Consider the following 43,858-nt stretch of genomic DNA (forward strand, 5'->3'; position numbering starts at 1 on the left):
TTTGGAACGCTACTTCTATCGAACTGGAATAAGCATTATGGAAGCAAAAAATAAGATCGTGCGCAGTGCCGTGCGATTTTATTTATCAGCACCATTGTATGGCTTGTTCGCAACTGCGTAACTCCTAGACTATATGGATTAAAAACAGTGATGTTGTATGCGCGTTATTGTTTGCGTAAACTCACTTCACCGGCATGAAATGTGCGCATACCACTGGCAGTATTTAATTGCAATGCGCCGTCCTCCGCAATACCACTATGAATGCCGTTAACGATTTGATTGGCGCATATCAATTGCACGGGATGCCCTATCCAAGCATCAAATTGTCGCCAGCGTGCAAGAAATGGCGCAACACCTTCGCGTCCATAACATTCTAAAGCAGTGATGAGCGCATCTAATAATTGTCCAGCCAATTGATTGCGGCTCAATGGGCGCTCGCTAATTGCATCTGCCAACGCTGCCCAAGGTTGTGCAATCTCATTACTTAAAGTAGCAGTCATGTGGACATTTAAGCCGACGCCAACAATTAAATAACTTGATCCCTGTGAATGACCACCAACTTCTAATAACAATCCCGCTACTTTGCGTCCGCGCCACAGCACGTCATTCGGCCATTTCAAATGGAGATCAATTCCACCTGCGGCTTGCAACACTTCGGCGACCACTGCGCCCACTGCCAAGCTGGTGCCACCGAGAGCGGCGGGTGGTAATGGGTAACGCCATAGCAATGATAAATAAAGATTTACTGCCGGCGGTGAGTGCCAGACGTGCCCACGTCGCCCGCGTCCAGCGGTTTGGCAATCGGCAAGACAAGCGGTTCCAGACGGTGCGCCGGCAGCGGCTTGGCGCTGTAATTCGCTATTGGTTGAATCGAGTTGTTCATAAATATCAAGATGGTGAAGTGCTATACGTCCAGTTGCAGACATTGCATTTTTAATACGATCAGCACTCAGGTGTTCATGTGGTGATTGTGACATAAAACAACGCCGCTTAAATACCATATAGCATAGATTTTATCATGGTAAAATTTAACTTTTTAATTAAAACCATAACAATAAGGTTTTTAATCAGATTTCAATAATTATTGCCCTTCAATACTGAAGCTAAACGCGAAACACTGCCACCGTTTTTTGTAATTCCAATGCCTGATCTTCTAAACTTTCTGCTGCCGCTGCTGCCTGTTCTACCAATGCCGCATTGCGCTGCGTGGTATCATCCATGTGTGCAATGGTTTCTGTCACTTGTCCCACTCTCGCGCCTTGTTCCCGACTAGCATCAGCAATTTCAGCAATTAAAGCGGTGACTTGTTGAAAAGAATCGACAATCATCGCCATTGTTTGCCCCGTGTCCTGCACTAAATGCACACCAGCATCAACGCGAGTTACCGAATCACCAATTAACCCTTTAATTTCTTTTGCAGCATTTGCAGAACGCTGCGCCAACTGACGCACTTCTGCCGCCACCACTGCAAAGCCGCGCCCTTGTTCTCCCGCCCGCGCTGCTTCCACCGCCGCATTTAATGCCAAGATATTCGTTTGAAACGCAATTCCGTCAATCACGCCAATGATGTCGGCAATGTTTTGACTAGCCACTTGAATTGCATTCATTGTTGCCACTACCCGCTGCACTAATTGCCCGCCTGCCAACGCTTGCGTATTCGCACTGCTGGCTAAATCACGGGCATGATTAGCGTTATTCGCAGTTTGTTGAATTGAATTGCTAAATTCAACCATTGAACGGGCGGTTTTTTCTAAACTGGTCGCTTGTTCCTCTGTGCGCGTGGATAAATCGGCATTACCGGCGGCGATTTCAGTAGCAGCCGTGTTAATTGAACCCGTCGCAACACGAATTTGCCCTACTAAAACGCGCAAGCGTTCGACAGTGATATTTGTATCAGTTTTAATATCATCAAAGCGCCCTTGATAATGAGATTGAATGGTTTGGGTTAAATCTGCTTGTGCCAAGGCTTTTAAGACATGCGCTAAATCATTGAGTACCTGCGCCATAATTTCCGTTAAGCGATTCATGCCCAGCGCAAGATCACGGAAAAAGCCCTGTTTTCCTTCCAAATTGAGACGTTGACTAAAATCACCTTGCGCCACTGCTGCTAATAACGTTTCCAATTCCTGCTCGGCAGCAACTTCAGCAGTACGATCTAACCATTCAACCACCGTGCCTAATCGCTCACCTTCATCATTAAATACGGGATTAGCAATTAAGCGAAAATGCCGCCCGCTGGCAGTCATTGGCGTACTATAAGTTTGATGCAAATCTTTGAGTAAGCGGCGCTGATGTTCGGGATGATGGTGGAAATCACTTAAACCGCGTCCCACTAAATCGCTGGCATTAAAATTAGGTAAATCGTGCCGCAAATCTTCTTCTGCAATCTGCATCATCTGCGTAAATGCTGCATTCACATAAATCAAGGTGCCTTCTTGATCGGCAACCATCATGCTGGTGGAGGCTTTATCTAAGGCACTGGTAATCCGGCGCATTGTGTTCGCAGCAGCTTGTTCAATTTTAGTCCGTTCATCAAGGTTGTGTTGCATTGCGTCCAGCGCCCGCAATAGCGTGCCAATTTCATCCCGGCGCTTGCTTTCAATGCGCTTGCTGTAATCGCCATTGCCGATTTGTGTAAAAATATGTACAACTTGCAGCAGCGGTTGCGCTACCATGCGCTGGGTGACAACTAATAAAACAATTGTTCCTATAACAAACAGTAGGGCAGCAATCAGTATACGATTAAACAAAGTTGCCATTAACATGTCGTCAATTCCTGCTAACGATATATCAACGCCAATAACGTAATCAATGCCAGCACTCGAGGTTGCGGGAACAAAGACAGAACGGAATTCACCCCACTGGTCGCTGTATTGATCGTAGTGCATTTTATGTTCGGCAAAGGTCGCTTTCAAACCATCGCTGGCGTCATCGTAAGCATCAAAAAAATTGGTTAATTCTCCCGTTTCTTTCTCTTCTTTAGTATAACTCGACGCAGTAAACAAAATTCTCTCATCTTTTTCGATGAGTAGATATACATAAACGACGTTCGCTTGTTCCGCAAAAACGGATAACCGTTCAATAAATGCCTGATACACTTCCGCTGTGATCGTATCCGGTTGCATCGGTTGATTGTGATAATTATCGCCTACCAACCGCGCTCCTTCAGCACTAGCTAAAAGTTTGGCATCAATGCCATCAAGAATAGCGCGTTTTTGTTCTTGATAGGTGTACATTAAAAACACTGTCATGGTGACAAAACTCATTATCATCATAATGAATAATAGTTTAGATGATAATCCTACTGCTCGATGACGCCGCAACATTGTGATTAGTCTCTAATAAAACTTAAAAACACTGATTGACTTGTGGCATAGATGGTCAATCATCATTGAATTAACCTGCTCAATTTAACATCCAATCAGTGTTTCCGTCAGCGCAATGTGCGTTATCATGCAATACTGAAGCTAAACGCGAAACACTGCCATCGTTTTTTGTAATTCCAATGCCTGATCTTCTAAACTTTCTGCTGCTGCCGCTGCCTGTTCTACCAATGCCGCATTGCGCTGCGTGGTGTCATCCATTTGCGCAATGGCTTCTGTCACTTGTCCCACTCTCGCGCCTTGTTCCCGACTAGCATCAGCAATTTCAGCAATTAAAGCGGTGACTTGTTGAAAAGAATCGACAATCATCGCCATTGTTTGTCCCGTGTCCTGCACTAAATGCACACCAGCATCAACGCGAGTTACCGAATCACCAATTAACCCTTTAATTTCTTTTGCAGCATTTGCAGAACGCTGCGCCAACTGACGCACTTCTGCTGCCACCACTGCAAAGCCGCGCCCTTGTTCTCCCGCCCGCGCTGCTTCCACCGCCGCATTTAATGCCAAGATATTCGTTTGAAACGCAATTCCGTCAATCACGCCAATGATGTCGGCAATGTTTTGACTAGCCACTTGAATTGCATTCATTGTTGCCACTACCCGCTGCACTAATTGCCCGCCTGCCAACGCTTGTGCATTCGCACTGCTGGCTAAATTACGGGCATGATTGGCGTTATCCGCAGTTTGTTGAATTGAATTGCTAAATTCAACCATTGAACGGGCGGTTTTTTCTAAACTGGTCGCTTGTTCCTCTGTGCGCGTGGATAAATCGGCATTGCCGGCAGCGATTTCAGTAGCAGCCGTGTTAATTGAACCCGTCGCAGTACGAATTTGCCCTACTAAAACACGCAAGCGTTCGACAGTGATATTCGTATCAGTTTTAATATCATCAAAGCGCCCCTGATAATGAGATTGAATGGTTTGGGTTAAATCTGCTTGTGCCAAGGCTTTTAAGACATGCGCTAAATCATTGAGTACCTGCGCCATAATTTCCGTTAAGCGATTCATGCCCAGCGCAAGATCACGGAAAAAGCCTTGTTTTCCTTCCAAATTGAGGCGCTGACTAAAATCACCTTGCGCCACTGCTGCTAATAACGTTTCCAATTCCTGCTCGGCAGCAACTTCAGCAGTACGATCTAACCATTCAACTACCGTACCTAATCGCTCACCTTCATCATTAAATACGGGATTAGCAATTAAGCGAAAATGCCGCCCGCTGGCAGTCATTAGCGTGTTATAAGTTTGGTGCAAATCCCTGAGTAAGTGGCGCTGATGTTCGGGATGACGGTGGAAATCAGTTAAACCGCGCCCCAATAAGTCAGCAGCCGTAAAATTAGGTAAATCGCGGCGCAAATCTTCTTCTGCAATCTGCATCATCTGCGTAAATGCCGTATTTACATAAATCAGGGTGCCTTCTTGATCAGCAACCATCATGCTGGTGGAGGCTTTATCTAAGGCACTGGTAATCCGGCGCATCGTATTCGCAGCAGCTTGTTCAGTTGTAGTGCGTTCATCAAGGTTGTGTTGCATTGTGTCCAGCGCCCGCAATAGCGTGCCAATTTCATCCCGGCGATTGCTTTCAATGCGATTGCTGTAATCACCATTGCCGATTTTCGTAAAAATTTGCACAACATTGAGCAGTGGCACAGCAACCATTTGGCGCGTGACTGCTAATAGCAAGCCGCCAATCACCAGCAATAAGAGTGCGGACGCTGCTAATACGGTGTAATACAGATTCACCGCCGCCCGTGAAAATTCTTCTAAATACGCGCCGCCGCCAATCACCCAGTTCCAATTGGCATAATGACGGTAGGCGGCAATTTTTAAGCGCGGTGTGGTTTCGTTTAATTCGGTGTTAAGCCAAGGATATTGAATCACGCCATTTTTTTGTTCGAGCATGTCGCGGATAAATAGCCGCCCATCAGCATCTTTTGTTTCGGCAATGTTGTGACCTTCTTTGGCGGGATGTACTAATAGTGTGCCGTATTGCGCACCGGGTTTGGCATCCAGCACATAAAAATAACCGCTTTCTCCAATTTTCAGCGCCCGAATTTGCTGTTTAAGTGCGGTTAAGCCTTCAGTAAAATCAACGCCAATAAAGAGCAATCCAATCACTTTGCCAGCGACTATTACGGGCTGATAACTGGTGAGATAATCCCGCCCGAATAACGTTGCTTTACCAAGATACGGTTGACCGGCGCGTAATTGGGAATAACCGGGATGCGTATTGCCAAGTGCGGTTCCTAATGCGCGTTGCCCTTCCGCATTTTTTAAGGAAGTGGCGACGCGCACAAAATCATCACCGTGTTGCACAAAGATGGTCGCTACTGCGCCGGTTTGCGCAGTAAACGTATCGACTATGCTTAAATCGAGATTCAGCACGCGCTCGCCGCTGCGCAAAATCGGCACTTCCTGTGCGCCAACCTGAATGGTGCGACGTTCATCAAGTGCAAATGGCGCAGAAAACTGTGCTGCAAATAAATGCGATAACCGCTGCGCTTCTTGTTGCAATGCGCCGTCATAACTCGCCACCATCCGCATCACTAATTCTGTTTGCTGTTGGAGTTGTTCAATGCCATTGCGTTCTAAAAGAGCGCGGGTATAACTGCCCAAACCCCATGCTAGGGTTAATAATAAAGTTGCCGTGACCGCAAATACGGTGGCTGCTAATTTGAATGCCAGCGAGCGGGTGATCGCTTGGTGAGTCATGTACTGTCCCCATCATCAATTCACAAAATTTGTAATTCTTATCTCATTATGCGGCAGTTGAAATTGAACATTCGCAAGTCGTGTGAAAAAAACACGCCGCTCATTGTGGTGCTCGCGCTGCCCATAATCGCAATCCAATTAAAACGCTGCTAAACAGCGCCAGCCCGCCGCCAATCCACCAGCTCGCTGTGAACGGATCGCGGGCGAAAATTGCAGTTTGATAAAAAATTGTGGCCGTTAAAAAGGCGATGCTCGTTGTCCACGCGCCGACAAACATTGCCCATGCCAGTCCCGCTTCGCGCACGATGGCGCCGATGGTGGCGACGCAGGGGAAATACAGTAAGACAAACAATAGGTAAGCGAATGCGCCCGCTTGTCCATCAAACCGCGCTGCCATCGCGCCAAAGGTGCCGGTTTGCACGCCTTGCTCTGCCGCTGCGACCTCGGCAGTGCTGAGATCGCCAACGTTTAATCCCAGCGGGTCAACCAATCGCGCTCCCAGCGCGGCAAAATTAGCGCCCACCGCGCCAGCCGCTGCCGCTAAATCACGCCATAAATCAAAGGGTTCTGGCGCGACAGGCGGCGCAGTTTCGGCCGCCAGTCGTCCATAGAGCGAGTCCAGCGTACCGACGATCACTTCCTTGGCTAAAACCCCGGAAAACACGCCGAGCACCGCTGGCCAGTTGTCTTCACGAATGCCAAGCGGCGCAAATAACGGCGTGGCGGCGCGACTCACTGCGGCGAGAATGGATTGATCTTCGTGCGCGTTATTCAAACTGCCGTCGCTGCCGATGGTCGCCAACAGGTTGAGCGCCAGCACCATCACGACAATCACCTTGCCGGCCTCGCGCAAAAACAGCTTGACCCGATCCCAAGTGCGCAGCAGCACGCCTTTGAATGTCGGCAGGTGATAGGGCGGCAATTCCATCAACAGCCCCGAACTGTCACCTTGCAGCAGCGTGTGTTTCATCGCCAATCCCGACAGAATCGCCACCGCGATGCCGGTGAGATACAGCGCAAAGACCAAGTTTTGCCCGGAGTGCGGAAAGAATGCCGCCGCAAATAGCGCGTACACCGGCAGCCGCGCTCCGCAAGACATAAACGGATTCATCAAAATCGTCAGCTTGCGCTCGCGCTCACTTTCCAAGGTGCGGGTCGCCATCACTGCCGGCACGTTGCAGCCAAAACCGACAATCAACGGCACAAAGGCTTTGCCCGGCAGCCCAATCGAACGCATAAAGCGATCCATCACGAACGCGGCTCGCGCCATGTAGCCGCTGTCTTCCAAAATGGATAACACGATGTAAAGACTGGCAATAATCGGAATGAACGTCCCGACGACTTGCAAGCCGCCACCGATGCCGGTCGCCACAATCAGAATCAACCACTCTGGTGCCCCGAAGTCGCCCAGCACTTCGCCCAAGCCGTCAACCAGCAGGGCTTGTCCGGCGAGATCAAAAAAATCAATGAATGCGCCGCCGATGTTCATCGTGAACATGAACATCAAATAAATCATCAATAAAAACAGCGGAATGCCAAACCAGCGGCTCAACACGACCCGATCAATGCGGTCGCTGGTCGTGCGCCCGACGCGGTGCGCTTGTCGGACTACCTGCTGAAACAAGGTGTGGGCGTGACCGTAACGGGTGTCGGCAATGTGCAAATCGGCATCTTCTCCCGCCCGTTCAGCAATTTGAAAGCGCCCCGTCGCTGCCCGCGCCCGCGCTGCTGCACTCACCGCTTGCTCGGCTAACGGATCGGCTTCTAGCAATTTCAGCGCCAGCCACCGCGCCGTTGCCCGTTGCGGCACTTCCGGCAACAGCGGCAACAAGTCGGCGATCACGGTCTCCACACAATCGCCATGCTCCAGCGCCGTGCCGCCAGCTTCGCGCCCTTCGGCGACCGCCAACAGTCGCGCCTGCAATTCGGTCAAGCCTTCTTTGGTGACTGCCACCACTGGCACCACCGGACATCCCAAGGCGGTGGCGAGTTGCGCGATCTCAATCTCAATGCCGCGCTTGCGGGCGACATCCATCATGTTGAGCGCCACCACAATCGGCATTCCCATTTCCAGCAATTGCACCGTCAAATAGAGATTGCGCTCCAAATTGCCGGCGTCGAGCACGTTGACGATCACGTCGGCATCACGACTGAGCAAATAATCGCGGGTGACGAGTTCATCGAGCGAGCTGGCGTCGAGCGAATAAATGCCCGGTAAATCAATCACGCGCACGGCGCGACCGTCGAGTTCTAACGCGCCTTCTTTGCGTTCCACCGTGACGCCGGGCCAGTTGCCGGTGGTTTGGCGGATGCCGGTGAGCGCATTAAATAAAGCGGATTTGCCGCAATTGGGATTGCCGCCGAGCGCGACCGTTAACGGACGCGGGACGGCAGCAGCGGTGGCGGGAGCAGCGCGGGTCATGGCACGTCCTCCGCAGTCACGGCGGGCAACGCGGCGGGCGCGATCTCCTGCGGCGTGACCCACAATTTATCGGCAATGCCCGCGCCGACGGCGATCCGCGCTGCGCCGGTGGCAAGTACCAAGCCTTGCCCGCGCCGCTGCACGATGTGCAGCACGCTGCCTTGGCGCAAACCCAAGGCCAACAGGCGGCGAATGAGATGATGACCGCCGTGAATTTCGGTCAATTGCGCCGGGGTATCGTGAGGTAATTCTGACAAGCGAATGAGTGCGGTTGAGTGCGGCATGATGCGAGGTGCGATTAACGAAATAAGTCAATGATGAACTGCTGAACCAAGGGTGAGAATAACCTGAACTGCGCGGGGTTGCGGCAGGAAACGCGCAGCGATTGTGTTTTGGTGCTGGCCGCTGACAATGTGTGACTTTCTAGCTCTGAGAATTTGCATCATGTCTGCTTTTATCAACACGCCGCATTACCGCCACGATCAACCGGAATGCTTGGGGATTTTGTTGGCGAATCTGGGCACGCCAAACAGTCCGAGCGTGGCGGATGTGCGCCGTTATCTGGCGGAATTTTTGTGGGATCGGCGGGTGGTGGAGATGGCGCGGCTGCCGTGGTGGTTAATTTTGCACGGGGTGATTTTGCGCACCCGCCCGGCGCATTCTGCTGAAGTGTATCAATCGGTATGGACAGCGGAAGGTTCGCCATTATTAGTCATTGCGCAGCAGCAGGCGGCGGCATTGCAATTGCGCTTAAATGAGAAATATCATTCCGGTGCCATTAAAGTTGCTTTAGGAATGCGCTACGGCAAGCCCGCCATTGCGACAGCATTAACGGAATTGCGCCAAGCCAATGCGCGACGGATTTTAGTTTTTCCGTTATATCCGCAGTATTCCAGCTCCACCACTGCTGCCGTTTTTGATGCAGTGACGACTGAATTGCAACGCTGGCGCTGGCTGCCGGAATTGCGCTTTATTAACAATTATCACGATCATCCTGCGTATATTCAGGCATTAGCGGCGAGTATTCGCCGTCATTGGGATACGCATGGCGAACCGGAGCGGCTGCTGTTTTCATTTCACGGTATTCCGCAAAAATACTTTGATTTAGGTGATCCGTATTATTGCCAATGCCAAAAAACAGCGCGGTTGGTTATTGAGCAATTGGGATTAGCACCGGAACGCTGGTTTTTAGCATTTCAATCGCGGCTGGGTAAACAAGAATGGTTGCGTCCATATACCGATCACACGCTGCATGAATGGGCGGCAGCGGGAATTAAATCGGTGCAGGTGCTCTCGCCGGGCTTTTCCGCAGATTGTTTAGAAACGATTGAGGAAATTGATGCCGAAAATCGCCAACGCTTTTTAGCTGCCGGTGGTGAGCGTTATAGCTATATTCCCTGCTTAAATGCGGCAGCAGAACATATTGAACTGTTGGCGGAATTAGTGGCGCAACACGCTTGCGGCTGGCCAGAATTGACAGGTTCAATGACCGCTGCTGAATTGGCGCAACGGCAGACGCGGGCGTTGGCACGGGGAGCGGAGCAATAAAAGCGGCGGTAAAACGCGCTGGAGACTGAAGTTGCGCGGGTGGTGGGGGCGGCAACTGACGCCAGCCACACCCCGGCACACACGTCAATCGCTGCGGCTGCTCCCTTCCGGGCCTGACCGGGTTCACGATTTTGCGTTGCGAGGGGACCGACGCCAGCCACCATAACGCCGCAGTCAGAACGCGGTCTGGCTGGGTGCGACGCAGGGTAACAAAGCAGGTCAGTGAACACAAACCTACTTCGGCGTGACCTGAAATAAGCGAGCGGCGTTAATCCGCCGATCAATTAACGCGATCATCCGTTGATAATCGGCATTATTTTGTGCGCCAAAGCTGGTGCTAAACGTTTGCTGATCCATGCCTTCTGGCAACCCATCCAACGTCGGCATGAAATCATCATCAACCAAGCCACTCCGCGCCCGTTGTTGCATCTCGCTGGCAGTCAGCGGAGTGAGCGTTGCCCGCTGCGCTAACCGAATGCCCGCCCGATTGGCAGCCATATCCGCAAAACTAAAACCACTGCCGCCGTTAGCATCAGACAATTCTTTGTACCAGCCCACCAGCCCCGACAAGGTATCGCCGCCCTGCGTCAACAACGCCGCCGAGGTCATAAAGTGTTGTCCTAAATCTTGGCGACCGCGCAGCAGCACCGGATGGGCATACGGCAAACGTTTGACGGTGGTATCTGCCGGATCGCGGATCGGATGACCGTTGACGTATGCCGCCAACACTAAAATCACCGCCCGATTTTCTGCCACCGGGTCCGTGCCCAACGGCTGCTCGGCAGCGGTCGTCAACAGATGCGCCAGCAACTCCGCTAACGTGACGGCACGCCCGCGCCGCAGCGGAGCTAACAATTGGCTCAATTCGCGTTGGTAATGCAGCAGCAACGGCAACTCAGCATTGGCAATAAACCCGCTGCCGATGCGTTCCAATAAATCCGGTCGCCAGTAATAACGCACTTCCAAATGATCCCGATGCAGAAGCAGTTGTTGCAGTGCCTGCGTGCTCTCCACCGCCGCCAAAGTTCGATCTGCCAGCGTTTGCACCAGCACATCTGGGATTGGCAAACCGGCGAGGCGGGCATTGTCCACCTTCGGCATCGCGCCATTGCTCACCAGATCAAACAGCACGTTGACGAAACTGCCGCTGGGGTCCCACGGCAGCGCCAGCGACAGCGTGACCTCGGCGCGTTGATCGTGGAGCTGCACCCGCACCCGCCCTTGTCCAACATGCTTGAGCAATTCATTGGCGACGAGCGTGGTTTGGCGCTCAGTCAAAGTCAGCGTCACCAATTCACCGGGGCGCTTGCGGCGGGGCGGATTATTTGCCAACCATTTTTTAGCCCATGCCTGTTCGGCGCTGGTGATTGCCAAATCCTGCTCAACCACAGGTTCACTATCCAAAAGCAGTAAGCCGCCAAGGGTTAATACGGCGACGATCAGCAACGTCAGCAGCCAGCCAAGAGTCATCAGCACGCGGCGCATGGAATCAATCCAAGGTAAAGAAAGCGGATTTGTGAGGATCATTATGCAAAACAGCGGCGATTTTACGCTGCGCTGTGCAGATTTTGCGTCCCCAAACACATCGACATAATCGCCATGCGCACCGCGATACCGTTGCTGACTTGTTCGAGAATCACAGAATGCGGGCCGTCGGCGACGTGAGAATCCATTTCCACCCCGCGATTGATCGGGCCGGGGTGCATCACCAACACATCAGGGCGAGCCGCTTCCAATCGCGTCTCTGTCAACCCAAACAGATGAAAATACTCATGCTCACTCGGCAACAGGGCGCTGTTCATGCGCTCGCGTTGAATGCGCAACAGGATGACCACATCGGCGTCTTCTATGCCAGCGCGGAGATCGTGAAAAACCCGCACGCCAAACGCCGTTTCCACCTGCGCGGGCATCAGCGTGCGCGGGGCGATGACGTGAATTTCCGGCACTCCCAACGCGGTCAGCGCCAGCATCTGCGAGCGGGCAACGCGGGAATGCACAATATCGCCGACGATGGCAACGCGCAGCGTGGTGAAGTCGGGCTTGTGACGGCGAATGGTGAACACATCCAACATCGCCTGCGTGGGGTGGGCATGGCGACCGTCGCCGGCGTTGATGATGCTGACGTGGGGCGCGGCATGAGTGGCGATGAAGTGCGCTGCGCCGCTGGTGGCATGACGCACCACGAACATATCAACGTGCATCGCTTCCAAATTGCGCAACGTGTCCAACAGGGTTTCGCCTTTGGCGGTGGCGGAGGTGGAAATGTTGAGATTGAGCACGTCCGCGGACAGGCGTTTGGCGGCCAGTTCAAAGGTGGTGCGGGTGCGGGTGCTGTTCTCAAAAAAGAGATTCGCAACGACCTTGCCGCGACACAGCGGCACCTTTTTGACTGCTTGTTGCGCGACGCCGAGAAAGCCCTCGGCTTGATCGAGAATGTCGGTCAACAGCGCGGGCGATAACCCATCCAGCGTCAAAAAGTGCTTGAGATGACCTTGGGCATCGAGTTGGGAAATGGGTGGCGGTGCGGATAGATTCATGCGGCTTGACTGAACACACTGAATAAAATCGTTGGAGTGAATGATGAATTATGGATGGCGAAGAAATTGAATCAACGCGCACAGGCAACAGCAAGAAACAAATACAGCGCGGAGGGTTTGCGAAGGTGAGGCGCAAAAAAACAGGCGGGTGACGCGGTTGCTTTCGCAACGCGCATCACCCGCCTGTTAGCGGTTAGCTAACGAAAAACCGCTGATCTTACTGAGCTTGCGTCACAGCAGGTGCAACGATAGCAGCTGGCGCAGCGCGAACGGAATCTTTGAAACCGTAGCCTGGCAGAGCCAGTGCGTAGCTGTGAATCATCCACATCTGTACAAACAAAATACCGAAGAAAGGAACCATCCAAGTGGCTGGATTGATGACGGTCCAGATTTTCCAATCCTCTTCAGGATGGTTAGGAGCGGCAATGGACGGATCGGCCAACATAACAGGTACTTGCATTGAAAATCTCCTGAGAAAATTAAAAGTTTAGAACCAAGGTTGATAAACCCAAGTGACCACATGCACTGCACATGCGATCATCACCCAGCTCCAAGTACCATGTTTCCAATGCTCATGGAATTCTTTTGCTTGTGCGTCAGTCAAACCCGACAAATTCTTTGCTGCTTCTGCCATTGACTTAATCCTCTGTTCTAAAGAACCTAATCAAACCCGACTAGGTGGATTGATCCACACTTGGTTGATGCAACGAGACTCAACCCAAGTCCTTGACGCTTAACTGCGCCGAATTTCCTAAAACGTTGATTAGCACGAGCGCCAATCTAAAAACACCACTTAATTTTCGGTAAGTCCGAAAACAATCAATAATACTTTTGGCTGGTCAACTGCAATCTTCAGTGAACTGCAACACGTCAACAGCGCATGGGTGTTAGTCTAGCCTGACAGCGGTGGGTGTCAAGTTTTATTTACACTCGCGCTGCATTCAATCCAGATCGCGCAGCGGCGATCATCATATCTCGTTTAGCCAACTAACCATCGCCATGACAACGACATCTTCATTTCAACTCGGCGTGCTGATGGACCCCATCCACACCATCAACATCAAAAAAGACAGCACCTTTGCCATGCTGCTTGCCGCGCAGCGCCGGGGCTGGACGCTGTGGTATCTGGAAACCGCCGATCTTGCCCTGCACGACAACTGCGTCATCGCTCGGCGGCGCGAGCTGACCGTGAGCGACGATCCCAACAGTTGGTATCACTTCGGACGCGATGAAACCCGCCCGCTGGCGACACTTGATGCCGTCTTGATGCGCAAAGACCCGCCGTTCGACATGGAATACATCGTCACCACCTACCTGCTCGAACGCGCCCAGCATGAGGGTTGTCTCATCGTCAACGACCCCCGCAGCCTGCGTGACGCCAACGAAAAGGTCTTCACCACCGCTTTTCCGCAGTGCATCCCGCCCACGCTCATCAGTCGCCGCGCCAGCGACCTCCGCGCCTTTTATGCCGCACATCAAGACATCATCCTCAAACCGCTTGACGGCATGGGCGGCGCGTCGATATTTCGCGTCCCGCCAGCGGATCCCAATCTCAGCGTCATCATCGAAACTCTCACCGCGCACGGGCAACGGTTCTGCATGGCACAACGCTTTATCCCTGAGATCAGCGCCGGCGATAAACGCATCTTGCTGATTGACGGCGAACCAGTGCCATATTGTCTCGCTCGTCTACCAGCACCGGGCGAAACACGCGGCAATCTCGCCGCCGGCGGCAGCGGACGGGCGCAACCGTTGACCGCACGAGATCGCTGGATCGCCGCCCAAGTCGGCCCCGAATTACGCGCTCGCGGCATTTTATTTGCCGGCTTGGACGTCATCGGCGACTTCCTCACCGAAATCAACATCACCAGCCCCACCTGCATCCGCGAGATCGACGCCGCGTTTGGTCTCGACATCGCCGCTGACTTGATGGACTGCATCGCTCAACATCGTGCGACCGCCACTCAAAAACCGTGACCGCGCCCGCTCCTTCCCAATCTTTTGTCATCGCCCTACTCACCGCCACCGCACTGCATCTGCTCGTTATGATCACGGTGCGGTTGGCACCACCAGCGCGTCCCATCCCGCCCGAAGCGGCGCTTGAAGTGGTCTTGCTGGCTGCGCCACCGCCAGCACCGGCAGTTGCTGTCACACCGTCCGTGCTGGCCGCTCACACCCAAACGGGTACTGCGCCCGCGCCGCCAGTGATCGTCAAACCGCCACCTCCCGCGCCAGCCGCATCTCGTGCGCCACCCGCGCCAGCGCCGCGCATCACGCCAGCACCTCGTCCCGCTCCACCAGCACCGCCACCGTTGGCAGTCATCGCGCCGCCAGAGCCAGAACCTGATCCGCTGGCGCTGCCCACTGCACCGGCGCTCACTGCCGCGCAAATTCTCGCCAGTCAAGATGTCGCGCTGGAACAGTTCAATCGGGCGCAAGACACACAACTGCGAGAACAGGCGCGACGGGTGCGACGGCACGCCATCAGCGCCAGCACCCGCGAATTTCGCTATGCCAATTATTTGGGCGCTTGGGCGCGGAAGGTGGAACGCATCGGGAATCTGAATTACCCGCCAATCGCCAAAGAGCAGCACCTGTCTGGCAATTTGATTCTGCATGTGGCGATTCGGGCGGATGGCAGCGTGGACACCATCAGCGTGGTGCGGTCTTCAGGTGTACCGCTGCTGGATCAAGCAGCGCGGGACATCGTCAAACTGGCTGCTCCTTATGCCGCGTTTCCGCCCGATATTGCAGCGGAGACTGACGTGATTGACATCATCCGTACTTGGCAATTTCGACGCGGGGGCGTGTTGGGGTGGGAAGCGAGCGCCCCGCCGTGACGGGTGCTGGCGCGTCAACCGTGCGCGGCAAGAAAGGCGCTGACTGCCGCATCTGCTGACGTCGCCCCCGCCAACACTGCCGGTTCATATTCTTGACGCCACCGCGCCATCAGCGGTCGCGCCTGCCGCCATTCTTCAAACAAAATGCGGGCGACTGGGCCGCCGCCATCGAGAAAACCCAGCTCCCAAAAATCGCGCTCGGCCTGAGCGCGGTCGTAGTCAAAGCGGATGATTGTTGAGTGCCAAGCGTTGTGATGCCATTCCAATTGGGCATAACTGCCGCGCACGTCCCCATCAAAAGGCGAACCGACTGAGCCGACGTTGAGCACCGGCACCCCGTTGATCAGGCGCTGGCTGGGGCGATGGGTGTGGGCGGTAACAAACAGCGCCACATCTGGCGGCAGCGCCAGTTGCAGTTGCGCGTCAGTGATATTGGTGGTGATGCCGAAGCGGTTGCTGATCATGCTGGCGTGAGTGACGTGTACCCAACTGTCCTCGTGCGCACCGTGAAAACAAAGATGATCGGGCCAATCGACTAACGCATCGAGACGCGGACGGAGTTGCGCAAACGTCCAGGTGGCGAACTGATGCAATTCCGCTTCGACGCCGGTGGCGGGCGTTTCATACGCACAGCGCAGCATCCAAGTTTCGTGGTTGCCGGTGATGGGCAGCCAGCCGAGACGGTGGCGGAGGTCGTCGAAATACTCCACACACGCCAGACTGCTCGGGCCGCGATTTACCAAATCACCAGCCATGATGACCATGTCCGGCTGCCACGCGAGGATGTGAGCAACCGCAGTGTGGAGGGCGGGGAGATTGGCTTGAACATCAGAAAAGATAGCGACCTTCATTGCGGGTGGGTTCCGAAAGAGTTGATAACCAGCGTTAGTTGCGGCCTTGTTGTGTACTCAACAACATCACTTCCACCCGCCGATTGCGGGCATTTTTTGGCTCCTCAGGCACCAGCGGCGCACTGTCAGCGCGACCTTCGGCAGTGAATCGTTCTGGAGCGCCGACGGTTTCCGCCAGCACCGTGCTGACCCGCAGCGCCCGTTCCCGCGACAGATGCCAATTGGAAGGAAAGCGCAGCGTTTGAATCGGCACGCTGTCGGTGTGACCAGTCACGAGCACCGCGCCCGGTAACTGCGCCAGCGCCGCGCCCACCCGTTGCAGCAGCGCAAAATAGTTCGGTTTGATCGCCACGCTGCCGGAAGCAAATAAATCGTCACCACGAATGATGACAGTCTGACCTTGCGGACGCTCCACCACATCCAGCCGGTCGGCAGCGATCTCGGCTGCCAGCAAGCCGCGCAGCGTCACGCTGCCGCTGGGTGCGACCAGCGCGGCTGGCGCGGGATCAACGCGATCAGTCACGCCCGGCAACTGCCGCTCCAACGTGCTCAATGCCACATAAACCGCATCAGAATCGCGGTTGAGCGCGAAGTTAAACAGCGTAAACAGCGCCAGCAGCAGCACTGCCGCTAGCGTGGAGCCAACCCACAGCGGCAGCGCCGAATGCAGTTGCTGCTGTGCCCGAGCGCAGCCGCGCCAATGCGGTGACAACTCCGGCTCCGGCTCGCCGCGCAAACTGCGGAGACTGTGGAACAACTGCTCCCGCACCTGCGCCAACTGTTCGCGCCCACCGTCGCGGACGCGATAGCGCCCTTCAAAGCCCAGCGCGAGGCAAAAATACATCAATTCCAATAAGTTAGGAGTTACGCAGTTGAAAGTTAAGTCATTGATTTTTATGAAAACGCGATCATACACTGCACAAACCAAGTTTCAATAAAATCAGGCACTTAGCATCCAACTGCGTAACTCCTATAAGTGAAGATTGGTCGCCGGTTGCGTCAACAGCCGTTCGAGCGCGGTAAAAAACTTCTCGCCGCCCCACGTTTCATTATGAAAACTGATGAGCAGCCCGCGATTACTCCACACGCTCTGCGTGCCCCAAGGCGTGTCTAACACCGCCTCATCGACCAACGCGCACAACATGTAGCGAGCCGGCAACACTTCGGTATCCGCCAACCCCCGTGCCCGGGCGCAGGCTTCAAACTCGCGCAATTGGCGGCTGAGACCTTCGCGTAAACCGTCAGGATCGGGATGCGACACGGTGCCGCGTACCTGCGCTGCGACCGTCAAGATGCCGTTGGCGCAGTTGAGCAGCGGATTGATCGCGCCACTGGCGGTGCTAACGCTGGGCGCAACGGGAAACGTCGGGGGCGCTGCGCTCCAGTTGGGCGGAAAGGGAGCGCCGCCCGGTGCCACCGTCGCCTCACTCATCCACGCTGGTGCGCCCAAACTCTCGTGGCGTGGAGTGGGATTGAGCAGATCATCAACCATCCGTCCGCCCGGCATCGGGCGAATGATGGTGGGTCCATCCCCACCAGAAGTCGCAAAAGGATCATTATTGGTCATCGTTCACTCCCGAATTGCCCACAGTTCCAATGCTAATCCCGGAAACTCGCCGCCGATGTGCAAACCAAAGCCGCCACCGCTTTGTAATTGTTTCCAAAATTCATTGCTGCGATCCAATTCAAAATAATCACAACCTGCGTGATAGGGAATCTCTAACGGCGGCGTGGGCAGAGGACACAGCGCAATACCGGGCAGTGCTAACTTAACTAATTCTTGGATTTTTTCCACCGGACCAATTTTAGTTTGCGTCGGTAAACGAGAGCGCAACAGTTGCGCATCCATATTGGCTTGTGCGGCTAAAACAAATCGCGCATTTGCCAGCAATGAACGGTCATCAACTAAGGCAATACGAAATCCAAATTGCCGCTCTTGAATCGGAATGGCGCTGGCGCGTTCAACATATTCGCGGTTGAGGAATTCGCGCAGCCGTTCAATCAGCGGCGTAAAGGTCGCATCTAAATCTTCGTGTCGATACGGCGGAAATGCGGGCGGGCGTTTGCTGGCGCTGGCAAAGGTCGCCAATTCTCCTGCTAAACCAAGCAGATACCGATATAACGCTTCTGGATGCAGCCCGCGCACCTGGCTGAGATGGTGTACCACCGGCTCGGCGCGATTGAGCAGTTGCAGCAACAAAAAGTCGGCCCAATCGGCGACGCCGCCGCGCCCCACGCCGCGCACGCGCCCGGCGCGGGCTTCGGCTTGGCGCTGCAATAATCCGTTGAATTCTTCAAGAAAATTTGCCAAACGTGGCGCGACCTGCACGTCCACATGTGGCGGAATGTAGCTGGGATCAAGCAGCACCTGCCGATCTGCCCGACATTCCAGCACCCGCGCTACGCCGCAACAGGCATAACCGGCGCGTTGTTGCTGTTCCAACAGCAGTCGCAGATCGAGCCGCCCGATGATGAGCGTCGTTTCCGTGTCTGCGCCGACCGTGTTATCGCGCACCGTCAACTCACCCGCCCGATACCGCACAATCGTTTCCACCTCGGCGGCGCTGCCACTTTCAGCCGTGTTGGGACGCCGCAGCGGTAGCGCCAGATAAATGGTTTGCGGGCTGAACCGCTCGTCAAATTCCAACGGCGGTGGCAACGGATCGCTGGCGGGCGCATCAAATGGAGTGCCATCTGGCAAGGTGCCTGCCAATTCGGTGAGCGCAAATTTGCCGAATGCCAGCAATTCTTCGTCAATCCGCAGGCGGCGAATGCCCCACGCGCACGGGGTGCCGATGCCGGAACTGGCGGTGCTGCGATCTTCTAAATAGCGGTCATGTTGTTGAAAATGTTGCGGTTGTAAAAACATCCCTTCCGACCACAACACGCGATTATTCCACGCCACAGTTCACCTCTTTTCTGCTGAGTGACTCTGCCAGTGCCGGAGCACACAAGCGGTCATTGATGACGAATTGAGACCGCATCTGCGCCGATGTCGATCTGCAAGTTATTGTCTTTTAATGGATTTAAGCGCATCACTTCGCGCCAGCGGCTGTGGTCAAGATCGCGGAACGCGACGATCACGCCGATGTAGGTCGCGTCGGGATTGAGCGGGCGGGTGATGGGGAGAAATTGCTCAGGTGCCAGCGTCAGCTCGTCACGCGCAAGGAGATCGCCGCCCAAAACGGCGCTGTCGTGGTCGTAAAGACTAAAAAAATCAGCTTTGGCAAACACGCCGTGACTTTTAAGTTCATACGCTCGCACCACCACTGCGAGTGCTTTGCCGTCGGGATCACGATTGGCGTTGGCGGCGGCGCTGATGTTGAGGGTTAATTGCGGCGGCGGTTTGACGATGGGCGGCAGCGGCGGCAATTCTGGCAGCTTGGGTTTTTTGAGCAGGCAGCCCGACCCGCTGGCGGCAAGAAGGAGAACGATGGCGAGCAAGCGACGGCGGTCAATCAAAACCAAATCCTCGTGGGACGTGTTTGGCGACGATTATGCGATAAAAACCCGGGCGCGAATCAGGCGCTGGCGGCGGCGTTGGCGCGAGATGAGAGTTCGTTCAAGCGTCGCACCTGTTCTTGGTAGGCGCGGGCGAAGGCGTCATCAAATAGGTGCATGAAATCTTCGGCGGCATCAGCGGCAACTTGGTCATAAGTATCGGTGAAAAAATCCCAACAGCGGGCTTTGCGTCCGAGCGGGAGTGGATTTAAGCCGGAACGATTGGCTTGCCGTTCCAATTCGCTGGGTTCAAAGCGGGCGAGCAGGGCGCGGAGTGCCGCTTGCAGCCCGGCGGTCATCGCCATTTCGTGGGCTTGAATGTCATCAAAAGCGGCTTGTGCGGCGGGCACGGCGGGCAAAAATCCTGCATTGGGCTGCAACAGGAGTTGCGTCAACAGGCTGTCGGTCTCGGCAGCAAATTTGAAGGGATTGTTTTCCGCAGCGCGGATGGTCGTCACACCCAAGCGCAATTCATTTTTGAAATGCGCCCGTCCGCGCAAGGTCTGGCTCAAGCCGGCAGCAAACACGCGCAGCAGCGCTCCGGCTTGCGCAAATAATGCTTCAGAGTCGGTCACGTTCGCTGCCTCGCCAACGCCTAAACCGTTGAGAAAAGCAGCCAGATCACGGTGGTTTAATGGAGCGGAATCTGTGAGCGGAGCTGGCGCGGGTTGGCTGGCGCGAGCGGACGGTTGCCACGCATCGTTGAGCAAATCGTAATCATCTGGCAGCGCCTGCGCGGTGGGTGGACGATAAAAGACGTGCTCGACTGGCGTTGGGGCGGCTGGTGGCGGGATAAATTCGGCGGCGGTTTGTCCGCGCTGCGGCAGAAAATCAAGGATGTCGGGCGCGGCATTCGGCGCGGTCATCCCCGGCAAGGCGACGCTGTCTGCGGCGAACGGATCGTCCGGCAGCGCGAGCGGTTGGACGCCGAGCTGGATGTGAATATCAAAACCGCCAATCGTGACGTGGTCGCCGTTGTGAACGGGGACGGGATGTTGCGGTGGCAGCGGCTGCGCGGCGCGATTGAGATAGGTGCCGTTGCGGCTGAGATCGGTGAGCCATAGTCCGCCGTCACGGGCTTCGAGCCGGGCGTGTTGCCCAGAAATCACGCGCTCAGGGTCGTCCAGCGGGACATCATTGGTGAGGTGCCGCCCAAGCGTGATGGCGCGAGTGGTCAGGCACAAGTGCATGTCCCATGCGGGCAGTTGGCGCTGGGGGTTGGTGATGTGAAGCGTGATATCCATGCGGGCGGTGCTCAAAAGCAGGGTTGGCGATATTCAAACACTGATGACGCGCAGATGCTATGTAGTGGTGCGAATGGTTCCATAAGTGTCAGGAACCATATGATTATATCCCGCGCCTGTACTGAGATATTTGCGCAATTGCCACAATGGTCATTTGACCGTGCCAGCGCGGAACAATATGCAAATTGCAGCCATTGCTTTAACACAAGGATTAACTTTGGTCACACATAACACCCGCGAGTTTAGCCGCGTACAGGGTTTGCAATACGAAGATTGGCAACTATAGCACCTCCTTTTTATGCGCTGTATGAATTGACGCCCGATGAGATTGTGCTGTGGAAGTGGCGGAGAAGTGAATTACGATTTTTCTATGCACGTTCAAGAAGAAATGCAACGGCGGGGAATACCGCTTTATGTCATTGAATTGATTTTAGCCACGCCCGCACAAAAAGTACCTGAACATAGCGATGTGGTATGCTATCAATCGCAAGTTGAAATTAACCGCAAGCCATACCTAGTGCGTGTGATGGTGAATGAAAAAAAGATACCGCCTAAAATAGTGACGGTTTACTGCACAAGCAAAATTGATAAATACTGGAGAGTAACACCATGAAAGTGAGCTATGACCCTGATGTGGATGTATTGCGCATTATCTTTCGTGATGCGCTCATCGTAGAAAGTGATGAAGATAAACCCGGCGTAATTCTTGATTATGATCAGGACGGCAATGTCGTCGGCATGGAAGTATTGAATGCTTCGCAGCGTGTTGATAATCCGCGTGATATGATCTATACCGTGATGGCGTGATGTTTTTATTTAATGTTAGATAAAATTGCGTTTTTAGAACCGGCGGGAAAATGAAATTAACTGTTGACCGCAAAGCAGACCTGACTTGCTTTTGGCGCTCACAGTATCCAATTGCGTCAACACCAACCATTCATCTTCATTATCAGTATTGGAGCAACTCATGCGTCATTTACTCTCGGCGTGCCTGTTATCTGCTTGCTGTGCCGCTCCGTCAGCGTTTGCTGATTGGACGCTTGATCCAGCGCGGTCTCATCTCACCTTTATTTCCATCAAGGCCAACAACGTCGCCGAACTCAACACTTTTGGCACCATCAGCGGCAGCGTCAACGCCAGCGGACAGGCGCTGATTCGGCTGCCGCTCGACAGCGTTGAGACCTTGATTCCGATCCGCAACGAGCGGATGCGGCAGTTTTTGTTTGAAACCACGAATTATCAGGAAGCGGTGTTGCGGGCGCAGTTTGATCCGCAGGTCATCGACCGTTTGCAGGTCGGCGAGATCGCGCAGGTCAACGCCGAGAGTTCGCTGTTGCTGCACGGGCTGGCGCAGCCGCTGACGCTGACGCTGCAAGTGGCGAAGCTGAATGCGGAAACCTTGCTGGTGGCGAGTGTGAAGCCGTTGGTTGTGGACGCAGCGAAGTTCGGGATGAGCGAGGGCGTGGAAAAATTGCGGGAATTGGCAGGGTTATCGGCGATCAGCACGGCAGTGCCCGTCACCTTCGTCGTGACCTTGGTTGCCGCGCCAGCAGCGGAATAAACCCGCCGCAGCGCGTTCTGGCAGCGGCAGTTATCGCCGCAAAAAGGGATGACCGGACGCGGGCGGCGCGTGGCGATGAGCGCCCACTTGACGCGCTCCCGGCACCGTCAAACCCGCCAAACCCATCAAAGTCGCTTGTTCAGTATCGGTTAATGGACGCCAATTGCCGGTGAACAAGCGCCGTCCCAATTCAATGTTGCCGTAGCGGATACGGATCAAGCGGCTGACGGTACAGCCAGCCGCTTCCCACAACCGCCGCACTTCGCGGTTGCGCCCTTCGTGCAGCACGACGTGAAACCACTGATTTGCGCCGGTGCCACCTTGCGCGGTCACTGCGTCAAATTTCGCCATGCCATCTTCCAATTCAATGCCGGTGGTCAGCCGTTCCAAAGTCCCGGGCGGCACTGCGCCGAGAATGCGCACCGCGTACTCGCGCTCCAATTCCTGCGACGGGTGCATCAGCCGATTCGCCAATTCGCCGTCGGTGGTGAACAGAATCAAGCCAGAAGTGTTGATGTCCAAACGGCCGACCGCAATCCAGCGTCCGTCTTTCGGGCGCGGCAGGCGGCGAAAGACGGTGGGGCGTTCTTCAGGATCACGGCGCGTGACCAGCTCGCCCTCCGGTTTGTGATAAGCAATGATCTGCGGCGCGGTATCGCGCTGGCGCTTGAGTTTCACATCCCGGCTATCAATACGAATGCGATCGGCGCTGGTGGCGCGATCACCGAGTTTGGCCAGTGCGCCATTGACGCGCACCCGCCCGGCGGTGATCCAGCTTTCGATTTCACGCCGCGAGCCGAGGCCGGCTTCGGCGAGGAGTTTTTGGAGGCGCACGGGTTCTTCAGTGACGCGAGGAAGTGCGGAATGACGGCGGCGTTGCAACATAGTTGACAGTCTCAAACAATAAATATTAAACGGCATTATGCGCTCGTGCGGGGCGCTGACCGCAGCGAGCGAGCGTCGTATCATCGCGCCGACTGACAATCGCCAACCGCTAACTTTTTTTCACAGGAATCGCCCATGACCACGCCTCCCGCCCGTCACGGTAAAACTGGCAAACCAATCAACAGCGCCAAGCTCGACCGCGTCGTCGCCGACGCCCGCAAAGCCAGCGAGGAACGCGCCGCTGGTTATCGGGAGCAGGCGCTCAAAATTTATGATTGGGTCTGCGGACGCTGTGCGCGTACCTTTACCCGCGATAATTTGCGGGAATTGACGGTGCATCATAAAGATATGGATCACGACAATAATCCGCCCGACGGCAGCAATTGGGAGCTGTTATGCGTGTATTGCCACGACAATGAACATCAAAAATATGAAGAACATTTAGCGGCACTCGCAGCCGGACGCGGCGGTAAACAAGGCACGGGCAAACAAACCACGCATAATCCCTTTGCGGCGCTGGCTGGTTTACTCAAAAAAGAAGAATAACGCGCCGGGTTCAATAAACAGTAACGCGCCATTGCAATACTGCTGTTGCCAAAAACATCACGAGATAATGTCGCCACTGGCACACATTATTTGGTTCGCATTCTGATCACTGATTTGGAAATGACATATGCTGGATTCTAGTCGCTGGTTTTCTGAAATTGCTGAGAGTGACGGCAGCGCCTTTTCACTCAAGATCACCGAACGTTTACACGTCGAACAAACGCCCTTTCAATTGATTGAAATTTACGCCACCACTGGCTTTGGCAATTTAATGGTGATTGACGGCTGCACCATGTTGTCAACCCGCGACAATTTTCTATATCACGAAATGATGTCGCATCCCGCGCTCTTCACGCATCCCGCGCCGCGCCGGGTCTGCATCATCGGCGGTGGCGACTGCGGCACCTTGCGCGAAGTGCTCAAACATCCAGCGGTGGAAACGGCGGTGCAGATTGACATTGACGAGCAGGTCACGCGGCTGGCGGAGCGGTTTTTCCCCGAATTGACCGCTGCCAACAGCGATCCGCGAGCGCAATTGCTGTTTGAAGATGGCGTGCGCTGGATTCAAAACGCCGCGCCCGGCAGCGTCGATGTGTTGATTGTCGATAGCACCGATCCGGTCGGCCCAGCGGTGGGATTGTTCACCAGCGCCTTTTATGCCGACTGTCAGCGCGTGTTGGGTGCCAACGGGATTTTGGTGCAGCAGAGCGAATCGCCCTTGTTTCACCAACAGATTTTGCGCGACATGCACGGCGCGATGCGCAGCGCAGGTTTCGCCAACACGCAAACGTTGTTGTTTCCACAGCCGATTTATCCATCGGGCTGGTGGAGCGCGACCTTGGCGAGCGGCACCGTCGCGCTGACGGAATTTGACATTGCAGCGGCGCAACAAAAGCCGTTTGCAACCGAGTATTACAACGCCGACATTCACCGCGCTGCGCTGGCGCAGCCAGAATTTATGCGCCGTTAAATCCCCTCAGCCCCCCTTTTTCAAAGGGGGGCTTTTACAAAGGGTCGGGATTTATCAAAGATGAATGGTTATTGGGATGTTTCACTAATAAGCCCCCCTTTGAAAAAGGGGGGTTGGGGGATTGAAAAGTTTGAACCCGCTTAAAAAACTCGCTTCACAAACTGCTATTTATGGCGTCAGCAGCGTCTTCGGGCGCTTTCTCAATTATCTGCTGGTTCCGTTATTAACCTACACCTTCGCCCCCGCAGAATACGGCGTCATTGCCGAATTTTATGCGTATATGGGCTTTTTTGCCGTCGTGTTAATGTTCGGATTAGAAACGGGTTATTTTCGTTTCCGCGCCAGCGGTGAATGGCAATCTGAGCGCGTATACAGCACCGTTTTAAGCACGTTGCTGGTGCTGAATGTCGGTTTTTTTCTTTTACTCTATTGGCAGCGCCAACCGCTTGCTGAATTACTGCATCATCCGCAGCACAGCGATTATATTTTATGGTGCGCAGCAATTTTGGCGCTTGATTCTATTGGCGCGATTGCCTTTGCCCGTTTACGCGCTGAAGAACGCGCAGCGCGTTTTGCCACGCTCAAATTATTAGAAATCGGCGTGAACGTGGGTTTAACAGTCTTTTTTATCAGTATTTGTCGGCAAGCATTTGTGCATGATCCCAATTCACTGCTCGGCGCATTATGGAATCCTGAGTTAGGCGTGGGTTATGTGTTTATTGCCAATCTCATTGCCAGCGGCTTAAAACTTTTATTATTAACGCCACAATTGCGCATCCCGCTGACCTCATTTGATCTGGAACTGTTTCAGCGCGTGCTGCGTTATTCAATGCCGATGGTTGTGATTGGCTTTGCGGGGATTATCAATGAAATGCTCGACCGCGCAGCATTAAAATATCTGTTGCCGTTTGATGATGCGACCAACATGGCGCAGCTCGGTATTTATAGCGCCTGTTATAAGTTATCTATTTTAATGGCGCTATTTATTCAAGCCTTCCGCTACGCTGGCGAGCCGTTCTTTTTTAATTACGCACAACGAAACGATGCCCGCCAAACGTATGCGCTGGTGCTCAATTGGTTTGTGATTTGCTGCACTGCGTTATTTTTACTGGTCACGCTGTATCTTAACTTTTTTCAATACTTTGTCGGCAGTGAGTATCGCAGTGGATTAAGCGTGGTGCCGGTGCTGTTATTAGCCAGCATTTTACTCGGCATTTATGTGAACTTGTCGATTTGGTATAAATTGACTGATCGCACCTTACTCGGCGCTGGCGTGTCGTTAATTGGCGCGGGAATCACGATTATTTTATTGCTGTGGTGGGTGCCAATCTATGGCTATGCGGGCGCAGCGTGGGCGCATTTAGTCTGTTATGGCGCGATGGTGATGATTTCGTATTTATTAGGACGCCATTATTATCCGGTGCCCTATGATTTCAAAAAGGTTGGTGGTTATATTGGTTTGGCAATTGCGCTGCTATATGCGCATCATTTCTGGCAAGAACACGCTTCTTGGTCAGAATTTCTCACTGCAACCGCCTGTTTTAGCGCCTTTTTCATCGTGGTGTTCATTATTGACGTGCGTCCGTTATGGCAGCAGCGCCTCCGCCGTAGTTTCTAATGCTAATTCCAAGTTCATTTTCTCGCGCAATTGCATCAATTCCGCTTCCACTACCAGCACTTGCTCCGTGAGCTGGGCAAGATCGCCATACGCGCTTGTCCGCTCCAAAATCGCCGCTGCCGCGCTCAACCGTTGCCCGCCAACATTGATCGCCGCGCCCTTGATCGTGTGGGCATGACGCCGCGCTTTTAAGCGATCATCCATCGCTAAACTCTCGCGCAACGCACTGATTTGTAACGGCATATCCGCTAAAAATCCGTCAGCAACGCGCCGCGCCAGCGCCATATCATCCAGCAGCCGCGCCAGCAAATCGTCACGATCAAAGATCAATTGTGCCGGCGCAGCCGCCGCCGCTGGCGCACTCGCCAGCGTCACCGCAAAGCACGGCAGCCATTTGCGCAACACCGCTGCCAACTGCGGCGGCGTGACCGGCTTTGCCACATAATCATTCATGCCCGCCCGCAAACAGCGTTCCCGGTCGCCCTGCATCGCGTTGGCGGTCATGGCGATGATCGGCACTTGTGGATTGTGTACCGTCGCCGCCAGCGCCCGAATCCGGCGCGTGGTCTCCAAACCATCCAGCACCGGCATCTGTAAATCCATCACAATCAAGTCATACGCCCGTGTGCTCACCGCCGCCAACGCCTCGGCTCCATTCGCCACCGCTTCCGCGTGTAATCCCAGCTTTTTGAGAATGCCCAGCGCCACCTGCTGATTGGTCACGTTGTCTTCTACCAACAAAATTTGCGCCTGACAGTTGGCAAATTGTTGCGCGGCAGTTGCTTTCGGCAGCGTTGGCAGCGGCAGCTCCGCCTCGGCGCTGGGCAGCGCCAGCAAGGCGGTAAACCAAAACTCTGATCCCATTCCCTCCACGCTGCTCACGCCAATCGCGCCGCCCATCAATTCCGCCAACTGCCGCGAAATCGCCAGCCCCAAACCCGTGCCGCCGTAGCGCCGCGTGGTGGAAGTATCAACCTGCGTGAACTTGTCAAACAGCAAGCCGAGCTTGTCTTCAGGAATGCCGATGCCGGTGTCCTGCACCGCAAAGCGCAGCAACACCTGCTCATCGGTATGCTGCAACACCGTCACCGTGCTGGTGACTGCGCCGCTGGGCGTGAACTTGATCGCGTTGCCAATCAAATTGATGAGAATCTGCCGCAGTCGTCCCGGATCGCCGCACAGATATTGCGGCACCTCAGCCGCCACCGTGCAGGAAAATTCCAAACCTTTGCTCTGCGCTTGAAACTGCAACGCCTCGCGCCCTTCCTGCACCAGTCGCGGCAAATCAAATTCCAATCGTTCCAAATCGAGCTTGCCGGCTTCAATTTTGGACAGATCGAGAATGTCGTTAATCAGCCGCAGCAGCACCGCGCCGCTGTCACTGACGATGTTGAGATAATGGCGCTGCTCGTCGGTCAACGCGGTATCAAACAGCAAGCCGGTCATGCCGATGATGCCGTTCATCGGCGTGCGAATTTCGTGGCTCATATTGGCGAGAAATTCACTTTTCGCCACGCTCGCCAACTCCGCTCGCGCTGCCTGTTCCTGCGCAAATGCCGTTTGCAGCTCCAAGTCAGCATTGAGCAATTCCGCTTCTTCCTTGGCGCGACGCAGTTCCTCTTCCGCCCGTTTCCGCTCCGTGATGTCAGTGTGGGAGCCTGCCATGCGAAACGGGATGCCGTTGTCATCCCAGATCGCCGCGCCTCGTGCAAGAATCCAACGATAGCTGCCATCTTTATGGCGCAGGCGGAATTCAACGCTGTAGTGCCGCTGGCGATCTCTGAGATACAGATGCAGCGCGTTGTTGACGGTCGTGACATCGTTGGGATGCAAGCGTCCAAAAAAGCTGTCTTGGGTGTTGGGCAACTCGTCATCCCGATAGCCCAATTGATCTTTCCAGCGCGGCGAAAAAAACACGCGCTCGGTTTCTCGATTCCAATCCCAGATGCCATCGTTGGAACCGTTGATCGCCAGCGCAAATTGCTCACGGCTGGCGCATAACGCCTGCTGTTGGCTGAGGATGTCCTGATCGGCACGGCGCAGCAGCACCACAATCATTCCCAATAACAGCGCCAGCACGACCATTCCCGTCGTGCCGCCGAGCGTCAAAAAGCGACTGAAGGCATGTTGTTCGGCGTTGAAATCGTGCATCACCACCAAATTGCCCACTTCCTGCCCCGTCACGTCGTGCAACGGCATACTCAACAAATACCAATCCCGTCCGGCAAAGGTCAGCCGCTGCGGGTGCTCGCGCTGGTACGGCGTCGCCGCTGGCGGATCAAGTGCTGGCGCAAACGCATCCGGCACCCGCCCTTGGGAGGAATAAATCACCACGCTGTTGGGCAAACGATCCCAGTCGGCTTCGCGCCCCAAGCGCCGCATCCCGTTTTCCCACGCGCCGCGCTCCAGCAACGTTTTGCGCACCGTGATTGCCAACTGGCTACCGGAACGCTGCTGCACATGGCGCAGCACTTCCTCAATTTCCTTGCCCAGTTCGATATATCCCAACACCTTGCCGTCAACCACCACCGGCTGCACCACCCGCAGCGTGAGCGTGCCGAGCGCATTGATCTCAATTCCCGACGCCAGAGTGCCGGTGCGCTCCGCCTCGCGGGCGGTGAAATGGTCAATGCGGTCGCCGAAGTGAGCGGGATTGTGCAGCCGCAACAAACAGGTGCGCTGCGGATCAAGCACATAAAAATGCGTGAGGTGATGATCGCGGAGCAGCAGTTGATACAACGCTTGCCACGCCGTGCCCAAACGGTTGCGATCGCCGCTCACGAGCGCCTTGTGCAAACGGGTATCGGCTACCAGCGGTTGCAGCGCGATGGCGAGTCCCTCCGCCTGCTGGGTTAGCACTGCTCTGAAATCGTTGGATATTTGGGCGCTGAGAACGGTGAGAGAGGCGCTAATTTGGTACTGATGTTGTTGCCACAGCACCGTGCTGGTGCCGGCAGTGAGCAAGAGCAAGATAATTGCTAACGGCGGGAGCAAGCGCCGCAGAATCGGCTTCGGATTGGCGAGTCGCCGCCGCGTGAGCACCAGCGCCGTCACCATTCCAATCAGCAGCACCAACAGCAAACCCACTGGAACCGCAGCATGAGCGGCAACCTCCAGCATCCAATCCGTCGCCTCAATGTCCACTCCCAACAGCGCCCGTCGCGTGCCGCTGTGATAGGTGCCCGCGCCGATGATGAGATCGCCGACCCGTTCGACATAACTCACTTGTGGAAGGAATGGCGGCACCGTCGGATCGAGACTGGAATCATCAAGCCAGCTGGAGCCTTTGGTGAGCGCAAATTCTTGAATTTTATTGTATAAAGTGCTGGAACCAGTTGGCGCTGCGGTTGGATGCAGCGGTTGTCCGCTTATTTCTGGGTGCCCGGCATGGGCGCGTAAAATCAGGTTGCGGTCATACGCGAACGCAAACACCTTGCCTTGATGAAAGCGGCTGTTGACTTGATTGCATTCCTGCACAAAGCGGTCGCGCCCGTAGGTGCGATAAAACTCGGCCGCTTGCCGCACCATTTCCTGCACCGCACTAGGCGTGGTGACGGTGAGCAGTTCTTGGTTGCTAACCGGCACCAATGCGGAAATAAACGTCCCCCAAGCATCCGTTTCGGGCCCTACCGTCAGCGGCACCTGCTCGTTAAACACGCGCAGCAAGCCGGGCGTGATGTCCTCATACGGCTCACCGGGCATCACATGATCGGGCGATCCGTATGGCGCACTATTCGCAAACAAAAACACTTTGCCGTTGGCGCGTTGCCCCATCAAATAGGCAAAACGCAAGCGCGGATTGAACGCCCGCAGCGTGATCAATTGCGCCGATAACTGTTGATATTCCGGTTTTTCGAGGTCTTCAGCACCGCCCGCGAGCGCGTGCAGATGCTGGGTGTCGAGCGTTTGCACCATGATCTGGGTTTGCGCCAATAACCCCGCCCGCAACTCGTGATCTGCGCGTACCAGCATCCACCAAATCAACAGCCCGCCGCTGATAAATATGGTCAGCACTGCCAAAATGAGCCAGCGCAGCTTGAGCGCGGGAGGTGGCGGCTGGTGAACAAAGGTGCTGGTGCTGGCATCCACTGCCGAAGCAAAACAGTTGGTCATGGTTGAGCTCATCGCGGCTAAAACAGATCGTCCATCACTCGCGGCGCAGATCGCGGTGGCGCTGACGGTTTGGGTTTGGGGGGAGGAGATTTAGGTTTTGCTGGCGCGGCGGTGACGGAACGCGGCGCAACTGGCGCGGGGCGTGGGCGACGCGGGCGCGGTGTGACCGGAGGCGCGAGGGCGGCATCTGCTGACGGTGCCGTCACTGCGGCAGATGCCGGAGCCGGAGCTGGCGCGATGTCTCCAGCGGGAGCGCCGTCTGCCGTGTCATCAGCGGCAATATCGGCATCGGCGTTGGTATCCAGCGGCGGCGACAGCGCGACCAGCGGTTGCTTATCCAGCGCCTGCCGCATGAATTCCACCCACATCCCCAGCGCCGCCTTGCCGCCTTCTTCGCCCCAGCCGAGCTTGCCGAAATCATCAAACCCCATCCACGCCACGCTCACCAAACTGGCATGAAAGCCAGCAAACCATGAATCCCGAATATCGTTGGTGGTGCCAGTTTTGCCTGCGATGTCGCTGCGCCCCAGCCGTTTCGCACGAAAGCCGGTGCCATGCGCGATCACGCCGCGCAGCATCGTGGTCATTTGATACGCCACTCGCGGCGAGATGACGCGCTCGGCAGCGGGTGGCGCTGGCGCAGTTTCCGCCGGGGATTGCGCGGCAGCCGGAGCTGGCGCAGCGGCTTGCGGCGGTTGCGCTTCAAATAAAATGCGCCCCTCGCCGTCTTCAATCCGTTGAATAAAATAAGGAATAACGTGATAACCGCCGTTGGCAAACACCGCGTAACCCTCTGCCAGCTTGACCGGCGACACCGCGCCGGTGCCGAGCACCATCGTCAATCCTTCCGGCAGCGCCTCAGCGTCAAATCCAAAGCGGCGGATGAACGTCTGCGCGGTGGTGAGACCGACCTGTTGCAGGAGACTGATGCTGGCGAGATTCCGTGACAGCGCCAGCGCCTTGCGCAGCGGAATCGGGCCGAGTTCGCGGTGGTCAGAATTTTGCGGATTCCAGTGCAGATACGCGGGCAAAGCGACGGCTTGATCGCGGATGGTGCGCTCTGGCGTCCAGCCTTTTGCCAGCGCCGCTGCGTACACAAATGGCTTGAAACTGGAACCGGGCTGGCGGCGCATTTCCACCGCCCGATTAAATTGGGTGTCGTTGAAACTGTAGCCGCTGACCAACGCCCGCACTGCGCCGTTATGCGGTGCCACCGCTACCAACGCACCACCGACGCGGGGAATCTGGCTCAATTCCCAGTTGCCGGCAGCGGTGCGCCGCAGCCGAATCAAATCGCCCACCTGCACCGAAGCAGCAGCTTTGCGACGAGCGCCGCGCCAATGGGCGAGATCGCGCTGACTCCGCGCCCATGCCAGCGCACTCGGTTTGAGAGTCACGCGCTGCCCTTGTCCGAGATAGACCTCGGTGGCGCTGGCGCTGGTTTTGAGCACCAGCGCCGGCGTCAAGGTCGGGATCGCGGTCACAGTCGCCAAATAATCATCGAGTTGTAATTCCGCCAATTCCGTCACCTTCAGCGTCGCCTCCGGCCCGCGATAACCGTGCCGCCGATCATATTGACGCAACGCGGTGCGCACGGCGTCCTGCGCAGCATTTTGCAGGCGCGAGTCAATGGTGGTCGTGACGCGATAGCCCTGCGTGACGGCGGCGCTGCCATAAAAACTTTCGACTTCCGCCCGCACCATTTCAGCGACATAACCGGCATCCAATTCAATCTCGCGCCGGTGCAGCCGCGCCGTGTTTGGCGTGGCAAGTGCTTGTTGCAATTGCGAGGTGGTGAGATAACCCAATGCGTGCATTCGTCCTAAAATGTAATCACGTCGCGCCATTGCCCGCGCTGGATTGGCGAGCGGATTATTCGCCGATGGCGCTTTGGGAATGCCAGCCAGCATGGCGATTTCAGCAATCGTGAGCGCCGCCAGCGGACGGTCATAATAAAGTGCAGCGGCAGCAACGATGCCGTAAGTACGATGCCCGAAAAAAATTTGATTCAAATACAATTCAAGGATGTCTTCTTTGGTTAAATGCTGCTCAATATGCAGCGTTAATAACACTTCCATCAGTTTACGTTGAAATGTTTTCTGTGGCGATAAAAAGAAATTGCGGGCAACTTGCATGGTAATGGTGCTGCCGCCTTGCGTTTTTTCACCGGTTTCTAAATAGCTTAATAACGCCCTTCCAATTCCAATCACATCAATACCGCGATGTTCAAAAAAGCGATTATCTTCAGTAGCTAAAAATGCGTGTATGATTAAATTCGGAATATCTGCTAACGGCACTGTTTGGCGCTGTTCGACGCCGAATTCACCCATAAAGACGCCATCATTGCTAAAGACTTGGAGTGGCTGTTGCAAAACGATGGTGCGCAAGCGTTGCACATCGGGAATTTCTGGCAGCGTTGTTTGCACAAAAATTGCCGCGCTGACGCTGATTAAAAACGTAAGCTGTAGCACATTAGCAATTCCAGTCACCACGAATTGACCGAATGCCAACGCCACGCGCTGCCACAAAACGGGGGAGCGGAGCGGAGCGGATGGTGCTGCTAAAGAAGATTGGGTTGTTTTAGAGAGCCGCACCGAAGAATCTACTAAAAAGAATTGCGTGATGAACGGAATCAACCACACCATAAATGATATTAAGCGCCACGCCGTTGCATTTCCAAACAGCGTGCGGGTACCGAATTCAGCGCATCACAGATCATCGTCTTTATACAAAACAACTGCGCGTCTTGGCAACTGCACAACGCCTATAAACACGATCACATCAACACCTGCAAATAATAGACACCAATATCAATTTTATTTGACGGAGCACACCATGATGACTCACGCCTCGCGTTACCTGCTATTGATTGGTTGCTTATCCACCAGCAGCACTCTCATTGCCGCGCCAGTGATTTCAGTTCCTGCGCAATCCTATCAAAATCATTTTCGGAGTAGTCAAGCGTTGGCGCGATCACAATATACGCCGTTTAGCGCCATCACCACGCTGCGCTCGCAATTGCCAGTATTTACAGCACCTGCGCCTGTTCCAGTAAATGCTGCGCAACGGCGCGGTAATTTAACCACGCCGCCGTTAATTGGAAGCAACGTCACATTAACAGAATTGAGCGGTAATGACGTTTTTAACCAATTTTTACATATTCCATTGACAACTGGCGGGCAATTGTTAGGGCTAACGATTGAAGCGCCAAACGCGGTAGCAGTGCGGCTTGGGTTATTAATTACACAGCTTCCAGATAACGCCCAACTCGCTTTTTTTACAGCACATGGGAGCGATCCTGTCGCAGCACCAATTCACGGCGCAGAAATCAACCAACTCATCGCCACCAATCGCGCTGCGGGCGATCATTCAAGTGCTGGACAAACGTATTGGAGCCCAATGATTACGGGTGAGAGCGCCACCATTTTGATTTATCTCCCCAGTGATAATGATAATACGGATTTGCAGCTAGAGATTCCTAGTCTCAGCCATTTCTTTCAAGACCCGTTATCCGCACGAACGGCGGGATTTTGCCAATTGGATGTCAAGTGTTATGCAAATTGGAATGATGCGTCCAGTGGTGTTGCTAAAATGGTTTATACCGATGGTGGCTATTCTTATCGCTGCACTGGAAGTTTAATTAACGACAGTGATACAGCAACTAGCGTGCCTTATTTTTTAACTGCAAATCACTGTATTTCCACACAAACTGCTGCTTCAACGTTAGAAACGCATTGGTTTTATCAATCAGCTTTTTGTAACAGTAGTCTGCGCGATTCACGCTACACCAAACTCACCGGCGGAGCAAAATTATTATATGCCAGTGCGAATACAGACACTTCCTTTTTGCACTTAAATAAACAACCACCAAGTGGCGTTGTCTATCTCGGTTGGACTACCGCAACGCCATTGTTAAATGATGTGGTCACTGGCATTCATCATCCAGATGGCGATCTTAAAAAAATTAGCTTTGGACAACTTGATGCGTACCAGAATTGTTACGCTGATGATGATGATGATGACACATTCTATTGTCATCCAGCATCAAGCAGCAGCGGCAATTATATCGACGTTGATTGGTCGCAGGGGGTGACTGAAAATGGCAGCAGCGGCTCGGCACTTTTTAATGATGCCCAGCAAATTATTGGGACTTTATGGGGCGGCAATGACTCCTGCTATGATGAAGATGGCGTTTCAACCTACGGACGTTTTGAGATTGCCTATAATACAAAACTGAAACAATGGCTCGGTGCTGGTGGCGCTGAGAATAACGTGACTGTGATTAAACCGATAGCACCAACAGCGGTGAATGCAACTGATGGCGATAATACAACTTTGGTGCGCATTACTTGGAATGCTGTTGCGAATGCTACAAGTTATAGCATTTGGCGTAACACCATCAATTATCAAGCCTCTGCAAAACAAATTGCAACTGCAACGACGTTGATTTATGAAGATAAGACTGCACTTGCTGGCACCACTTATTATTATTGGATTAAAGCAACGAATACAGCTGGCACCAGTGCTTTTAGTGAACCAAACAGTGGTTATCGCGCTCTCACGACTGCCACTGCGACGCCTGTATTATTAACGGTTGATGGCAACATCAGTTTTGGTAATCTTTCATCAGTCGGTGATGTTGATTGGTATCAAGTGAGCATCAATACTACAAAAAGTTATAGCATTGAGACTTGGCAAGGCACATTGTTGGATAATTACATGCAGCTTTATGGCCCCAATAGTCAAACTGCGATCTTAGAAGAAGATGATGATGATGGTTTTGGTTATGCAGCCAAAATTGTCCGCACCTTAAAACCGGGCACCTATTACATTAAAATTCGTGCCTATCGCCCCACTAAAACGGGAACCTATTCTATTTCGATACAATAGCATCCCCGTTTTGCAATCAGCACAACCGCAGTTTATAAAAAATTGCGGTTTTTTATCGGTGATTATTCAACAACCGGGCGCTTCAGCGAGTAAATCCGCAGCATTTTGTAAAAAAGCCTGCGCCCGATATAAACCAATTAAGGTTTTGCCATCGGTAATGGTGCCATCGTGACACCATTCTAAGGCTTGAAGTAATGGCACCCACACAATTTCAATCACTTCACCGTATTCGTGCGCAAGCGGTGCCGGCGTCAGTTCTTGCGCCAACCATAAATGAATGATCTCGGTAAATATCCCGGGCGAACTGTGCATCATGCCCAATGGATTCCAAATTGCGGCAGTCACTCCCGCTTCTTCAGTTAATTCGCGCTGTGCTGTCATTGCTGGCAATTCATTTGGATCAATGCGTCCCGCTGGCAATTCCCATAACCAACCGGATGCCGCATGGCGAAATTGCCGCAATAAACACACAAATTGACGTTCATCAAGTGCCACAACTGCGGCACCACCCGGATGATGAATAATTTCAAGTTCAACTTGATCGCTATTCGGTAATAGCACCGTATCGCGGGTTAATTCAATTACGCGCCCTTGATAAAGCGCCGTGCGAGCAACTAAGGTAGCGTTAGACATGCGTTAATCCTCTTTTAGCCGGAGTGGTGACGATTGCTCTGGATACAGTCATCTGACTGTAACTCAATGTCAATAAAATGCTCTTCATATTGACCGTTGGATCGCGGTTGAGCGAACCTATTTTATTCTGCTTAGGGACTAATGAGTATGGCAACCATCTTAATCGTTGATGATGAGCCGGATATTCGAGAAGTGATTCGTTTCGCTTTAGAAAACGCACAATTCCGGGTGATTGAAGCGGGTCATGCCGATGATGCGCGTAAATTATTAGCCACGGAAGAACTTGATTTAATTCTTTTGGATTGGATGTTACCCGGGCGTTCCGGTTTAGAACTTGCCACCCAATTGAAACAAAATCCCAAAACGCGCTCCATGCCTATTATTATGATTAGCGCCCGTGGTGAAGAAGAAGATCGCGTTAAAGGATTGGAAACTGGCGCAGATGATTATATTGCTAAACCGTTTTCATCGCGGGAAATGGTGGCACGAGTGAAAGCCGTTTTGCGCCGTACCCGTCCCGATGAATCAACTGATGATATTGAAATTGGCGGCTTGCGTATTGATCACATCAGTCATCGCGTTAGCGTGAATGGCGCTCCCATAGAAATTGCCCCCACTGAATACCGTTTATTACACTTTTTTATGACGCATGTAGACCGCGCATTTAGTCGTTCGCAATTACTCGATCAAGTGTGGGGCGATCAAGTCTATGTCGAAGAACGCACGGTGGATGTGCATATTCGCCGCTTGCGCAAAGCATTAGAAACCACCGGGCATGATCGCTTATTGCAGACCGTGCGTGGGGTTGGTTATCGTTTTTCAGATAAAACCTAACGGTCTTGGCTACCATTGCTACGGGAGCGTCCATGTTTCGCTCTCTCCTCATCGAATTAAGTTTTTTATTCCCGCTAATTATTCTTAGCGGCGGTTTATGGCTGGTTGGGATTTCATTTGCGTGGCTCTGGCCGCTCATTCTCTTGTCGTATTTAGTGCGTCATCTGTATCATTTGGTGTATTTGACGTTATTAATTCGCCGCCAGCACCGCTTGATTCCGCCATTTCCATCTGGATTATGGGGCGATATTTACCGCAGTATTGCCCGTTATCAACAGCGTGGACGCAAAAGTCGTAAACGACAAATTCGCTTTTCCCGCCGCTTTCGAGAAGCTGCGAATGCAGTACCAGATGCGCTGGTTATTCTGAATAAACAACTCGGAATTGAATGGGCAAATCCAGCCGCAGCGCGGTTAATGAATATTCATTGGCCGGATGATGATGGACGACGATTTACTGAGATTCTCACTAATCCTGATTTAGACCTTTTTGTTGAAGCGGGCGAATATATGCGTCCGTTGGATATTGCTCCTGTCCACAATCGGGCGCTGATGTTATCGCTGCGGATTACGCCTTTTGGTGAACGTAAAAAACAACGTTTAGTCGTAGGACGCGACATCACTAAAATTTATCATTTGAATATGATTCGGCGCGATTTTGTGGCAAATGCTTCACATGAATTGCGCACGCCATTAACAGTTATTGCGGGATTTTTGGAGCCGTTAATTGATGCGCCCACTACACCAGACAATCATCAGCGCCCGCTGCGGTTAATGTTAAATCAAACTGAGCGGATGCGTTCAATTATTGAAGATTTGTTGACGTTATCGCGCTTGGAAATGCACGAGCATCAAGAAGAATGCACGCCAGTTGCGGTGCCGGATGAATTGCATTTGATTATGCAGGAAGCACAAGCCTTGAGTGGCGGACAACATCAGTTTGAGCTTCATATTGATGAAACGTTATTATTGCGCGGTAGTCAACCGGAATTGCGCAGCGCCTTTTCTAATTTGATTTTTAATGCGGTGCGCCATACGCCAGCCGGAACGTTGATTCGGATTGAATGGCGACGCGCTGATGATGCAGTGTTATTCAGCGTAGAAGATAACGGACCAGGTGTTGCGCAAGAGCATTTACCGCGTTTAACTGAACGCTTTTATCGTGTGGATTGCGCTCGTTCACGCGCATCTGGGGGCACTGGTTTGGGATTAGCGATTGTTAAACATGTCTTAAATCGCCACGGAGCGCGGTTATTTATTGCGAGTGACATCGGTCAGGGAATGCGTTTTTGTTGCCGCTTTCCGAATGAGCGCAGCTTGATTGAACAGCAGGAACATTGGAACCATGAACCGCAAAGCGCATAAAAAACGCAACGCGGGCTGCACGTTGTTTTTTTATTAAAGTCTTTGCGGTTCGAGGTTGGTCAAGCAGAAGGGATTACAGCGTGGTGCGCGGTGGCAGATCACTATTTTGCGTGGTGTAGTTCTTGAAATGCTTCATTCACCCGATCACGCAATTCTTTACCGGGTTTGAAATGCGGAGCATGTTTGCCAGCGAGCGCAACAGATTCGCCAGTTTTAGGATTCCGTCCTACGCGGGCTGGACGGTAATGCAATGAAAAACTGCCAAAGCCGCGAATTTCAATGCGCTCACCAGTAGCTAATGCTGTCGTCATGCGTTCGATCATTTTACGAACTGCCACCTCAACATCTTTATACGGAAGATGGTCTTGTTCGGCGGCTAAAATGTCAATCAGCTCCGATTTTGTCATTGGTGTCGCGTCCTAGAAAAAACTCGCGGGATTCAATAGTGAATCCCGCATTCAAATGCAATCAAGCGGGGGTTTTTAATTGCCCCGTTGTCCCTCTTCCATCTGTTCGCGCAGAATATCACCCAAGGTCGCCGTGCCACTGTTGGCATCACGCGAATAGCCCTTGATGGCGGATTGCTCTTCTTCCATATCTTTCGCTTTCATTGACAATGACAAGGTGCGGTTTTTACGGTCAACACCGAGGAATTTCGCCTCGATTTCTTCACCGACTTTTAATACCGCCCGCGCATCTTCAATACGATCTCGATTGATTTCGGAAGCGCGTAAATAACCTTCCACGCCATCGGCCAGCGTAATAGTCGCGCCTTTCGGATCCACATCTGCGACCACGCCGGTAACGACGCAGCCCTTTTCGTGGGTTGCAACAAAGGTGGAGAACGGATCGCGGTCGAGCTGTTTGACGCCCAGCGAGATGCGCTCGCGTTCGGGATCGACTGACAGCACGACGGTTTCCAGCTCGTCGCCCTTTTTGTAGCGGCGCAACGCCTGTTCGCCAGCTTCATCCCACGAAATGTCGGACAGATGCACCAGTCCGTCGATGCCGCCATCCAAGCCGATGAAGATGCCGAAATCGGTGATGGATTTGATCTTGCCGGAAACGTGATCGCCCTTTTTGTGGGTCGCTGCGAACTCGTCCCAAGGATTCAACGCGCACTGCTTGATGCCGAGCGAGATGCGACGGCGTTCCTCGTCGATGTCCAACACCATGACCTCAACATCGTCGCCGAGCGAGACGATCTTGCTGGGGTGGATGTTTTTGTTGGTCCAGTCCATTTCGGAGACGTGTACCAGCCCCTCAACGCCTTCCTCAATCTCCACAAAACAGCCGTAATCGGCGATGTTCGTGACCTTGCCGAAGACGCGGGTGCTTTCAGGATAGCGGCGCGAAATGTTGACCCACGGGTCTTCGCCCATCTGCTTGAGGCCGAGCGAGACGCGCTGGCGCTCGCGGTCGAACTTGAGCACCTTGACGTTGATTTCGTCGCCAATTTCAACCACTTCGGACGGATGCTTGACGCGCCGCCATGCCATATCGGTGATATGCAGCAAGCCGTCGATGCCGCCCATATCGAGGAAGGCACCGTAATCGGTCAGATTCTTGACCACCGCCTTGACTTCCATGCCTTCTTCCAAGTTTTTCAACAAGCTATCACGCTCGGCGCTGTATTCCTCTTCCACCACGGCGCGGCGCGAAACCACGACATTGTTGCGCTTGCGATCCAGCTTGATAACCTTGAATTCCTGCTCCTTGCCTTCGAGATACGCGGTGTCGCGCACCGGACGCACATCCACCAACGAGCCGGGCAAGAAGGCGCGGACTGCGCCCAATTCGACGGTGAAACCGCCCTTGACCTTGCCGTTGATCATGCCCTTCACGGTCTCGGCGTTCTCGAACGCCTTTTCCAAGAAATCCCACGACGCGAAGCGTTTTGCCTTCTCGCGGGACAGTCGGGTGATTCCGAAACCATCCTCAACGGCGTCCAGCGCGACGGCAACCTCATCACCGACTGCGACCTCAAGCACGCCTTCGGGACTCAGAAACTGGCTGCGGGGCACGACGCCTTCGGATTTCAGTCCGGCGTTAATCACGACATTATCTGCCGTGATCTCAATCACCGTGCCCATGAGGATCGCCCCGGGTTGGAGCTGGGTGGTGTTGAGACTCTGTTCAAAAAGTTCGGCAAAGCTTTCGGTCATGGGATGCAAGTATCCTGAAAACGGCGCGCCGTTCCGCCCGATCCGGGGCGAGGGGTATGAGTGAAATGAAAAGGCCGGTGCAATCAACACCGACCTGTGAAAATGAATCTGCGTGGTCATGCTGCCACAGAATTCACGACATCAAATTCGGAAAGACGCGCCTCACCTCTTCCCAGATTCGATCAAACACTTCCGTCACAGACAACGCGGTGGAGTCCACCACCACCGCTTCTGCTGCCGCACATAAAGGAGCAATGGCGCGGTTGCGGTCACGGTCATCACGCTGGCGAATGTCTGCAATCAGGTCAAAAAGGTTAGCATTCAACCCCTTTTCTATCAACTGTTTATACCGCCGCTGCGCCCGCACCTCGGCGCTGGCATCCAAAAAAATCTTCAGCCCCGCTGCCGGAAAGACCACCGTCCCCAGATCGCGCCCGTCCGCAATCAAACCCGGCAACTGCGCACACTGCCGCTGCCAATCCAACAACGCCGTGCGTACCGGCGGATGTGCTGCCACCTGCGACGCCGCCATCCCCACCGCCTCAGTGCGAATCGCGTCAGTCACCTCCGCGCCAGCGAGAAAGACCCGCCCTGCGTCAAAACGCAGCGCCAGCGTCGTCGCCAATGTTGCCAATGCTGGCGCGTCATCCAGCGCGATCTCCTGTTGCAGCGCCGCCAAACCCAGCACCCGATACAGCGCCCCGCTATCCAATAAATGCCAGCCCAGCCGCGCCGCCAGCAATGCCGCAATCGTGCCCTTGCCAGTGCCAGCGGGGCCATCAATCACAATAATCGGAATCACGTCCGCTGCTCCACGATATTTAATCCGCTGTTCGCAGCGAGCGTCGCAAAGCCGGGAAATGAGGTTTCGACATTCGCGCAATCGTGAATATCAATCACGCCGCTGGCGCGTAATCCCGCAATTGCAAAAGACATCGCTACCCGATGATCGCCATGCGCTTGAATTGGCCCACTGGTCGCAGTGGAAGTCATTTGTCCGCCAATAATCCGAATGCCATCAGAACGCGGTTCGGCGACAATTCCTAATTGCGTTAACCCATCTGCCATGACTTGAATCCGATCACTTTCTTTAACGCGCAATTCCGCCGCACCCGTTAAAATTGTTTCGCCGCTGGCGCAGGCTGCCGCAATAAAAATGGCGGGAAATTCATCAATTGCCAGCGGCACCTGATCGACCGGAATCTGAATGCCTTTTAATGGCGCATAACACACGCGAATATCTGCCACCGGTTCACCGCCGCAAGTACGGCGATCAATCAATTCAATATCCGCGCCCATCGCCCGCAAAATGTTAATAATGCCAACGCGAGTGGGATTGATGCCCACTTCTTGCAATAACACATCTGAACCCGGCGCAATGCTCGCGCCCACCATAAAAAATGCTGCCGAAGAAATATCCGCCGGAATCGTCAAGCGACAACCACTCAATCTCCCGCCGCCGGTCAAACACACGCGCAGCCCCTGCCGCCGCACCGAATAGCCAAAGGTGGTCAACATCCGCTCGGTGTGATCGCGGGTGCGAGCGGGTTCGGTGACGCAGGTGTCGCCTTCCGCATACAGCCCCGCCAGCAACACGCTCGATTTCACCTGCGCACTGGCGACCGGCAGCACGTAATCCAAACCGGCGAGCTGCGCGACTGGCGTGATCGTCAACGGCGCAGTGCCCTCCGCGCTGGCGGCAATTTGTGCGCCCATCTGCGCCAGCGGCTCCGTCACCCGCCGCATCGGTCGCCGTGACAGCGACGCATCGCCGATCAACGTCGTGCGAAACGCTTGACCGGCAAGCAAACCCGCCAACAGCCGCATCGACGTCCCGGAATTGCCCAGATCAAGCGGCGCAGTTGGCGCTTGCAGCCCGCGCATTCCCACGCCGCGCACCCGCACCTCGCCGCCGTGCGGCCCCTCAATCGCCACGCCGAGCTGACGAAAAACCGCCAGCGTCGCCAGCGCATCTGCGCCTTCTAAAAAACCGCTGATGCGCGTATCGCCCTCCGCGAGCGCCGCCAACATGATGGCGCGATGTGAAATAGATTTATCGCCGGGCACGCGCCATTGCCCAGTGCAGGTGCCGCCGGGCTTGATTTGATAATGAAGATTAGTGACCGCAGTCATCGTAGCTCCCACGCGCTTTTCAGTAAAAAAGAAATAGAGAAAACCGCGCATTCTAATCTTGCTACTGAGATATTTACAACCGTAAATGAACGCAGCGGTTGTCATTCAAAAAAACCGGCATTGCTTTTGAACGCTGACGATTGACGGCTTTACAGGTGTCGTTTATGCTCAGAACGAAATACGTTGATTGTGCGCACTTAGGAACCGCTGATCTATTTAATGTTCTCTGCGTTGCCCTTTTAAGGGCATATTTTTATAAATGTGATATTAAATAAACTGTTTCCGTTTTAATGATTCAATATAATCAACCCTTTTGTTAGGTAAAATTAAGGTACTTTTATGCGCTAGACTCTATTTTTCAGGTGTTTAATAGTGACGTTTTTGCTATTAATAGATTAGCCAGAGCAAACAAAGTTTTTAGTTGTGCGGTATTTTTGCAAGCCCTTTATAACGTACCTTACGGTGCATAAACAGATTTTTAATGATGTGAAATGGGTGTTCAACACGCGCTCGTATTTGCCCCTTTACTTTCTCAAGTTGTTGCGTGAGATTTTTTATTAAGCCATCATCCATTTTTTCAACGTTAGAACGTTTTTCAGTGATGTTCCAACTGACCATTTTTTCGTTAAACTTATCTTTAACTTCTTCGCGTTTATTCGCACCAGTGTAGCCAGCATCACCAAAAACTTGTTGTTCCTTACCGTGTAAAATGTTTTCAACTTGAGTGACATCATGCTCATTTGCCGCTGTGCCAACCACGGTATGCACTAACCCAGAATTAACGTCAACGCCAATGTGTGCTTTCATTCCGAAATACCATTGATTTCCCTTGCGAGTAGAATGCATTTCTGGATCGCGGGTTTTTGCTTGATTTTTTGTTGAAGAAGGGGCGTTGATAATTGTTGCATCAACAATTGTTCCTTGATTTAACAACAATCCTTTTTTGCTTAACTGCGCATTGATTGTAGAAAAAATCACGTTAGTTAGTTCATAACGTTCGAGTAAATGGCGAAATTTTAACAGCGTTGTCGCATCTGGTACCGATTCAATACTTAAATCAATGCCAATGAATTGTAGTAATGATTGACTATCGTAAATTGCATCTTCCAGT

Annotated in this window: 34 protein-coding genes, 1 other RNA gene and 2 pseudogenes; 12 read left to right on the plus strand and 25 right to left on the minus strand. The window is 53.6% G+C overall.

The genetic code is table 11. The annotated features are described in order from the left end of the window. Window positions 1-164: 164 nt before the first annotated feature. The 5 genes from CKO12_RS10130 to CKO12_RS10150 all read right to left on the minus strand — a co-directional run bounded on the left by CKO12_RS10130 (window position 165) and on the right by CKO12_RS10150 (window position 8,798). Complete coding sequence (locus CKO12_RS10130; protein ID WP_242466295.1) at window positions 165-977, minus strand: biotin--[acetyl-CoA-carboxylase] ligase; 813 nt, start codon at window positions 975-977, stop codon at window positions 165-167. A gap of 126 nt (window positions 978-1,103) precedes the next feature. Continuing rightward, window positions 1,104-3,251, minus strand: coding sequence for a methyl-accepting chemotaxis protein (locus CKO12_RS10135; RefSeq protein ID WP_200154629.1), 2,148 nt, complete (start codon window positions 3,249-3,251; stop codon window positions 1,104-1,106). A gap of 216 nt (window positions 3,252-3,467) precedes the next feature. After that, entirely contained in the window at window positions 3,468-6,092 is a 2,625-nt protein-coding gene (locus tag CKO12_RS10140; RefSeq protein ID WP_200154630.1) for a Cache 3/Cache 2 fusion domain-containing protein, read from the minus strand. A 100-nt stretch (window positions 6,093-6,192) separates the two neighbouring features. After that, window positions 6,193-8,514: a Fe(2+) transporter permease subunit FeoB gene (gene feoB, locus CKO12_RS10145; protein ID WP_200154631.1), complete on the minus strand. Its 2,322-nt coding sequence runs from the start codon at window positions 8,512-8,514 to the stop codon at window positions 6,193-6,195. Beyond that, window positions 8,511-8,798 (minus strand): FeoA family protein, encoded by a 288-nt coding sequence (locus CKO12_RS10150; protein WP_200154632.1) that lies wholly within the window; start codon window positions 8,796-8,798, stop codon window positions 8,511-8,513. The genes feoB and CKO12_RS10150 overlap by 4 nt, the downstream gene beginning before the upstream one ends. A gap of 160 nt (window positions 8,799-8,958) precedes the next feature. On the opposite strand from CKO12_RS10150, the gene hemH reads away from it, so the two are divergent. Beyond that, on the plus strand, window positions 8,959-10,062 hold the full coding sequence (hemH, locus tag CKO12_RS10155; protein ID WP_200154633.1) for a ferrochelatase: 1,104 nt from the start codon (window positions 8,959-8,961) through the stop codon (window positions 10,060-10,062). A gap of 56 nt (window positions 10,063-10,118) precedes the next feature. Here the strand turns inward: hemH and ffs are convergent. The 5 genes from ffs to pufB form a co-directional block, all read right to left on the minus strand. Then, an RNA gene (ffs, locus tag CKO12_RS10160) (signal recognition particle sRNA small type) lies at window positions 10,119-10,215 on the minus strand. An 81-nt stretch (window positions 10,216-10,296) separates the two neighbouring features. Continuing rightward, complete coding sequence (locus CKO12_RS10165; protein ID WP_200154634.1) at window positions 10,297-11,589, minus strand: YfiM family lipoprotein; 1,293 nt, start codon at window positions 11,587-11,589, stop codon at window positions 10,297-10,299. Window positions 11,590-11,609: 20 nt separating this feature from the next. Then, window positions 11,610-12,599 (minus strand): aspartate carbamoyltransferase catalytic subunit, encoded by a 990-nt coding sequence (locus CKO12_RS10170; protein ID WP_200154635.1) that lies wholly within the window; start codon window positions 12,597-12,599, stop codon window positions 11,610-11,612. 217 nt (window positions 12,600-12,816) lie between these two features. Then, window positions 12,817-13,059, minus strand: coding sequence for a light-harvesting antenna LH1, alpha subunit (pufA, locus tag CKO12_RS10175; RefSeq protein WP_200154636.1), 243 nt, complete (start codon window positions 13,057-13,059; stop codon window positions 12,817-12,819). Between the two features lie 27 nt (window positions 13,060-13,086). Then, window positions 13,087-13,233 (minus strand): light-harvesting antenna LH1, beta subunit, encoded by a 147-nt coding sequence (gene pufB / locus CKO12_RS10180; protein ID WP_105072690.1) that lies wholly within the window; start codon window positions 13,231-13,233, stop codon window positions 13,087-13,089. A gap of 365 nt (window positions 13,234-13,598) precedes the next feature. On the opposite strand from pufB, the gene gshB reads away from it, so the two are divergent. Continuing rightward, window positions 13,599-14,576, plus strand: a complete 978-nt coding sequence (gene gshB / locus CKO12_RS10185) for a glutathione synthase (protein WP_200154637.1) — start codon at window positions 13,599-13,601, stop codon at window positions 14,574-14,576. Further along, window positions 14,573-15,439, plus strand: a complete 867-nt coding sequence (locus CKO12_RS10190) for a TonB family protein (RefSeq protein WP_200154638.1) — start codon at window positions 14,573-14,575, stop codon at window positions 15,437-15,439. Before gshB ends, CKO12_RS10190 begins: the two co-directional genes overlap by 4 nt. A gap of 14 nt (window positions 15,440-15,453) precedes the next feature. On the opposite strand, the gene CKO12_RS10195 is transcribed toward CKO12_RS10190, so the two are convergent. The 6 genes and pseudogenes from CKO12_RS10195 to tagH form a co-directional block, all read right to left on the minus strand. Then, window positions 15,454-16,290, minus strand: coding sequence for a metallophosphoesterase family protein (locus CKO12_RS10195; RefSeq protein ID WP_200154639.1), 837 nt, complete (start codon window positions 16,288-16,290; stop codon window positions 15,454-15,456). 34 nt (window positions 16,291-16,324) lie between these two features. Continuing rightward, on the minus strand, window positions 16,325-16,849 hold the full coding sequence (locus tag CKO12_RS15395) for an OmpA family protein (RefSeq protein ID WP_420826838.1): 525 nt from the start codon (window positions 16,847-16,849) through the stop codon (window positions 16,325-16,327). Window positions 16,850-16,858: 9 nt separating this feature from the next. After that, window positions 16,859-17,857, minus strand: a pseudogene (gene icmH / locus CKO12_RS15400) (type IVB secretion system protein IcmH/DotU); the annotation flags it as partial. Between the two features lie 3 nt (window positions 17,858-17,860). Continuing rightward, window positions 17,861-19,195 (minus strand): type VI secretion system baseplate subunit TssK, encoded by a 1,335-nt coding sequence (gene tssK / locus CKO12_RS10210; RefSeq protein WP_200154642.1) that lies wholly within the window; start codon window positions 19,193-19,195, stop codon window positions 17,861-17,863. A 53-nt stretch (window positions 19,196-19,248) separates the two neighbouring features. Continuing rightward, window positions 19,249-19,752, minus strand: coding sequence for a type VI secretion system lipoprotein TssJ (gene tssJ, locus CKO12_RS10215; RefSeq protein WP_200154643.1), 504 nt, complete (start codon window positions 19,750-19,752; stop codon window positions 19,249-19,251). Window positions 19,753-19,811: 59 nt separating this feature from the next. Further along, complete coding sequence (tagH, locus tag CKO12_RS10220; protein ID WP_200154644.1) at window positions 19,812-21,035, minus strand: type VI secretion system-associated FHA domain protein TagH; 1,224 nt, start codon at window positions 21,033-21,035, stop codon at window positions 19,812-19,814. A 370-nt stretch (window positions 21,036-21,405) separates the two neighbouring features. On the opposite strand from tagH, the gene CKO12_RS10225 reads away from it, so the two are divergent. From CKO12_RS10225 to CKO12_RS10235, 3 genes are all read left to right on the plus strand, one after another. Further along, complete coding sequence (locus CKO12_RS10225) at window positions 21,406-21,648, plus strand: DUF4258 domain-containing protein (RefSeq protein ID WP_200154645.1); 243 nt, start codon at window positions 21,406-21,408, stop codon at window positions 21,646-21,648. After that, on the plus strand, window positions 21,645-21,842 hold the full coding sequence (locus tag CKO12_RS10230; RefSeq protein ID WP_200154646.1) for a DUF2283 domain-containing protein: 198 nt from the start codon (window positions 21,645-21,647) through the stop codon (window positions 21,840-21,842). Before CKO12_RS10225 ends, CKO12_RS10230 begins: the two co-directional genes overlap by 4 nt. A gap of 160 nt (window positions 21,843-22,002) precedes the next feature. Next, the gene (locus tag CKO12_RS10235; protein WP_200154647.1) at window positions 22,003-22,596 is read left to right on the plus strand and encodes a YceI family protein; all 594 of its coding nucleotides are present in this window, start codon (window positions 22,003-22,005) and stop codon (window positions 22,594-22,596) included. 30 nt (window positions 22,597-22,626) lie between these two features. On the opposite strand, the gene rluB is transcribed toward CKO12_RS10235, so the two are convergent. Continuing rightward, on the minus strand, window positions 22,627-23,481 hold the full coding sequence (rluB, locus tag CKO12_RS10240) for a 23S rRNA pseudouridine(2605) synthase RluB (protein ID WP_200154648.1): 855 nt from the start codon (window positions 23,479-23,481) through the stop codon (window positions 22,627-22,629). Window positions 23,482-23,616: 135 nt separating this feature from the next. Here rluB and CKO12_RS10245 point away from each other — a divergent pair, with 135 nt between their 5' ends. From CKO12_RS10245 to CKO12_RS10255, 3 genes are all read left to right on the plus strand, one after another. Beyond that, a complete protein-coding gene (locus CKO12_RS10245; RefSeq protein WP_200154649.1) occupies window positions 23,617-24,027 on the plus strand; it encodes a YajD family HNH nuclease in 411 nt (136 codons plus the stop codon). Window positions 24,028-24,154: 127 nt separating this feature from the next. Next, entirely contained in the window at window positions 24,155-24,997 is an 843-nt protein-coding gene (gene speE, locus CKO12_RS10250) for a polyamine aminopropyltransferase (RefSeq protein WP_200154650.1), read from the plus strand. A 130-nt stretch (window positions 24,998-25,127) separates the two neighbouring features. Further along, on the plus strand, window positions 25,128-26,615 hold the full coding sequence (locus CKO12_RS10255; protein ID WP_200154651.1) for a lipopolysaccharide biosynthesis protein: 1,488 nt from the start codon (window positions 25,128-25,130) through the stop codon (window positions 26,613-26,615). Here CKO12_RS10255 and CKO12_RS10260 read toward each other — a convergent pair. Both CKO12_RS10260 and CKO12_RS10265 read right to left on the minus strand, forming a co-directional pair. After that, complete coding sequence (locus CKO12_RS10260) at window positions 26,583-30,728, minus strand: ATP-binding protein (protein WP_200154652.1); 4,146 nt, start codon at window positions 30,726-30,728, stop codon at window positions 26,583-26,585. The genes CKO12_RS10255 and CKO12_RS10260 overlap by 33 nt on opposite strands. Before the next feature lie 17 nt (window positions 30,729-30,745). After that, the gene (locus CKO12_RS10265; RefSeq protein ID WP_200154653.1) at window positions 30,746-33,373 is read right to left on the minus strand and encodes a penicillin-binding protein 1A; all 2,628 of its coding nucleotides are present in this window, start codon (window positions 33,371-33,373) and stop codon (window positions 30,746-30,748) included. Window positions 33,374-33,563: 190 nt separating this feature from the next. Between CKO12_RS10265 and CKO12_RS10270 the strand changes: the two genes are divergently transcribed. After that, window positions 33,564-35,618: a trypsin-like peptidase domain-containing protein gene (locus tag CKO12_RS10270; RefSeq protein ID WP_200154654.1), complete on the plus strand. Its 2,055-nt coding sequence runs from the start codon at window positions 33,564-33,566 to the stop codon at window positions 35,616-35,618. A 66-nt stretch (window positions 35,619-35,684) separates the two neighbouring features. Here the strand turns inward: CKO12_RS10270 and CKO12_RS10275 are convergent, their stop codons facing one another. Then, the gene (locus tag CKO12_RS10275; RefSeq protein ID WP_200154655.1) at window positions 35,685-36,251 is read right to left on the minus strand and encodes an NUDIX domain-containing protein; all 567 of its coding nucleotides are present in this window, start codon (window positions 36,249-36,251) and stop codon (window positions 35,685-35,687) included. Between the two features lie 147 nt (window positions 36,252-36,398). Here CKO12_RS10275 and phoB point away from each other — a divergent pair, with 147 nt between their 5' ends. Further along, complete coding sequence (gene phoB, locus CKO12_RS10280; protein ID WP_200154656.1) at window positions 36,399-37,085, plus strand: phosphate regulon transcriptional regulator PhoB; 687 nt, start codon at window positions 36,399-36,401, stop codon at window positions 37,083-37,085. A gap of 32 nt (window positions 37,086-37,117) precedes the next feature. After that, window positions 37,118-38,449 carry a phosphate regulon sensor histidine kinase PhoR gene (gene phoR, locus CKO12_RS10285; protein ID WP_200154657.1) on the plus strand — a complete coding sequence of 444 codons (1,332 nt, stop codon included), beginning with the start codon at window positions 37,118-37,120 and terminating at the stop codon, window positions 38,447-38,449. A gap of 101 nt (window positions 38,450-38,550) precedes the next feature. On the opposite strand, the gene ihfB is transcribed toward phoR, so the two are convergent. From ihfB to CKO12_RS10310, 5 genes and pseudogenes are all read right to left on the minus strand, one after another. Continuing rightward, complete coding sequence (gene ihfB / locus CKO12_RS10290; RefSeq protein ID WP_200154658.1) at window positions 38,551-38,856, minus strand: integration host factor subunit beta; 306 nt, start codon at window positions 38,854-38,856, stop codon at window positions 38,551-38,553. Between the two features lie 75 nt (window positions 38,857-38,931). Then, window positions 38,932-40,614, minus strand: coding sequence for a 30S ribosomal protein S1 (rpsA, locus tag CKO12_RS10295; protein WP_200154659.1), 1,683 nt, complete (start codon window positions 40,612-40,614; stop codon window positions 38,932-38,934). A gap of 133 nt (window positions 40,615-40,747) precedes the next feature. Next, entirely contained in the window at window positions 40,748-41,416 is a 669-nt protein-coding gene (gene cmk, locus CKO12_RS10300; protein ID WP_200154660.1) for a (d)CMP kinase, read from the minus strand. After that, window positions 41,413-42,747 (minus strand): 3-phosphoshikimate 1-carboxyvinyltransferase, encoded by a 1,335-nt coding sequence (gene aroA / locus CKO12_RS10305; RefSeq protein WP_200154661.1) that lies wholly within the window; start codon window positions 42,745-42,747, stop codon window positions 41,413-41,415. Before aroA ends, cmk begins: the two co-directional genes overlap by 4 nt. 358 nt (window positions 42,748-43,105) lie before the next feature. Beyond that, window positions 43,106-43,858: pseudogene (locus CKO12_RS10310) on the minus strand (IS5 family transposase); the annotation flags it as partial.

The sequence above is a fragment of the Chromatium okenii genome (assembly GCF_016583745.1).
Lineage (GTDB): Bacteria > Pseudomonadota > Gammaproteobacteria > Chromatiales > Chromatiaceae > Chromatium > Chromatium okenii.

Excerpts from the sequence above, each read along its gene's own strand:
- CKO12_RS10135 (WP_200154629.1), bottom strand. The coding sequence starts at position 3,251 with ATGACAGTGTTTTTAATGTACACCTATCAAGAACAAAAACGCGCTATT.
- speE (WP_200154650.1), top strand. The coding sequence starts at position 24,155 with ATGCTGGATTCTAGTCGCTGGTTTTCTGAAATTGCTGAGAGTGACGGC.
- CKO12_RS10170 (WP_200154635.1), bottom strand. The coding sequence starts at position 12,599 with ATGAATCTATCCGCACCGCCACCCATTTCCCAACTCGATGCCCAAGGT.
- CKO12_RS10230 (WP_200154646.1), top strand. The coding sequence starts at position 21,645 with ATGAAAGTGAGCTATGACCCTGATGTGGATGTATTGCGCATTATCTTT.
- pufA (WP_200154636.1), bottom strand. The coding sequence starts at position 13,059 with ATGCAAGTACCTGTTATGTTGGCCGATCCGTCCATTGCCGCTCCTAAC.
- phoB (WP_200154656.1), top strand. The coding sequence starts at position 36,399 with ATGGCAACCATCTTAATCGTTGATGATGAGCCGGATATTCGAGAAGTG.
- CKO12_RS10235 (WP_200154647.1), top strand. The coding sequence starts at position 22,003 with ATGCGTCATTTACTCTCGGCGTGCCTGTTATCTGCTTGCTGTGCCGCT.
- rluB (WP_200154648.1), bottom strand. The coding sequence starts at position 23,481 with ATGTTGCAACGCCGCCGTCATTCCGCACTTCCTCGCGTCACTGAAGAA.
- ihfB (WP_200154658.1), bottom strand. The coding sequence starts at position 38,856 with ATGACAAAATCGGAGCTGATTGACATTTTAGCCGCCGAACAAGACCAT.
- feoB (WP_200154631.1), bottom strand. The coding sequence starts at position 8,514 with ATGACCCGCGCTGCTCCCGCCACCGCTGCTGCCGTCCCGCGTCCGTTA.
- CKO12_RS10130 (WP_242466295.1), bottom strand. The coding sequence starts at position 977 with ATGTCACAATCACCACATGAACACCTGAGTGCTGATCGTATTAAAAAT.
- CKO12_RS10275 (WP_200154655.1), bottom strand. The coding sequence starts at position 36,251 with ATGTCTAACGCTACCTTAGTTGCTCGCACGGCGCTTTATCAAGGGCGC.
- CKO12_RS10225 (WP_200154645.1), top strand. The coding sequence starts at position 21,406 with ATGCACGTTCAAGAAGAAATGCAACGGCGGGGAATACCGCTTTATGTC.
- CKO12_RS10265 (WP_200154653.1), bottom strand. The coding sequence starts at position 33,373 with ATGGTGTGGTTGATTCCGTTCATCACGCAATTCTTTTTAGTAGATTCT.
- hemH (WP_200154633.1), top strand. The coding sequence starts at position 8,959 with ATGTCTGCTTTTATCAACACGCCGCATTACCGCCACGATCAACCGGAA.
- CKO12_RS10140 (WP_200154630.1), bottom strand. The coding sequence starts at position 6,092 with ATGACTCACCAAGCGATCACCCGCTCGCTGGCATTCAAATTAGCAGCC.
- aroA (WP_200154661.1), bottom strand. The coding sequence starts at position 42,747 with ATGACTGCGGTCACTAATCTTCATTATCAAATCAAGCCCGGCGGCACC.
- rpsA (WP_200154659.1), bottom strand. The coding sequence starts at position 40,614 with ATGACCGAAAGCTTTGCCGAACTTTTTGAACAGAGTCTCAACACCACC.
- CKO12_RS10195 (WP_200154639.1), bottom strand. The coding sequence starts at position 16,290 with ATGAAGGTCGCTATCTTTTCTGATGTTCAAGCCAATCTCCCCGCCCTC.
- gshB (WP_200154637.1), top strand. The coding sequence starts at position 13,599 with ATGACAACGACATCTTCATTTCAACTCGGCGTGCTGATGGACCCCATC.
- CKO12_RS10245 (WP_200154649.1), top strand. The coding sequence starts at position 23,617 with ATGACCACGCCTCCCGCCCGTCACGGTAAAACTGGCAAACCAATCAAC.
- tagH (WP_200154644.1), bottom strand. The coding sequence starts at position 21,035 with ATGGATATCACGCTTCACATCACCAACCCCCAGCGCCAACTGCCCGCA.
- phoR (WP_200154657.1), top strand. The coding sequence starts at position 37,118 with ATGTTTCGCTCTCTCCTCATCGAATTAAGTTTTTTATTCCCGCTAATT.
- CKO12_RS10150 (WP_200154632.1), bottom strand. The coding sequence starts at position 8,798 with ATGCCGCACTCAACCGCACTCATTCGCTTGTCAGAATTACCTCACGAT.
- CKO12_RS10260 (WP_200154652.1), bottom strand. The coding sequence starts at position 30,728 with ATGACCAACTGTTTTGCTTCGGCAGTGGATGCCAGCACCAGCACCTTT.
- CKO12_RS10270 (WP_200154654.1), top strand. The coding sequence starts at position 33,564 with ATGATGACTCACGCCTCGCGTTACCTGCTATTGATTGGTTGCTTATCC.
- pufB (WP_105072690.1), bottom strand. The coding sequence starts at position 13,233 with ATGGCAGAAGCAGCAAAGAATTTGTCGGGTTTGACTGACGCACAAGCA.
- CKO12_RS10165 (WP_200154634.1), bottom strand. The coding sequence starts at position 11,589 with ATGATCCTCACAAATCCGCTTTCTTTACCTTGGATTGATTCCATGCGC.